Consider the following 54062-nt stretch of genomic DNA (forward strand, 5'->3'; position numbering starts at 1 on the left):
TGAGGCCGTTGATCCAGCGTTCCATGGCCCCACGCTAGGCAGCGGTGGCTGAAGCCCCGCTGAAGATCCCGCTTGGCCCGGCGCCCCCGGCCCGGCGCCCCCGGCCCGGCGCCCCCGGCCCCGCGGCCGCGGTAGAGGCGGACGGGAGCCGGACTCAGCGGGGGCTCAGCCGCAGCAGCCGCCGCCGCAGCACCCGCCGCCACCGCCCTGGGACGGCGCGGGCGCCCCGCCCTTGGCCGTGCCGCCCACCGCGACGGCGGACAGCAGCTTGACGGTGTCGTCGTGCCCGGCCGGGCAGGCCGCGGGCGCCGACGACTCGGCCATCGGACGGTTCAGTTCGAAGGTGTCTCCGCACGTGCGGCAGCGGTACTCGTAGCGAGGCATGGCCCCAGATTAACCGCGCCGTCAGTGCCCGCCGCCCCGGTCCTCCCGGATCAACTCCACCACCCGGGCCACCGTGGCCCGCACCGCTTCCATCTCCGTCAGGAAGTGCCAGTAGTCGGGGTGACGCCCCTCCAGCCCCCCGATCGCCCGCTCCAGCCGGGCCACCGCGTCGTCCAGCGGACCCGCGTGCCGCGGATCGGGAGTGTGACGACCGGCCATGGCGAGCCGCTGGGCGTCCCGGACGGCGAAGCGGGTGCGCTGGATCTCCGCCTCCGGGTCCTTGGACACGGCGTTCAGCCGGCCGAGCCGGTCACCGGCCGCCGACACGGCCTCGTCCGTACTGTTCAGCAGGGCCCGTACGGTCGACAGCAGGGCGGTCGCGTCCGCCCACCGCTGCTCCTCCCGGGCCTCGGCGGCCTCCTGGAGCTTCGCCTCCGCCTGCCGGACGCTCCGGGCGGCCTGCTCGGGCACCGGCTGGAGGTCCTGCCAGCAGGCCGCGCTGAACCGGCGCCGCAACTCGCTGAGGACCGGCTCCACCGAGGCGGCACGGTTACCCAGCGCCTGCGCACGCGTCCGGAGCGACACCAGCCGCTTGTCGGTCTCGGCGGCCCGCTCCGGCAGCCGTTCCGCCTCCGCCCGCACGGCCTCGGCGTCGCGCAGCACCCGGTCGGCCCGCTGGAGCGTCTCGGGGACACCGTGCTGCCCCGCGCCCTGGTTGAGCTTGGTCAGCTCCGGGGCGAGGGCGGCCAGCCGCGCCGCGAGATCATCCGCGCGCAGACCGGAACCACGTACCCCGTCGAGAGCGTTGCTCGCGGCCAGCAGCGCCGCCTTGGCCCGCTCGACGGCGGGCGCCAGCCGCGCGAGCTGGGTCTCCGCCGTGTCCAGCAGGGGCCGCAGCCCCTCCTCGAACCTGTCCAGCTCCCCCTTCACCCGTACCAGGTCGTCCTTGGCGCGGTTCAGCTCCCCACGGGCCCTGGAGGCCACCGAGGCCTCCAGATCGTGGCGGTCCAGGTCGTACGCGTCGACGGCGGTGATGTACGCGTGGCTCACCTCGTCGATCCGGCGCCCCAGTGCCGCGAAGTCGTCCACCGCCCGCCGGGCACCCGGCGACCCGTCCACCGCCGTGATCGTCTCGATCGAGATCCGCAAGTCCCGCTGGGCCGTGTCCAACTCGTAGAACGCCGCCGCGGCCTCGTCCTTCGCCGCCTGTGCGTCCGCCCTCTGGCTCTCCCCGCGCCCGCCGAACCAGCGCCGGGTCCCGCCCCCCGCGAAGGCCCCGGGCAGCACGGCGAGGACCAGCGGCACCGGCAACAGCACCAGCGCGAGTACATCCTTCGCGTACCGCCGCGCGTGTGTCGCCGTCACATCCGCTCCCGTGCCGTCCGTCCCGCCCTGACCGGTTCATTCTCCCACCAGGTAAGGACGAACACACGAGCCCTTCAGTTCGCGCTCCGGACCACGACTTGCCCGTTGTCGCTACGGGCCTTCACCGCGTGCGCGCTGCCGGCGTCGGTCGGGACTCCCACCTCCACCTTCCCATTGTCGCTCTGAGCGTCCACCTTGTACCGCGTGTCACCGCGCGGCAGTTCGACGGCGATCTCCCCGTTGTCGTTCACGACGTCCACCCGGTCCGGCACCGCACCGAACGCCAGGCGTATCCGCCCGTTCCCCGACCGCGCCACCACGCTCTTCGAGGCCCCGCCCTCCACCCGCACGTCCCCGTTCTCACTCCGCACGTCCAGCGGCCCACCCGCGTCCCGCACGGTCACCGTGCCGTTGTCCGTCGCGACCTTGACCGCTGACTCGAACCCCTCGGCGGTCACGTCCCCGTTGTCGCCCTCCACGGTCACCGCCACCCCACGTGGCACCCGCACCTCGTGCCGCGCCGCGCAGTCGCTCGCCACCGCGTCGCAGTCCACCCGCAACGTCAGCCGGTTCCCCTCCAGCTTCCACACCGGCGCCGGCCCGTCTCCCAGCACCACCCACCCGTCGACCTGCCGCGACACCTCCACGTCCTTCACATCCGCCGGCACCAGCACCAGCTCCGAGTCCCTCGCGTCCACGACCAGCGTCCCGCCCCGGAACCCGAACGCCTTCCGCTCCACCGGCGCGCCCTCCACATCGGTGCCCCCACACCCCACGAGCCCCAGCGCTCCCAGCACCACCCCGCCCACAACGACGGCCCGCATCCGACGTGCACCCACGACGACTCCCCCATAAGGTCTTCCGCTCTTCCCCCATCACGCTACGTGTCCACCCGACCCGAGCACGATCCGGCCACCACCCTCCCCCCAGGTAGGGCTACCCCCCGCTCCCACCCCCGGCAGCCCGGGTTTGCGGGATGCACCCGTCGGCCATGTACCCTGTTCACTCACTCCACGGGTGCGTAGCTCAGGGGTAGAGCGCTGCTCTTACAAAGCAGATGTCGGCGGTTCGAAACCGTCCGCGCCCACCAGTACAAAGACCCCCAGCCGATCGCGGCTGGGGGTCTTCGACGTGCGTACCTGACATCAACGGGCGCGATCACACGCGGCCGGGACGCCTCCTGAGGAGCCAGTCCGGTGGCCACCTTCAGGCTCTGGAGACTCGATGGCGCTCCTGGTCGACCCTCGGTGCGCCTTACAGCCCCATCACGACGCGCTGAAGCGCCGACGTATACGACATCGCAAGCGCGGTATGACTTTCTCTACTCCATCAAGGCACCCCGCCGCGCACAGCGCGGCCCGCGGCCCGGCGCCCGAGCCGAGGCTCCTGATTACGCCCGCTCCGCCTCGGCCGCCGGCCGCACGCCTGGCAGCTCGGGTTGATGGTGGGACAACCCCACTATGGCTGGGGCGGTCGGCTCCACGGCTTTAGCCGCCTCCTCGGTCCGGGTCCCGTCTCGTCGCTGCTGCCGCAAGAAGTAAGCGTGAGTGCGAGGGCGACGGCTAGCCGGTGGTGGCTTTCGATCGCATCGGATCAGCAGCTTTCATCGAACTTCACGGCGGTAAGGGTGACGGGCTGGCCGTCGAGCTTTGTGCCGGCGGCGGGTTCCTGGGTGCAGACCTGCCAGTTGGATTCGACGATGACCATGCGGTCCTGGGGCGATGCGTCGGTGACGGTGAGGCTGGTGGAACTCTCGAGCGACTCCCGGGCGACCTTGACGGACTTCCCGGTGAAGTCGGGCATGGTTGTGCTGACCTGAGGGTCGGTGCCTCCCTGGTCATTGGCCGGGCAGCTCTCTTCGAGCTTGACCGCCGCGAAGTCGATCTTGACGTCGGTGGGGTGCTCGCCTGCGGTCGGGGTTTGGCCGCAGACCTTCCAGTTCCTGTCGAGGGCCTGCATACGTCCACGGCCGAGAGCGTCGTGGGAGTGCAGGTTGTAGAAGCCGGCGGCCTGCGCTTGGTCCTGCGCTGATTGAAGGCCCTTGCCGGTCATGTCCGGCAGGGCGCCTACCTCGGCGTCAGCCTTGGGAGCCTTGGTCGGGGCGGCCGCAGTCGGCTCGGCGGACTGGGCGGGACTCGGCTTGTCCGAGCCGGTCTTGCTGCCCCCTTCGCAGGCAGTGAGGGTGAGGACGAGAGCGGCGCCCGCGATGAGGGTGGTGGTCTTGATGCGCATAGGGTCAGCCTGCCGGAATGTGTACAGCCTGTGTGGGGGCTTGATCAGGTTGTGATGACCCGGCCGTCGGTCTTGCCCGAGGGGGAGTCGACCAGAGGTGAAGCGGCTGCCTCAACGGGCCATGTGCGGGTGCCACCTTCTCTACTTGGCCAACACCGCGCATTCGACGGGCGCGTCGGCACTCTCGGGGGCGTAGACGAGGGTCTCCGGGCGGCTGTCGCCAGGCACGGGGTACACGACCTTGCCGCGTACACACTTGCCAGGGGTCAGCTTGGTCTCGATGGGGAACTCCGGCTTGGGGAAGTCGTCCCAGGTGCTGCCCGATGGTTCAACGCGGGCGCCGTCGGCGTACGCAAGGGTCCACGGGGGCCTGGTGGCGAGGAAGATGCCCTTTGTGCTGCATACCTTGAGCTCAAGGGCGGCCCACACGCGTCCGGAGTTACCGGTCTCTTCGGCTGCGGAGCCGACGGACTTGCTGCCCTGTTGGCAGCTGAGGGCGGCGTGACGGATGTGCCGTGGGTGCCAGGTTTACAAAGTAGATGTCGGCGGTTCGAGACCGTCCGCGCCCACCACCACGAAGACCCCCAGCCGATCATGGCTGGGGGTCTTCGACGTCCGTACCTGACATCAACGGTCGCGGTCACAGGCGGCCGGGACGCTTCCTGTGCAGCCGGTCTTCGGTGGCCACCTTGCAACGGTCACCGGCGTCTTACGGCGGTGATGAGGGCGGAGAGGGCTGCCGTGGTGGCGAGGCTGCCGAGCAGGAGCATGGTGACGCCGACGACGAAAAGGCCGCTGGCGTCGTCGGACCAGTCGTAGTAGGCGGCGGCGGTGAGGCCGAGGGGGATGCCGAGGACGGCGGCGGTGGGGTGGTGGCGGGTGGTGGCCCAGAGGAGTGGGGGCAGGAGGGTCAGGACCAGGCCGATGACCTGCCAGGCTTCGTAGGGGCCGGTGCTGCTGCCGTCGGGGTGGATGTCCCGGTGCTGGTCCCAGCCGAGCCAGGCGGCCCAGAGGGTCGCCGCGACGGCGGCCAGGAGGAGGGTCGGCTGCAGGGGGGTGGCGGTCGTCCGCGTGTCGTGGGGCATGGCGCCAGCGTTCCGGCCCGGCCGGTCGGCGGGGAGAGCGCAGGTACTCAGGTCGGGGCGAGTATCCGGGCCGTCGACGGGGGGACGTATGGTGCCGGGCATGGTGAAGGCGACGGTCCGTGAGTGGCGCGAGGAGGAGGGGTGGGGGGTGCTGGACTGTGCTGAGACGCCGGGGGGTTGTTTCGGCCATTACTCGGTGATCCGCATGGACGGGTTTCGCACCCTGATGCCCGGGCAGGTGGTCGACCTGGAGTGGGAGGCGCCGGGGTTCACGCAGGACGGGTGTGACTTCCGGGCCCTGAGCATCGTGCCTCGCTCCGGCTGACGTCGAGGTCAGGGGCCAAGCCCTCGATCCGGTAGGTCGGTTGGGTGTGATCGGATGGGGTCATGACGAGGACCCTGTATCTGTTCTGCTCAGCCGCGCCGCCCGTGTTCGATGTTGCTCGTGCGATCGAGGATGCGCAGAGCCGGGGCTGGGACGTGTGCCTCGGTCTGACGCCGACCGCCGCCCGATGGCTGGCGGACGGTCTCGACGGGCTGGCGGTGCTGACGGGGCATCCGGTGCGGTACGAATACGACCTGCCGGGGCAGCCGGACGTGTGGCCGGCGGCGGACGTCGTGCTGTTCGCGCCCGCGACGTTCACCGCGATGAACGAGTGGGCGCTGGGCCTGACGGCGAAGTTCGTGGTGAGCGTGGCTGTCCAGGGCGTCGGCAAGCGCGTTCCGACCGTGGTGATGCCGTGCGTGAACGAGGCGCACGTACAGCATCCGGCCTTCGCCAACTCGGTCGCGACGCTGCGCGCTTCCGGTGCGACGGTGTTGTACGGCGAGGGCGCCTACGTCCCGAACCCGCCCGGCCAGGACCTCCCCGGCGCGTACCCGTGGGCGGTGGCGCTGGACGCCGTGGAGCGAGCCGGGTGGGAGCCCGCGCGGGCGTGACGCCGGGCGGGCCGGGGCCGGGCCGGCCCGCGTTGTCGGTGGTCGCTCCTATCGTGGGAGCGGTGGGATCACCACGAGGCATCACGGGGGCATCATGAACGGCATCCATCCAGGGATCACGCACGGTCCGACACGGCGCCGGCTCGCCGAGGCCGGGCCGCCACGACGGCCCGAACTGGTCCGGCTGACGCGGCTCGCCGAGGGGCGGGTGGTGACGGCGGCACAACTCGTGCCCGAGGAGCACGACGCGGCGGAACTGGACCCGTACATCGCCGGTCTGCTCGCCGTCGGGCACCTGCCGGTCGAGACGCTCGACGCGCAGGACGTCGTCGTCGACGGGGAGACCGGGCGGGTGTTCACCCTGGAGATGTACGCGCCCTGGCACGCGGAGATCCTCCCGCTGGCGCCCTCGCTGGAAGTGCTCGACCGCCTCCTGGAAGCGGTGGACGCACTGGACGGCCGGCGGGGGCGGTTCGCCGACCTGGCGGGGCGGTGGGGCGTCGAGACCGCCCAGGTGGCCTCGGAGCGATTGCTGTCCGTGTTCACCGAGCTGGGCGGAGCGGAGTGGGAGGGCCCCCTCCCGGCGCTCTGGCGGATCGCCGCCCTGATACGGCCGATGGCGCTGGTCGCCCGGCCGGGCAGGGGACTGCTGCTGGACCTGCCGCCCGGGTTCATCGAGGACGAGTTCGGCGCCGGAGAGGTGGTGCGGCTGGACCCCGCCCGGCTGCCCGCCGCCCTGGAGCACGAGCCGACCCGCAGGTTCCTGGCCGAGGTCGGGCTGCCCAGGGACGGCCTGATGTTCGAGCCGGCCGACCCGGAGACTCTGCTGGAAACGGTGCGCGCCGAGCGCGCACGGCTCGGCGAGGACCCCGCGCTGCGCCACCTGTGCCGCGGCGACCGGCTGCCGCCCGACGCGGACCGGCTGCTGGTGCTGGGCGGGCTGATCCACGACCTGGAGGTCGTCGTCGACGGCCGCACCGGCACGGTCCATTACCTCGAGTACGGCGCCGGCACACCGACCCCGGTGAACGCCGACGTCTCGACCCTCGCCTTCACCCTCTGGATGCACCACAGGGAGCAGGCGATCGACAAGGAGCACCGCCTGACGGAGGACTTCTACCACCAGCTCGCCGACGCCATGGTGGCCGTCCTCGCCTCCGTCGACCCCGTCGCCTGCCTCCCCGCGAGCGGCCCGGACGACTACCGCTACTGGCCGGAGGTCTTCCACGACCAGGCCGGGGACGTGCTGTGACCGGCGGCCCGCCGGGGACGGTGGTGAGGATCGCCGTCTCGGACCGGGAACATGCCGGAACGGTCGTGGGGCATCCGGAGACGTACGAGGTGACCGGGCGCGCGGAGGTGGGGGAGGTGCTGCGCGCCCTCGGGACCGGCGGCGTGGGGGAGAGGGACGACTTCGTCTGCATGTGCCCCGGCCCGTACCGGTTCTCGCTGTACGACGCCGCCGGGCGGCTCGTCCGCACCGTCGACCGGCACGATCCCCTGCCGCTGCTGGACCCGGCGGACCCGGAGTCGATACCGGGGCGTCACCGTGCCGCGTGGGCCGCGGCCGCACCGGCGCCCTTGCGGCGGTACGCGGCCGGGTGGGCGCGCGGGGAGGCGCCGGAGCCGGAGGCACCGGGGCCGGAGGTTGCGGCCGCGCCGCTGAGCCTGGTGTTCGGCTGGCTCGGCGCGCCGTCCGCCGGTGGCGGCGCCGCCGCTCGGGTGGCCCGCCTCGCGCCCCTCGCCCTGCTGGGCGCGGCGGCGACGGACGACCTGGCGTGGGCGGTGCGGCAGACCGACGCGGCCGGGCTGGACGGAGCCGTGGAGTTCTTCGCGAGTGAGCACTTCACCGCCCGCCACCCCAGGAAACGCCGGGTCGGCACGACCTCCCGCGAGCTGGTGCTCCGCCATGCACGCGTGCGCCGCCCCGAGCACGTGGCCGTGCTGGAGCGGCGGCTGCTACGGGCCGCGGAGGACCGGATCAGGCGTTAGGACGCTTGCCGTGGTTCGCGCCCTTCTTCTTGCGGGCGCGGCGCTTGTTCCCTCGCTTGGACATGGTGTGCACCTCCTTCGCCAGTCTAGGTTCCGGCCGTGCGTCGCGCAGCGGACGCCGGACCGCGCGTGCGACGGAGCGCACCTTCGTGGGACCGCCGTGCGCCCTGCCCGGCCGGTCCCCGGGGGCGGGACGCTGCACCGGGGGATCCGGCGGGAGAGCGGGAGGCGACATGGCTCGTACACAGTCCACGTGCGGCGCGCGCACCAAGCACGGCGGGTGCTGCCGGCGGCTCGCGATGGTGGGGGCCTCACGGTGCAACCTGCACCGGGGGGACTGGGCGACCTACACGATCGAGCGGGACAGGGACCGGGAGAGGGAGCGGGCGCGCAAGCGGCCGAAGCGGTGACCCGGCGGCACGGACGGGCGCACACTGGGGGCATGTGCCGCAGCATCAAGACCCTCCGCCCGCCCGTGCTCCCCACCGAGGCCACCGAGGAGGACGTTCACGCCGCCGCGCTCCAGTACGTGCGCAAGGTGTCCGGCTTCCGGGCACCCGCCGCGCACAACCGGGAGGTGTTCGAGCGGGCCGTGGACGAGATCGCCGAGGCGACCCGGCGTCTCCTCGACGGGCTGGAGGTGCGGGGTTCGGGCGGCCACGCGGGCAGCGGCGCCGCCCGCGCGGGGCAGCGCTAGGGAGTGTCCGCAGGTATCGGTGTCCGCCCGGAGGACGCCACTTTCGGCGCCCGCCCTAGGACAGCGCCGACGGGGCCGGTGTCCGGGCCGCTGTCCGGGACGGGACGGCGCCGGTCGCCGGCGGCCGGTCCCGGTCGGCGGTGGGGACGGGGGTCGGGGCCGACCCCGGGGACGGTGGTGCCGGCAGGGGCAGCGCCGACGGTGGTTCGGTGCCGGCCGCCGGGGCGCGGCTCGCCTCGGTGCCGGGAGACGGAGCCGGCGGGCGGCGCATGACGTAGGCGGCCAGGGTGCCCGCGAGGAACAGGGCGACCACCGAGACCGCCACGCCGGTCCAGGTGGCGCCCACCCACCGGCCGCCGAAGTAGCCGAGGCCCACGCCGTACGAGGCCCACGCCAGCCCCGCGAGGGCGGACCAGGGCACGAACTGGCCGGGCTTGCGGCGGGCCGCGCCCGCGCCGAGCGAGACCACCGAGCGCCCGGCCGGGGCGAACCGGGCGATGACGACGAGCAGGCCGCCGCCCTGCGCCAGGGCGGCGCCGAGACGCTCGTGCGCGGTGGCCAGCCTCCGCGAGCGGGCGACCATCCGGTGCAGCCGCGACCGGCCGCGCCAGGCGAGGCCGTACGCGACGAGGTCGCCGAGCAGGGAGGCGGTGGCCGCGCAGAGCGTCAGCGCGAGGAGGGAGCCGCTGCCGGTCGCGGCGACGGTCGCGGCCGTGATGACGAGGATGCCGCTGGGCAGCACCGGCAGGAACACGTCCAGCAGGACGGAGACGGCGACGGCCGTGTAGATCCATGGGCCGGCGGCCACGCTTTCGAGCACCTTCACTCCCCGGTCCCGTGGAGCCGGTCCCGTGGGGCGGGCGGCGGCTGGACAGGCCGAAAGCGTACGCCCGAAGCGGCGCCGGCCGGTCACCCGGGCGGGTGACCGGCGACGACTGTGTGACGTCGGCGCCCCGCGCCCGGCCGGGGGAACGGTGCGGAACGGTCGCGCGGGGCGGGACGGGGCCCGGGTGGGTGTAGGTGCTTCGTACGGAGAGGGGTGGGGTGCCCGTCTCGCACGCCGTCGCACGAGCCGGGCCCGCCGGCCCCGATGAGACACCGGCCCCGATGAGACACCGGCCTGCGCGCCGCCCGGCCCGACGAGCCACCGGCCCGCGCGCCGCCGGGCCCAGGAGAGCTACGCGGTGACGGGCTCGCGCTTGCGGTCCGTCTGGGCGGACGTGAAGAGGCTGTCCAGCGACAGCGCGCCCGGGCCGGTGAAGACCAGCAGGAACAGCGACCAGCAGTAGACGGCCGACAGTTCGCCGCCGTTCTTGATGGGGAAGAGGCCCATCGGCTGGTGGACCTTGAAGTAGGCGTACGCCATCGCGCCGGAGGCGATGAAGGCGGCGGCACGGGTGCCCAGGCCGACCAGCACGAGCGCGCCGCCGACGAGTTCGATGACGGCCGCGTACCAGCCCGGCCAACTGCCCGTCGGGACGGTGCCGCCGCTGCCGCCCGCGCCACCGAGGACGCCGAAGAGCGAGGCGGCGCCGTGGCAGGTGAACAGCAGGCCGATGACTATGCGGAACAGGCCGAGGGCGTACGGCCGGGCCTGGTCGAGACGAGCGGTGATGGTGGGCATGGGGATCCTTCGGTCGGGGACGGAACCGACGAGCCCCCCTAGGTTAGGGAGTCCTAATCAATACTTGCAAGTTCAACATTCGGTCGTTCCGCTTCCGTGGTGGAGCACGCGCGGAGGGCCGCTCGAGCCACCGCGTCCGTGTCCGAGAGCGTCACCGAGCCGACGCCCGGCCTGGCACCGGCCGCCGTCACCCAGTGGACCCCCTCCGTGGGCACGCCCAGGGCGAAGACCGCCTGGTGAGCGCGTCCCTGACCGTTGATCAGGCGATACGGGGGCGGCGTGACGTCCAGTCCGCCGGTGTCGTAGCCGTCCACGACATGAGTGCGGCACTGGCCGGATTCGAGCATCCCCGCGAGTAGCGCGTCACCAGTGCGCCTCAAGTCCGGCTCCGGCAACCGGGCCTCGATCAGGGTGCTCGCGGTCACGGACGAGCCGGGGACGTCGGGGGATTCCGCCGTGAACGCCCCGTTCCCCGTACCGATCCGCATGCGGGGGCCGACCACCGTCAGCACGCCCGCCTCGATCAGGGCCGTCATCTCCTCGACACGGCGGCGCGGCGGGCCGATCGACAGGAAGGCGTTCAGCGGTGTGTACCAGCGGTCCAGGTGGTCCCGGCGCGAGGCGCCCGCCAGGCCCGCGTGGTCGACGATCAGCCGCAGCTCGTTGCGGATGTCGCGCAGCACGTCCAGCGCGGCCTTCACCGGGCCCGCCACGTTGCCGAGCCTCGCCTCGGCCGCGTCCCGGCGCAAATGCGCCAGCAGCCAGGCGCGGAAGTCCGCCGGCGACCGGAACGTCTCGCCCGCGTGCGGGCGCGAGACCCGCTCCCACGACCACCGGTCGCCGGGCGGCACGGCGTACGCGTCGAGGGTGGCGTCCGGAGCGGACAGGAACCGGGAGCGGAAGCCCCTCGGCCACCTCAGCAGCGTCTCGTAGTACGCCGTCTCGACCTCCTTGGCGACCAGCGGCCATATCTCGCCCAGGAAGTCCGGCGGGTCGCCCGCGTCCGCCCGCTCGCGGAACGCCCGGACCACGCCGGGCGTCAGCAGCACCGGCTCGTGCCGCGCCGACGCGCCCTTCTCGTTGTCCCCGCGCGCCCGGTACGGCACGCCGCGCCGCGAACCGGCGTACAGCCGGGGCTCACGCCCCGAGGGGCGGTAGGCGCGGCCGCCCGCGCCGTCGCGTACGAACACCCCGCCCCGGCCCTCCGTCAGCAGCGCCATGTGGTCGAAGAAGTTCAGGCCCAGGCCCCGCAGCAGCACCGGTTCGCCGGGGGCGACCGGCGTCAGGTCCAGGTCCGCCGGGTTGGCGGGCGCGAAGTGGCGCAGCCCGTGGCGCGCGGCGTACCCCGCCAGGTGCTCCGACGCGGGGTCACCGCCGGCCGCCGGGAGGTGGCCCTGGGCGAGGACGACCGCGTCCAGACCGGTGAGCACCGTCCCGTCGTCCAGGACCAGGGTCCGCGGGGTGCTCCCCTCCAGGCGCACGGCCCGCGCCCCGTGCACCCGCACGGTCACCTCCGGCGGCGCCCCGGCCACCGCGCGGGCGAACGCCCATTCGAGGTAGGCGCCGTAACAGGCGCGGGTCGGGTAGTCGTCGGGGCCGAGCGGGTACGCCCGGGCGGCGGCCCACTCGTACAGGCTCGGCCCCCGGCGTACCGGACCCTCGCACGGCACGCTCTCGTCGGTGAACAGCGTCACCTGGCACGCCACCGTGTTCATCAGCAGCTCGGCCGGCTGGTCCGTGCGCCACACGCGGCCCGCGCCCGGCGGGGCGGGATCGACGACGTGGACGGTCAGGGGTGTTCCCGCGGCCAGTTCCGGGACGGAGGCGCAGAGGCGTTCGAGCACCGAGGTGCCTCGGGGACCCGCGCCGACCAGGGCCAGGGCACGCGGAGCGTGGGACGACACGACGGGAACTCCCGGGGCAGGGGGCGGTGCGGGTGCTGCCGGGGGCGGCAGGCGGGTGCCCATCATGCCGGTGGCGCGCCCCTCGTCGACCCCTTGGCCGGAGGATCTCCATCCGCTATGGGCGGGATTGTGGCAGGCCTGAACCGGACGTTCACCGGACGTTCACGGCCCGGGCGGCAGCCCCCCACGACATGCCCCCCCCGAACACGCCGGCCGCCCATGCCCCGCTCCGGCCGCCCACGCCCCGCTCCGGCCGCGCACGCCCCGTCCCTCTCGGCGGCCGCTCCGGCCGCGCACGCCCCGTGCGTCTCAGCAACCGCCCGTGTCAGCGGCCCGCCGTCAGGGACCGCTCGTGCACGGTACGGAGCTCGGCGGGGCTCCCGTCACGGCTCCGCGCCGCCGCGTGCTCCAGCCGCAGTTCCGCCGACCGCCCGTCGAGGGTGAGCGTCATGAGCTGGTTGCCGAACCACGGCCCGCCCGTGCGGCGCCAGTCGACGACCGGGGGCCCGGTGCGGGCGTGCCGCCGCAGCGCGTGGCCGATCCGCCGCCCCGCGCGGCTCCAGCTCAGGCGGAACCCCAGCCGCAGGGGCCGCGGGATCCGGTTGTGCACCGGCGAGCAGGTCAACTGGACGATCCGGGCGGACGCCGGGGGGACGCCCTCCGGCCACTCGGGTTCGGCGACGTACGCGTGGTGCACGTCGCCCGACAGCACGCACACCGTCGCCGGGGCGGCCGGCCCGCTGCCCACCTCGGCGAGCAGCCGGGTGAGCCGCTCGAAGGAGTCGGGGAAGGCCGCCCAGTGCTCCAGGTCGGCGGCCCGGCGCACCCGTTCCGCCAGCCGGGCCCACCGCTCGCCGCGCTCCCCGCGGCAGAGCGCGGCGTTCCAGTTCTCCGCCTCGTGCATCATCGGGGCCAGGAGCCACGGCAGCGAGGCCCCGAGCAGCAGGTGGTCGCACTCGTCCCCGCCGGACGGCATCTGCTCGGCGAGCCACCGCTCCTCGTCCTCGTCGAGCATCGCCCGCTTGTGCTCGTCCAGCACGCGCCCGGCCCGGTTGTCGGTCATCACCAGCCGCGTACGGCCGAAGTCCCGCCGGTAGCTCCAGCGCACCCGGGCCGGGTCGGCGTCGGCCTCCTCGGCGAAGGCGCGCAGCAGCTCCGTCCCGTCCGGGGCGGCACGGACGGCCGCGTACAGCGGATCGGTCTCCAGCTCGTCGAGGGAGAGGTTGCCCAGGTGCTGGTGGACCCAGTACGACATCAGCCCGCTGAGGATCCGCTCGCGCCACCAGCCCTTGCGGCGCATGTCGGCCACCCAGGAGGCGCTGGTGTTCCAGTCGTCGATCACGTCGTGGTCGTCGAAGATCATGCAGCTCGGGACGGTGGACAGCAGCCACCGCACCCCGGGGTCGAGCCACGATTCGTAGTAGAGGTGCGTGTACTCCTCGTAGTCCGCGACCTGGGCGCCCGGCTCCTGGCGCAGGTCCCGGCGGCCGGCCAGCCAGCGGCGGGTGTCCTTCGACGTCTCGTCCGCGTACACCTGGTCACCCAGCAGGAGCAGCACGTCGGGGCGTACGGCGCGGGGGTCGGACGCCAGCCGGGTGGCGAGCGTGTCGAGCGCGTCCGGGCCGACCGGGTCGTCGCCGCCCGCGGGCGGCGCGGCCCAGCGGCAGGACCCGAAGGAGACGCGCAGCTCGCCGGCGCCGGGCAGGGGCGTGCTGATGGTGCTGGCGGGGTAGCGGTGGCCGGGGTCGGTGGGCGGCCAGACCGGGCTGTCGTCGAGCAGCACCTCGTAGGGGGTCGTGCTCCCCGGTGTCAGGCCGGTGACGGCGATCAGGGCGTAGTGGTGCCCGGCGATCTGGAAGGTCCGGCTGCGGCCGCCGGCGCCGTCGGCGCACCGCACCTCGGCCTCGCAGGGCCGGTCGGCCTCGACCCAGACCGTCGCGCGGTCGCCGCGGTCCCAGTCGACGTACCGCAGGAGTGGTCCCAACCGCAGTCCGGCTGCCATGCCCGGCCTCCTCCGTCGAAGTCGTCGACTCGCCGACTTACCGACTTGCCGACTCGTCGTGCCCGCCGGCCCGGCGGGCGGTACCGGCCCTGGCGGCGCCGGCTCCGGCGACCCGCCCGTACTTCGTACTCGTACCTCGTACGGTACGGGCGGCGGGGCCGCCGCCGCGCGACGTCACCGCCGCCCGCGCCGCACGGCGTCCGTCCGCGGCGCCGCACGCCCTCCGTCTGCCCACCTCACGGCGCCGTACGCCCGCCGGACCCGCCCGGCCCGCCGGCCGTACCGGGCGGCCGGGCCGTACCGGGCGGCCGGTGGGCCGGTCGGGCGTACGCGGGCCGCCGGGGCCCACCGCACACCGGGCGGCCGGCGGCCGCCCGCGGAGCCGGGAGCGGTCAGCAGCCGTTGAGGACCGACTGCAACGCGCTCTTCTCGGCCGAGTCCACGCTCAGCTTGTAGTGGTACTTCACGTGTACCCACATCCGCGCGTAAGTGCAGCGGTACGCGGTGCGGGACGGGAGCCACTCGGCGGGGTCGAGGTCGCCCTTGGCCTGGTTGACGTTGTCCGTCACCGCGATGAGCTGCGGGCGGGTCAGGTCGTTGGCGAAGGCCTGGCGCTGCGAGGTGGTCCAGGCGTTGGCGCCGGAGCGCCAGGCCTCGGAGAGGGCCACCACGTGGTCGATGTCGAGGTCCGCGGCCGCGTGCCAGGTGGCGCCGTCGTACTCGGAGTACCAGCTGCCGCTGACCGCCGCACAGCTCCCGTCCTGCACGACGTTCACGCCGTCGCGCTTGAGGACCACTTCGCGGGTGTTGCAACTGCCCGACTGGGTGATCCAGTGCGGGAACAGGTCGCGGCTGTAGCCGGTGGAGGAACCTTCCGCCTTCACCGTGAGCTGGCCCAGGTAGCTGCGGGCGGTCGCGGCGCTGACCGGGGTGGGCGGGGCGGCCTGGGCGGCGGGGGCGGTGGCCAGGGCGCCGGTGACGGTGAGGGCGGCGGAAGCGGCGAGCACGGCTATTCGACGCGCGTAGACACCGGACATGGGTGACTCCCTTGGGATGTGGGGGTGGTGCCGGCCGCCGTTCGGACGGCTCGGTCATCGTGGCGGCGCCAGGTTGCCCCGGAGGATGCGCCGGGTTACAGAGTGACGACATGCGCACGTCACATCAAGGGTTCTTCCCTCTTTCTGACGTCCCGCCACCTGCCTTGTCCCGCTTTAGGGTTGACGTGTGCTGCTGCCCGTCAATGCCACGTTCGCGGCTGTTCTGGCCGTCCTGCTCGCCCTCGCCGCCACCGTCGCGGCGCTCGCCCACCTCCGGGCGCCGCGCGAGGTGGTCACCGCGGGGGTGCGGGCCGCGGTGCAGCTCGCCGCCGTGTCCCTGGTCATCGGATGGGTCGTCCGCTCCGTACCGGCGCTGCTGGCCTTCCTGCTGCTCATGTACGCGGTCGCCGTCCGCACCGCCGGGCGCCGCGTCACGCCCAACGGGACCTGGTGGTGGGCGGCCGTACCCATCGCCGCCGGGGTCGTCCCGGTGGTCGCCGCGCTGGTGCTCACCGGGCTCGTCCCGCTCCGGGGCATCGCCCTGGTCCCCGTGACGGGCATCCTCATCGGCGGGGCGCTCACCGCGACGGTGCTCGGCGGGCGGCGCGCCCTGGACGAGCTGGGCACCCGGCACGGCGAGGTCGAGGCGGGGCTGGCGATCGGGCTGACCGAACGGGACGCGCGGCTGGAGGTGGCCAGGGAGGCGGCCGCGGACGCGCTGCTGCCGGGGCTCGACCAGACCAGGACGGTGGGGCTGGTCACGCTGCCGGGCGCGTTCGTCGGGATGCTGCTGGGCGGGGCGTCCCCGCTCCAGGCCGGGGCGGTGCAGCTATTCGTGCTGGTGGGGCTGATGGCGGTGCAGGGCGTGGCGGTGGCGGCGACCCTGGAGCTGGTGGCGCGGGGCAGGCTGCACCGGGGCGGCTCCGGGGGACGGGGTGACGGGGGAGCGGCGGGCGGCGGGCGGTGACCTGCGAGGGGAGGCGGCCCGCGAGGGGGCGGGTGCGCAGATCACGTACCCTGGACGGAGCAGAAGGGGAGTAGCTCTTCGCCGGAACGTCGACATACTGCCGGGCCCTGTGCCCGGCCGGCGCCCGGAGGCACGCCGGACCGGCGGGCCAGCGAGACCTTCGGCAACAGCAGTGCCATGCCCACATCCATGGCGCCGCCGTGCCGGAGCGACCCCTGGACGTCTCTTCTCGGCCCGGCGGAGCCCGACCGACAGAGGAACCCATCCCGTGCTCAGCCTCACGATCATGGCGATCACCTTCGGCGTCGTCTTCCTCGCCGAACTCCCCGACAAGACCGCCCTCGCCGGCCTCATGCTGGGCACCCGCTACCGCGCGTCCTACGTCTTCGTGGGCGTCGCCGCCGCCTTCGCGGTCCACGTGGTGCTCGCCGTCGCCGCCGGCAGCGTCCTGACCCTCCTGCCGCACCGGCTGGTGCAGGCCCTGGTCGGCGTGCTGTTCCTGGCCGGGGCGGCCGTGCTGCTGCTGCGGAAGGGCGGCGACGACGAGGAGAACATCAAGGCCCCGGCCGACCAGTCCTTCTGGAAGGTCTCCGGGGCGGGCTTCATGCTGATCCTGGTCGCGGAGTTCGGCGACCTGACGCAGATCATGACCGCGAACCTGGCCGCCCGCTACGACGACCCGCTCTCCGTGGGCATCGGCGCCGTACTCGCCCTGTGGGCGGTCGCGGGCATCGGCATCCTCGGCGGCCGGACGCTGATGAGGTACGTACCGCTGCGGCTGATCACCAGGGTCGCCGCCTGCCTGATGCTGGCACTGGCGGGCTTCAGCCTGTACGAGGCCCTGGCGCCCTGACCCCCGGGCGGCGCCCGCCGCGGTGACGCAGGGGCTACGCGGTGATGTGGAGGCGGATCGCGGTGACGCCGTCCGCCTCCACCGCCTCCACGCGTACATGCGTCAGGTCCGGTACGTGGACGTCGGGGCCGAACGCGCCGGCGCGCGGGCCCACGCCCACCACCCGCATCCCGGCGGCGCGGCCGGCCTGGATGCCCGCCTCGGAGTCCTCGAACACCACGCAGTCGGCCGGCCCGAAGCCCAGCTCCGCCGCGCCCTTCAGGAACCCCTCCGGGTCCGGCTTGCTCGCGCCCACGCACTCCGCGGTCACCCGCACCTCCGGCATGGGCAGCCCGGCCGCGCCCATGCGGGCTCGGGCGAGGGGCCCGTCGGCCGAGGTGACCAGGGCGTGCGGCAGCCCGGCGACGGCGGCCATGAACGCGGGCGCACCGCCGACCGGCACGACCCCGTCCAGGTCGGCGGTCTCCTCCGCGAGCATCGCGCGGTTGTCGGCGTGGTTCTCCGACATGGGGCGGTCCGGGAGGAGGACGGCCATCGTGGCGTACCCCTGGCGGCCGTGGACGACCTTCAGGGCCTCCTCCGGGTCCAGGCCGTGCCGGAGCGCCCAGCGGCGCCAGCAGCGCTCCACCACCGCGTCCGAGTTCACGAGCGTGCCGTCCATGTCGAGCAGGAGGGCGCGGGTGGTCAGGACGGAGGGGGAAGGGGCGGCCGGCATCGGCGATCTCCACGGGGGATGGGGAGAAAAGGGAACGAAGTGGCCCGCCCGCCGGTCAGGGTATACGGGCGGGACCACTTTGTTCTTCCACGATACAAAACCGAGCGCCCAGATGCCAGTCCGCCCCCCGGCCCCCGTCCCGGCCCCCGTCCCGGCCCCGTCCGCGGCCGACCCGGCCCCGGCCCGGCCTCGTCAGCGGCCGACCCGGCCCCGGCCCCGCCCCTGTCAGCGGCCGGCCCGCGTCGTGACCCCGGCCCGGCCCCCGGTCAGCGCCCCCGGCCCCCGGTCAGCGCCCCGTCGTCTCGGACTCCAGCCACTGGCGGGTCTCCGGGCCGTACACGCCCCACTCGTCGCCCTCCAGGTCGCGGGCCTCCTGGTACTGGCCGACGCCCCACTCCACCTGGTCGTTGTAGCGGCCGTTCATCGGCCCGTCGTACAGGCCCGCCTCCCGCAGCCGCCGCTGCAACTCCGCGACCTCCGGGCCCCGGTCGCCGCGCGCCAGCGTCACCGGCTCCCCGGGCGACGGCTCCTGGACCGGCCCACGGCTGCGCAGCGGCGACGCCGAGACGCTCGCCCGGTCCTTCGGGGTGCCGCTCGCGGTGGCCGGCGCGGACGCCGGCGCCGTGGTCGTCGCGGCCCCCGGCGGGGAAGCGGACACGAACGCGGAGGCGGACGCGGAGACGGTGGCCGACGAGGACGCCGAGGCGGAGGGGGACACCGAGGGCGACGCCGGTCCGGACGTCTCCGGCGGGCCCTCGGGCGCGCTCGGCCACGCGGGCGTGCTGGGCCCCAGGTCGGGCAGCACCCGGTCCGCCTCCCCGTCCCCGCCGAACAGCCCGCCCGCGAAGCCCGCCACGCCCACCACCGCGAGCACCGCGGCCACGGTGCCCACCACGGCGTACGGGCGGCGCGCGCGGCTCCTGGACCGCGCCTCCGCCCGGGCCCGGGCGCGCGCCCCGGCCCGGGCGCCGTGCGACGGCCCCGCCTCCGCCAGCGGCACCAGCTCCGGCTCCAGCGGCACGTACAACGGCATGGTGGACACGGGCGACGCCGGCCCCCCGCCGTGCTCCGCCCGGAGGTTCACGTACGGACGTATGCCCAGCGTGTCCTCCGTGGAGGCACAACCGCAGTCACCGTCGCACTCAGGACACACCTGTCCCGTCAATGTGGGCCCCTCCCCTTGAACTGCGAGCGATTATGCAGCCCGCCGGGCCCTCCGGAGGACCATCCTCCGCCTCTCCGGCACCGTTCGGCGGGCCGTATCGGGACGAAGCACCCAGGATGGGATGAGGGTACGAGGGGTACGCGTCCGACCCGTCGCCCGGCGGACCACGGCCACGCGCCGATCACGGCCCCGCGCGGCCACGGCCCGCGCGGGGCACGGCGACGCACGACCACCGCCCCGGCGACCACGGCCCGCGAGACGACGAGGGAGAAGCCATGGCGCAGGAAGTGACCACCCCGGCCACCGGCCCCGCCCCAGGACAGGGGCAGAACCGGCGCACCGTCCTGGTGGCCATCGGCGCCCTGCTGCTCGGCATGCTGCTGGCGGCACTCGACCAGACCATCGTCTCCACCGCCCTGCCGACCATCGTCAGCGAACTCGGCGGCATGGAGCACCTGTCCTGGGTCGTCACCGCCTACATGCTCGCCTCGACCGCCGGCACGCCCCTGTGGGGCAAGCTGGGCGACCAGTACGGGCGCAAGAAGCTCTTCCAGACCGCCATCGTCATCTTCCTCATCGGCTCGGCCCTGTGCGGCATCGCGCAGAACATGCCGCAGCTCATCGCCTTCCGCGCCGTCCAGGGCCTGGGCGGCGGCGGCCTGATGGTGCTGTCCATGGCGATCGTCGGGGACCTCGTCCCGCCGCGGGAGCGCGGCAGGTACCAGGGCCTGTTCGGCGCCGTCTTCGGGGCCACCAGCATCCTCGGACCGCTCCTCGGCGGGCTGTTCACCCAGCACCTCTCCTGGCGCTGGGTGTTCTACATCAACCTCCCCATCGGGGTCGTCGCCCTCTTCGTCATCGCCGCCGTCCTGCACATCCCGGTGCGCTCCAGCCGCCACGCCATCGACTACCTCGGCACCGTCCTCATCGCCTCGGTCGCCACCTGCCTCGTCCTCGTGGCGTCCCTCGGCGGCACCACCTGGGGCTGGGGATCGGCGCCGATCATCGGCCTCGCCGTCCTCGGCGCCGTCCTCCTCGTCTGGTTCGTGCGCGTCGAGCGGCGTGCCGCCGAGCCCGTCCTGCCGCTGAAGCTGTTCCGGATCCGCACCTTCACGCTCGTCTCCGTCATCAGCTTCGTCGTGGGCTTCGCGATGTTCGGCGCGATGACCTACCTGCCGACCTTCCTCCAGGTCGTACGGGGGGTCACTCCGACCATGTCCGGGGTGCACATGCTGCCGATGGTGCTTGGCATGCTGATCACCTCCACCGCCTCCGGCCAGATCGTCAGCCGCACCGGTCGCTGGAAGGTCTTCCCCATCGTGGGGACCGGCGTCACCGCGCTCGGTCTGGTCCTGCTGCACCGCATGGAGGAGACCAGCTCGGACGGCGAGATCAGCCTCTACTTCTTCGTCTTCGGCGCCGGACTCGGCCTCGTCATGCAGGTCCTGGTGCTGGTGGTGCAGAACGCCGTCGCGTACGAGGACCTCGGCGTCGCCACCTCCGGCGCCACGTTCTTCCGCTCCATCGGGGCGTCCTTCGGCGTCGCCGTCTTCGGCACCGTCTTCACCAACCGGCTCACCGGCAAACTCGCCGACGCCCTCGCCGGCCGCGAACTGCCGCCCGGCACCGGCCCCGACCGGCTCGCCGCCGACCCGCGTGCCATCGCCGCGCTCCCGGCCGACCTGCGCCCCGGCGTCCTGCACGCGTACGCGACCTCCATCACCGACGTCTTCCTGTACGCGGCGCCCGTCGTCGTCCTCGCCTTCGCCGTCGCCTGGCTGCTGCGGGAGGACCGGCTGCGCGGCGCCGTCACCGCGCCCGATCCCAGCCAGACCGTGGCCTCCAACCCCGTCGAGCGCTCCTCGTACGACGAGTGCGCCCGCGCCCTGTCGGTGCTCGGCTCCCGCGAGGGCCGCAAGGAGATCTACGAGCGGATCACCGCCCGCGCGGGCCTGGACCTGCTGCCCGCCGCGAGCTGGCTGCTGCTGCGGGTGCGCCGCCACGGCGCCGTGGAGCCCGCCCGGCTCGCCGACACCACCCCCGTACCGATCAGGGCCGTCACCGAGGCCGCCCGGCAGCTTGAGGAGCGGCACCTGGTGCGCCGCGAGGGTCTCCAGCTCCTGCTGACCGACGAGGGCATGGACGTCGCCGGCCGGCTCGCCCACGCCCGCGAGGAGTCCCTGGCGGAGCTGCTCGGCGACTGGTGGGGGCCGGCTCGGCCGACCGACCTGGTGCGGCTCGTGGAGGAGCTGACGGCCGAACTGTGCGGCTCCCGCCAGGAACGGCCGCGGACCGCCGCCCCCCGCCGGGACCATACGGCCTGACCGCGCCCGGGTCGTGTCCGCGAAGTCCCGCCCGGTAGGCGGTGTCGCGGACACTCCCTATCGGGTGGGCAGCTCCTTGCCGTACCAGACCTCCATGTACGGGCCCTCGCGGTACGCCGGGATCTCGCGGTAGCCGTGGCGGGTGTACAGCGCCCGCGCCTCGACGAGGTCCAGCCGGGTGTTGAGCACGACGCGCCGGGCGCCCAGCTTGGTCGCGGCCTCCTCCAGGGCGTCCATCAGCAGTGCGGCGCCGCCGGTGCCGCGGAAGGCGTGGCGCACGAAGACCCGGGTGAGCTCCGCCCGTCCGGCGTCCAGCAGGACCACCCCGCCGCACGCCGCCGGCTCCCCGTTCGCGCGGCCGACGACGAACCGGCCCGTCGGCGGGGCGAGCCGGTCCAGGCCCTCGTTGAGGATCCCGTCGTCGATCTCCTCCGCCGTGATGGGCCGGTTGTAGTAGCGGGCGGCCACGTCGTAGTAGTAGTCGACGCGCAGCGCGGTGGCATCGGGGCTGTCGTAACGCTCGGGACGGACGGTCCAGTTGGGGTTCGTCATGGTGCGTCCCTATCCGACCGGCCCGCCGTTTGGCCAACGTATTAGCGGCAACACGGCCGTCGAACAGACACGGAAGAACCCCGACCCCCGGATCGAGGGAAGACAGTCATGTCCACTGTCCTGATCGTCGGCGCTCTGGTCGTCGTCTTCGTCGCCGTCGTGGCCGCGGTCCTGTACGCCGGGCCCGGCAGGGCCGGCGGGCGACGCGGCCGTGGCCTGAAGCGCCGGTTCGGCCCCGAGTACGAGCGGACCGTCGCCCGGCACGACGGCGACACCAAGGCCGCCGAGCGCGAACTCGCCGAGCGCGTCGACCGCCACGGCGACCTGCGCACCCGGCCGCTGACGCGTGAGGCCCGCGAGCGGTACGTGGCCCTGTGGGCCGGTCTCCAGGAGCAGTTCGTCGACGCGCCGCGCCAGGCCGTCACCGAGGCGGACCGGCTCCTGGCCCGGCTGGCCGAGGAGCGCGGCTTCCCGGCGGCGTCCGCGTACGAGGAGCAGGTCGCCGCGCTGTCGGTGCACCACGCCGAACACGTCGACGGCTACCGCCGGGTGCACCGCACCGCCCGGCTGGAGGGCCACACCACCAACGTCGGTACCGAGGAGCTGCGCGGCGCCATGCTGGACGCGCGGCGGCTTTTCGAGGAACTCGTGACCGAGCACCCCGAGGACCACGCCCGGCACGCCCCGCGCCGTCAGGCCGGGCGCGCCCACCGGGTGCACGCCCCGTGGCAGCCGAAGGGGAGTGGTGCCTGATGTCCGCCCGCAACCCCCTGGACCCGCACGCGGCCACCGGCACGCACGCCGACCCGGCCCCCGGCGCCGCGCACAAGGACCCCGGCACCGCTCCGGGCACCCACCCGGACCCGGCCTCGGGCACGGACCCCCGGGCGTCCGACCGCGCGGGGGCCCCGGACGCCTCTGTGCCCCCGAAGCCCCGCACCTCACCGGATCCGGTCGCGCCGGTCGCCCCGGTCGTGCCGGTCACGCCCGTCGCCCCCGACACCGGCCCCGGCGACCCCACCGATTCCGGGACGCCCGGCGGGCCCGGCGTCCACACCGGCGCCGACGTCCGCACCCTGCACGAGGCCCACGCCGAGGCCGACTCCCGTCCCGACACCGACTCCCGTCCCGACACCGACGCCGGTGCCGACTCCCGTACCGGGGCCGACTCCCCCGACGGGACGGGCGCCCGCGGGGTGGCGGGGGTGTCGGAGCCGCTGGTGGCGCGGAGCGTGCGGGACGAGCTCGCCGCGCGCCTGCACCAGGCGTTCACCGACTTCGTCGACGGCCCGCACCGGTCCGTGAAGGAGGCCGCCGACGTGCTGGACGCGGCCGCGGACCACCTCACGACCGCGCTGGCCGAGCACCGCCGGGCGCTGCGCGCCGACTGGGACCACGACGAGGAGGAGCCGGACACGGAGCGGCTGCGCATCACGCTCCAGGCCTACCGCGCCATGGCGGAGCGCCTGCTCAAGGTGTGACCCGCCGGGGGCGACGAGGGGCGGTCAGGCCGCCACGCGGGCGATCAGCATCCCGTCGTACCCCTTCCCGCCGACCGTCTGGAGCGCCGTGGCGTCCAGCCGCGGATCGCGGGCCACCAGGTCGAACAGTTCACGTGTCGCGATCACCGCCGGGTCCGTCGAGGACTCGTCGGTGATCGCGCCGCCGCGTACCACGTTGTCCACGACGACCAGGCTGCCCGGCCGGGTCAGTCGCAGCGCCCACTCGACGTACCGGGGGTTGTTCGGCTTGTCGGCGTCGATGAAGACCAGGTCGAACGGGCCCACGCCCTCCTCGGCCAGTTTCGGCAGCGTGTCGAGGGCGGCGCCCGTCCGGACCTCGGCCACCCCGTCGAGCCCCGCCCTCGCGAGGTTCGCCCGGGCGACGTCGGCGTGCCGGGGGTCGTACTCCAGCGAGACCAGCCTGCCGTCCGCCGGCAGTGCGCGGGCCAGCCACAGGGTGCTGTAGCCGCCGAGCGTGCCGATCTCCAGGATCGTGCGGGCGCCCTGCGTACGGGCCAGCAGGTGCAGCAGTTTGCCCTGCGGCGGCGTGACGCCGATCGCGGGCAGCCCCGCCGCGTCGCTGTCGGCGAGGGCGGCGGCCAGTGCCTCGTCGGCGGGCGCCAGCATGTCGGTGAGGTAGTCGTCCACGGCGGTCCATCGCTCTTGGCTCATACAGCCGAACGTACGGCACGCCCCGCCCGCGGGGCCGTACGTATCCGGCCGTGTCACCCGCGTCCGGCGAGGGCCGCGATGTGCGCCGGCACCGGCAGCCCGGCGGGCAGCGGCAGGCCGGGCCCGGGGGCGCCGAAGACCGGCCGGAACACGGGAAAGCCCCGGTGAACGGTGTTCACCGGGGCTTCGCGTCATCGGGGCGGGGCGGCTCAGTACCAGCCGTTGGACTGCCAGAAGTTCCAGGCGCCGCACGGGCTGCCGTAGCGGTCGTTCATGTAGTCCAGGCCCCACTCGATCTGGGTGGCGGGGTTGGTCTTCCAGTCGGCGCCGGCGGAGGACATCTTCGAGGCCGGCAGGGCCTGCACCAGGCCGTACGCGCCGGAGGAGGCGTTGGTGGCGCTGGGGTTCCAGCCGGACTCGTGCTCCACGATCTTGCTGAAGCACTGGTACTGACCCGCCGGGACCATCTTCTTCGCGATGTCCTGCGCGGAGGCGGCCGAAGCCGGACCGGTGGTGCCCAGCACGGCGCCGGTGGCACCCAGCAGCACGGCGGCGCCGGCGGCGATGGACTTGGGACGGGCGGAGAAACGGCTGGCGAGCGAGCGGAACACGTAGCGACCTAACGTCGGGGACACGGGGAGTCGCGGAGGCATGCCGGAACCACGCCGGGGGGCGGGGGAAGGTGGCTGCCAGGGGCGTTGCGATGCGAGCTGCGCCCGGCGACATCACCAGAGAAGCAGGGCGGTTCGGCCGCGGCAAGCACCCCCGGTACTAGGCGGGGCCGGACTCGGGGAGGAAGGACTCCCCCCGGCCCGTCGGCGATCAGTGCACGTCACCACGGGAAGCCCGGGGCCGGAAGACCGCCCGTCCCGCCCCACTAACCCGGTTCGTATGTGACCTAGGTCCTGTGGGGTGCTTCACCCTCATCACGCCCTTTCGGGGCGGAAACCGCCCTTATGTCGCCTTCGAATGTGACCTGGGCCTCGAAGGACGCCCGCCGAGTCGCCCGGCGCAGCGCCTTCAGGACCGTGGATCCGATGGTCATCATCAGCACCACGGTCAGCACGGCACGCCCCAGGTCCCAGCCGAGCGACGTCGCCGCGCAGTACGCGAGGAACCGCACCAGGTTCTCCCGCACCGGATCGCCGGGCTGGAACGAGATCCCGCTGCCCATGCCCTGGAGGGTGACCCACCCCTGGAGGTTCATGACGGTCCCGTACGCGAACGCCGCCACCGCCCCGTACAGCGCCAGCAGCAGCAGCTCGGCCCGGCCACGCAGCCGCTCCGCCCCCGGCAGCAGCCCGGCGCCCAGGGTGAACCAGCCCATCGACAGCATCTGGAACGGCAGCCACGGGCCCACCCCGCCGGTCAGCAGCGCCGACGCGAACATGGTCACCGCGCCCAGCACGAACCCGAACCCGGGCCCGAGGACCCGCCCGCTCAGCACCATCAGGAAGAACATCGGCTCCAGGCCCGCCGTGCCGGCGCCCAGCGGCCGCAGCGCGGCGCCGACCGCCGCCAGCACCCCCAGCATCGCCACTGCCTTGGCGTCCATGCCGCAGTCGGCGATCGTCGCCACCACCACGGCCACCAGCAGCGGCAGCAGCACCGCCAGCAGCCAGGGCGCCTCCTGCGAGCGGCCCGCCAGGACGGACCCGCCGTCCGCGAGGAGCGGCCAGCCGAAGGCGACGACGCCGACGGCGCCGACCAGCACGAGGGCGGCGACCGAGCGGGGCCCCAGGCGCACCGGACGGGCGCTCACAGGGCGGCCTCCACCTGCGGCACGGTCAGCCAGGGCTGCGGGGCCAGCACCTTCGCGACCTGCGGGGCGAAGGCCGGGGAGGAGACGACCACCTCGTGCGTCGGGCCGTCCGCGACGACCTCCCCGTCGGCCAGGACGACGACCCGGTGCGCCAGCTCGGCGGCCAGCTCCACGTCGTGCGTGGCCATCACGATGGCGTGCCCGCCGGCCGCCAGCTCCCTCAGCACACCGACCAGCCTCGCCTTCGCGGCGTAGTCCAGCCCCCGGGTCGGCTCGTCGAGCAGCAGCAGCGGTGGCCGGGCGGTCAGCACCACCGCCAGGGCCAGCGCCAGCCGCTGCCCCTCCGACAGGTCTCTAGGGTGCGTGCCGTCCGCGACGCCCGGCAGCAGCCGCGTCACCAGCGCCCGGCAGGCCCCCGGCGCGGCGCCCGCGTCGGCGTCGGCGGCCGCGCACTCGGCGGCGACGGTGTCGGCGTACAGCAGGTCGCGCGGCTCCTGGGGGACCAGCCCGACGTGCCGGATCAGCTCGCGCGGCGCCGTGCGGTGCGGGACCCGGCCGCCCACGAGGACCGTGCCCGAGGCGGGCTCGACCATCCCCACCAGCGCCCCGAGCAGGGTCGACTTGCCGGCTCCGTTGCGGCCCATGAGCGCCACGGTCTCCCCGGCGCGTACCTCCAGGGCCACGTCCCGCAGCGCCTCGACCCGCCCGTGCCGCACGCCCAGGCCCCGCACCCCGGCGGCCACCGGGCCGGTGCCGCCGGAGCCGCTGCCGTCCGGGCCGGTCCCGCCCCCGGCGCCCCGGCCGGCCGCGCCGCCCGGCCCGCCCGGGTCCGGTGCGCCCGCGCCGCGCAGCAGCCGGCCCAGCGCCACCCGTACGCCCCGCGCGGGCACGGGCGCGGGACCGCCGCCAACGGGACCGCCGCCAACGAGACCGCCGCCAACGAGACCGCCGTCAACGGGCGCGGGCACGGGCGCCACGGGCGAGCGGCCCGCCAGCCGCTCCCGCAGCGCGCCCGCCCGGCGCCGGGCGTCCCGTACCGACAGCGGCAGCGGGTCCCAGCCCGCCAGCCGGCCGAGGGCGACCACCGGGGGGTGCACCGGCGACACCGCCATGACCTCGGCGGGCGGGCCAACGACCACCGGGGCGCCGGGCGCCGGCAGCAGGGCGACCCGGTCGGCGTACTGGACCACCCGCTCCAGCCGGTGCTCGGCCATCAGCACCGTGGTGCCCAGGTCGTGGACCAGCCGCTGGAGGACCGCCAGGACCTCCTCCGCGGCGGCCGGGTCCAGCGCCGACGTCGGCTCGTCCAGCACCAGCACTTGCGGGTGCGGCGTCAGCACCGAGCCGATCGCCACCCGCTGCCGCTGGCCGCCCGACAGCGTGGCGATCGGCCGGTCCCGCAAGGAGGCGAGGCCCAGCAGATCCAGCGTCTCCTCCACCCGGCGGCGCATCACCGCGGGAGCCAGGCCCAGCGACTCCATCCCGTACGCCAGCTCGTCCTCCACCGTGTCCGTGACGAAGTGCGCGAGCGGGTCCTGGCCCACGGTGCCGACCACGTCCGCCAGTTCACGCGGCGCGTGGGTGCGGGTGTCCCGGCCGCCGACCGTGACCCGGCCCCGCAGGGTGCCGCCCGTGAAGTGCGGGACCAGCCCCGACACCGCGCTCAGCAGCGTGGACTTGCCCACCCCGGACGGGCCCACCAGCAGCACCAGCTCGCCCTCCGGGACGGTCAGGTCGACCCCCTCCAGCGTGGGCGCGGCGGCACCGGCGTACGTCACCGTCACGTTCTCGAACCGGATCACACGGACTCCTTCGGCACCGGGGCCACGAACGCGGGCAGCAAGCCCACCAGAACGGACAGCGCCGGCCACAGCGGCAGGCCGGGCGCGGCGAGCGGAACGACGCCCGGGTGCAGCCCCGGCGCGTCGGAGGCGATCAGCAGGGCCGCCACCGTGGCGCCCGACCCGGCCACCAGCCAGGCGCGGGCGTCCCACCGGTCGGGCCGGTACCGGGTGCGCGCCGAACGGCGGCCGCCCAGCCGCAGCGCCACCAGGACCATCACCACCCCGGCCACCACGAGCGGCACCGCGTACGCACCGCCGGACGCCGCCAGCAGCCCGTATCCGCCGACGCACACGCAGAGCAGCCCGCCCAGCGTCAGGGCCGTGGTGGCGTGCCGCACCGCGCGCGGAACCGGCACCGTCCGCCCGTACCCCCGCGCGTCCATCGACGCGGCGACCGCCACCGACCGCTCCAGCGCACCCTCCAGCACCGGCAGCCCCACCTGGAGCACCGCCGTCACCCCGCCCGTCGGCCGGCCGCGCAGCCGCCGCGCCGTCCGCAGCCGCGCCACGTCGGCCACCATGTTCGGCGCGAACGTCATCGCGACGACCACCGCGACCCCGGCCTCGTACAGCGCGCCCGGCAGCGACTTCAGCAGCCGGGCCGGGCTGGCCAGCGCGTTGGCCGCGCCCACGCAGATCAGCAGCGTCGCCAGCTTCGCCCCGTCGTACAGGGCGAACACGAGCTGCTCGGCCGTCACCCGCCCGCCGATCCGCACCCCCTGCGCCCAGTCGGGCAGCGGGACTTCGGGCAGGGTCACCAGGACGCGGGTGCCGGGTACGGGCGAGCCGAGGACCACCGAGAACACCAGCCGGACCACCAGCACCGCCAGCCCGAGCCGGACGAACGCCCCGTACGAGCGGGCCCACGGCGCGTCGGTCCGGCGGGCGGCCACCACGTAGCCGGCCACGCCGACCAGCAGCCCCAGCACCAGCGGGTTGGTGGTGCGGGACGCGGCCACGGCCAGGCCCAGGGCCCACAGCCACCAGGCGCCCGGGTGCAGGGCGTTGGAGCGGTTCGCCTCGGGAGGGCGCGGGCCCAGGGGAGCGCGGCTCATCGGCGGCGGGCCCGCCACCCGGCGGCGAGGCCCAGGACGGCGACGGCGGCCACTCCGGCGACCGTCCCCACGGACGGCCCGGAGTCCTCCGGCTCCCCGGCGACGGGCTCCTTCCGCCCGCCGGTGCCGCCCGCCGCACCCGCGCCGCCGGGCTGCCCGGCCGGCTCCGACACCTGCTCGCCGCAGCCCGTCCGCGGATACCCGGCGATCGCGCACAGCAGCGCCTGGCTGTTGTACCGCAGCGGTTTCGCGACGGCGGCGAGCGCCTCCGCCGCGGTCGCGTCGGCCCGCACCCGCGCGCACGCCGCACGCGGCCCGGGCGGCCGGCCGGCGCCGTCGGGCGCGTCGGCCGCCGTGCCGAAGTCGATGACGACTCCGACCCGCTTGGTGCCGTCCGCCGCGGGTGCCGTACCGCAGATCGCGGCGAAGCCGGGTGCCCGCCGCGGCCGTTGGGCGTCCTGGGAGTCGGCGCTCACCGCGAACCGGTAGCCGTTGACGTCCCCGTCGGCGGGCCGGGCGGTGGCCGGGCCCTGGGTGGCGTACGTCCAGGCGCCCCGGCCGCCGTCGCTCTCCCAGAACGACCAGTAGCGGTAGCCGGCCGCCCGGGCGGGCCCGGCGACGCCGAGCAGCACCGCGCAGACCGCGAGGAGCAGGGTCAGCGAGCGGGCCCGCATCAGCGCTGCCGCTTGCGTCCGCTGAGCAGGAACCCGATGCCCATGCCGGCGACCAGGAAGACGGCGACGACCAGCCAGACGTCGGAGCCCTCCTCCTCGTCGGCCGCCCGGTCCTGCTCGTCGTCCTTGTCCCGGTCCTTCCGCTCCAGGGGCAGCGAGGCCGGTGCCGGTCCCGTCGCGTTGAGCCGCTGGACGAGGTCGACCCCGCCGAAGTCGTGGACGTCCGCGCCCACGGTATGGGCGGCCAGGACGAGCTGGGCCCAGGCGGCGGGGCCGTTCTCGGTGGCCCAGGGGGCGGCGTTCTTCCGCAGCCAGTCGACGGCCGGGGCCGCCCGCTCGGCGTGCCCCGCCGCGCCCAGCGCGATCACGGCGTCGGCGGTGTTGCCGACGTCCGGCCGGGGCGCGGTGGTGGCGGCTCCGGGCATGGGCGGGAGGTCGAGGTGGCCGCCGCGGGCGAGGGCGCCGGCCAGGTACGCGGCGCCGTTGCGGGCGGCGCGCTCGGCCGACGGCGCGCCCGCGGCCCGGCAGGTCGGCTCCTGCTCCGGCTCGGCGCCGCGCGTCTGGAGGTCCTTGCCGAGCCCGGCGAGGACGGCGGCGGCGGTGGCGTCGCCGTTCGCGACGAGCGCGCCGGTCTTCGGGTCCGGCTGGTAGGCGAAGGCGCCCGCGCCGGTCTTGGCGTCGCACGGGATCGCCAGGCCGAGCAGTGCGTCGTACGCGGTGCGGCCGCCGGCGGAGCGGACGTCGCCGGGCCGGTGGCCGGTCGCGGCGAGGGCGCTGACGACGATCGAGGTGGAGTTGGCGTCGCTGGGGGAACCGGGGTTGTAGCCCCAGCCGCCGTCCTTGTTCTGCATGCCCTTCAGCCAGGCGGCGCCCGCGTCGATGGCCTTGCTGACCGGATCGGTGCCGGGTTCGGCGGCCTCGGGCCGGTCGACGCCGGACAGGGCCTGGACGGCGACGGCGGTGGCGTTGGTGTCCAGTGTCGTCCCCGGTCCGCACGTGGTGGCCGGGGCGGGGCGGTAGGAGGCGAAGCCGCCGCTGTCGCACTGCTGTCCCAGCAGCCAGTCGACCGCCTTGCGGTTCGGCTCCACCCCGGCCACCTGCTGGGCCATGAAGGCCAGGGACTGGCGCCACACACCGTCGTAGGTGGGGTCCTTCGTGCCGTAGAGCCCGGCGGGGACGGTGGGGGAGGGGGAGGGGGCCGGTGACGGCGCCGCGTGGGCGGCCGGGGAGCCGCCGGACAGCAGGACGGCGGCCGCGGCGAGCGCGGCGGCGCCGTGGCGTACGCGAACGGTGGTCATGGCTACGGTGGCCTCTCCTGCGGGAACCGGGCACCGGTACGCGAAGGGCACCAGGCTCCGGCTCCGTATTCCTCGACGGTGCCGGTCACCGGGCTCAGGGTCCCGGTGACACGAGCCGAACACGTGCTCGCACGGGGCATTCCGGCTCACCGCCGAAGCGGTCTCACGGCTGCGTGGTCAGCGCCGGATTTGCACCGGCTTCCCCCCGTACGGGGCATGATGACGACGGCGCTCACTCTACCGGCGGGTCAGGACGGCCCCCACGCGACGTACGTCACGGCGTCGCGGCCCGGGACCGGCTCCGCGCGGCCCCCGTGCACCGGGCCCGGCGACGGCACCCGGTCGGGTGGGGAGCACCTCGCCGCCGCCCAGGGATGCCCGGTCGACGCGATCACCCTCGTCACGGCGGACGGCGGCGAACCGGTCTTCCCGCCCGCCGAAGGGTGAAGGAGTGACGGAGGAACGGCGCGCTGCGCCCGTCGCTGCCCGGAATGCCCCGTACCTCCGTGCGAAACTGCTGCCTTGATCACGGGGGCACGGGGCCCGCGTGCACGCAGGATTGGGTGTCTCATGCGCAAGGCGATGGGAGTCGTCCCCGCCCGGGTGACGTCGAGGGCTTGGCGGGGCGCGGCCGCGGCCGCCGGTGTGGCGCTGCTGGTCGCCGGCTGCGGCGGTGGCGGTACGGACGGCGGGACGGCCACGCCCGCGTCCCGCACCCCGGCGGGTGCGGGGGCCGGTGCGGAAGCGGGCGACGGCCTGGACGCCGCGGCGGTGACGAAGGAGATCTCGGCCGCGGCCACGGCGGCGGGCTTCACCGAGGAGCCCTCGGACGAGGACGTCCCGCCGGCCCTCAAGCCGTGCATGGTCTCCTGGCAGGTCGACGACAAGAAGGCCACCGACTCCAGGAAGTCCTACGACGCCACCGTCGCGGCCCTCGGCAAGGGCGGCTGGAAGGAGTCGCAGCAGTTCGACCAGAAGGGGTCGGTCGTCACCTCGCTGCGGAAGGGCGGCTGGACGCTCAAGGCGAGCCACCACGGACAGGGCGGCTTCCTGATGGTGTCGTTCATCGCGACCGACTCCAGCCCCACCTGCGAGAAGCTCTTCCAGGAGGACCTGGAGAAGAACAAGAACGCGCGCTGAAGGCGGCCCGCTCAGGACGGTCCAGCGGCCCCGTCCCCGCCCGGGGCCGCGTCCGGCGCCGTCAGGTCGATCAGACGGCACACCATCTCGATGTCGATCCTCACCTGGGCGATCGACGCCCGGCCCGACAGCCAGGCGATCAGCGCCGAGTGCCAGGTGTGCTCGATCACCCGCACCGCCGCGAGCTGCTGCGGCGTCGGGTGCTCCAGACCCGTGGCGTCCAGGATGATCGCCGTCGTCCGCCGCGAGACGGCGTCCACCTCCGCGCTCACGCCGCGGTCCGCGAACGTCAGCGCCCGCACCATCGCCTCCGCCAGGTGCGGCTCCCGCTGGAGGGCGCGGAAGGCGCGCATCAGCGTCTCCGCCACCCGCTCCGACGCCGCCCGTCCGGTCGGGGGCCGCTTGCGCAGCGTCGTGTGCAGGTGGTCGAGCTGGTCCTGCATGGTGGCCACCAGCAGGTGGATCTTGGACGGGAAGTAGCGGTACAGCGTGCCCAGCGCGACTCCGGCGGCCTCCGCGACCTCGCGCATCTGCACCGCGTCGAATCCGCCCCGGCCGGCGAGCTCCGCGCCGGCGTGGAGGATCCGGCGGCGGCGCGCCTCCTGGCGCTCGGTGAGCGGTGGCGAGGCCGGTCTGACGTCCCCTGTCATGTGTCCCGTTCCGTTGTTCCGTTCCGCGGCCTGCCGGCGTGCGCACGGGCCGGCTCCGCCCGGCGCCCCGTCGTGGCGTGAATCACCTGTTCCGGCTCTCACAGCGGCGCTACCTGCCGGTAGATTCGAAGCTCCTCGAACGATCAAGTCTGAAACTTGTTCTAGATTAGCGCGACCGGTTACGCTCCGGCGAAACGCAAGGCAGAAGGGGGCCGCGAGTGACCGCTGAGGCCATAGAGGCAGGCCCCCGCGGCGGTGTCACCGGAGGCGACGACGCCCCGCTGCGCATCGCGCTCCTCACCTACAAGGGCAACCCGTTCTGCGGCGGCCAGGGCGTCTACGTACGCCATCTGTCCCGCGAACTGGCCCGCCTCGGCCACCACGTCGAGGTGATCGGCTCCCAGCCCTACCCCGTCCTGGACGAGGGCGTGCCGCTCACCGAGCTGCCCAGCCTCGACCTCTACCGGCAGCCCGACCCCTTCCGCACCCCCGGACGCGGCGAGTACCGGGACTGGATCGACGCCCTTGAGGTCGCCACCATGTGGACCGGCGGCTTCCCCGAACCCCTCACCTTCTCGCTGCGCGCCCGCCGCCACCTGGCCGCCCGCCGCGGCGACTTCGATGTCGTCCACGACAACCAGACCCTCGGCTACGGCCTCCTCGGTGACATCGGCGCCCCGCTCGTCACCACCGTCCACCACCCCATCACGGTGGACCGGCGCCTGGACCTGGACGCCGCCGAGGGCTGGAAGCGCCGCGCCTCCGTCCGCCGCTGGTACGCCTTCACGCGCATGCAGAAGCGGGTCGCCCGCCGCCTGCCGTCGGTGCTCACCGTCTCCGGCACCTCCCGCGACGAGATCGTCGAACACCTCGGCGTACGCCAGGACCGCATCCGCGTCGTCCACATCGGCGCCGACACCGACCTGTGGTCGCCCGACCCGGCCGTCCCCCGGGTCCCCGGCCGGATCGTCACCACCTCCAGCGCCGACGTCCCGCTCAAGGGCCTCGTCCACCTCGTCGAGGCGCTCGCCAAGCTGCGCACCGAGAACCCCGACGCCCACCTCGTCGTCGTCGGCAAGCGCGCCGAGGACGGACCGGTCGCCCAGGCCATCGAGCGGTACGGCCTCGACGGCGCCGTCCGGTTCGTCAAGGGCGTCACCGACGCCGAGCTCGTCGACCTCTACCGGGGCGCCCAGGTGGCCTGCGTCCCCTCGCTGTACGAGGGGTTCTCCCTGCCCGCCGCCGAGGCGATGGCCACCGGGACCCCCCTGGTCGCCACCACCGGCGGCGCCATCCCGGAGGTCGCGGGCCCCGACGGCGAGACCTGCCTGGCCGTCCCGCCCGGCGACGCGGGCGCCCTCGCGGCCGCCCTCGGCCGGCTGCTCGGCGACCCCGACCTCCGTACGCGCCTCGGCGCGGCCGGCCGCGCCCGGGTGCTGGACAGGTTCACCTGGGCCCGAGCGGCCCAGGGCACGGCCGAGCTGTACCGCGAGGCCATCGCGGCGCGCGGAGCCCGCCGGTGACCCCCCAGCCCTCCCGCACACCCACCCCCCTCCTCCGTGAAAGCAGGCCGTCCCCGTGCTGACCGTCGACTTCACCCGCTTCCCGCTCGCCCCCGGCGACCGCGTCCTCGACCTGGGCTGCGGGGCCGGGCGGCACGCGTTCGAGTGCTACCGGCGCGGGGCCCAGGTCGTCGCCCTCGACCAGAACGGCGAGGAGATCCGCGAGGTCGCCAAGTGGTTCGCCGCCATGAAGGAGGCCGGTGAGGCACCCGCCGGGGCCACCGCCACCGCCATGGAGGGCGACGCCCTCAACCTGCCCTTCCCCGACGAGTCGTTCGACGTCGTGATCATCTCCGAGGTCATGGAGCACATCCCGGACGACAAGGGCGTCCTCGCCGAGATGGTCCGCGTCCTCAAGCCCGGCGGCCGCATCGCCGTCACCGTCCCCCGCTACGGCCCCGAGAAGGTCTGCTGGGCGCTCTCCGACGCCTACCACGAGGTCGAGGGCGGCCACATCCGCATCTACAAGGCCGACGAGCTCCTCGCCAGGATCCGCGAGGCCGGCCTCAAGCCGTACGGCACCCACCACGCGCACGCGCTCCACTCGCCCTACTGGTGGCTCAAGTGCGCGTTCGGCGTCGACAACGACAAGGCGCTGCCGGTCCGCGCGTACCACAAGCTGCTGGTCTGGGACATCATGAAGAAGCCGCTGGCCACCCGCCTCGCCGAGCGGGCCCTCAACCCCGTCCTGGGCAAGAGCTTCGTGGCGTACGCGACCAAGCCGCACCACCCCGCGGCGGACGCCAAGTGACCTCCCCCGAACGCACCGAACACCTCGTCCTGCCCGGCGTCCTCACCGCCGAGCAGGCCGCCGAGACCGTCGCCGGCATCCTCGCCGTCCAGCGCGAGGACGGCGCCATCCCCTGGTTCCGCGGCCACCACCTCGACCCGTGGGACCACACCGAGGCCGCCATGGCCCTGGACACGGCCGGCGAACACGACGCGGCCGCGCGCGCCTACGAGTGGCTCGCCCGCCACCAGAACGACGACGGCTCCTGGTACGCCGCCTACCACGACGGCGACCCCACCCGGGTCACCGACCACGGCCGCGAGACCAACTTCTGCGCCTACATCGCGGTCGGCGTCTGGCACCACTACCTCGCCACCGGCGACGACACCTTCCTCGACCGGATGTGGCCGGCCGTCTACGCGGCCGTCGAGTTCGTCCTGCGGCTCCAGCAGCCCGGCGGCCAGATAGGCTGGAAGCGCGAGCCCGACGGCACCCCCGTCACCGACGCCCTGCTCACCGGCTCCTCCTCCATCCACCAGGCGCTGCGCTGCGCCCTGGCCATCGCCGAGGAACGCGAGGAGCCCCAGCCCGACTGGGAACTGGCCACGGGCGCGCTCGCCCACGCCATCCGCCACCACCCCGAGCGCTTCCTCGACAAGAACCGCTACTCCATGGACTGGTACTACCCGGTCCTCGGCGGCGCCGTCACCGGCGCGGCGGCCAAGGAGCGCATCGAGAGCGCCTGGGACGACTTCGTGGTCCCCGGCCTGGGCGTGCGCTGCGTCCTGCCCAACCCGTGGGTCACCGGCGGCGAGAGCTGCGAACTGGCCCTCACCCTCTGGGCGATGGGCGAGTCCGACCGTGCCCTGGAGATCCTCCAGTCCATCGGCCACCTCCGTGCCCCGGGCGGCATGTACTGGACCGGCTACGTCTTCGAGGGCGAGCGCGCCGTCTGGCCCGAGGAGCTCACCACCTGGACCGCGGGCTCCCTGCTGCTCGCCGTCGCGGCCCTCGGCGGGGACGAGGCCACCACCGCGGTGTTCGGCGGCGGTCGCCTCCCCGAGGGTCTGGCGCCGGACTGCTGCGGCTAGCGGCAGGACCCGGACGGCTCGTCCGGGTCAGTACCGGCGCAGCCGGCCGGCCAGGGCGTGGCCGAGGAGCAGGTACACGAGCGCGGCCAGCCCGTAGCCGGCCACGACCCGCAGCCAGGCCGCGTCGAACGTGAACAGGTCGTGCGACCAGCCGGCCAGCCAGCGGGCCGCGTTCTGCACGAACTGCACCAGGTCGTTGGCCCGGTTGGCGTCGAAGAGGTACATCAGGATCCACAGGCCGATGATGGCGGCCATGACGTCGGCGACGACCACTATCGCGGTGGCCGCCGATGCGCTTCCGTTCCGGTGACGGGGAGACATGCGGTACGGATTGCCGCTCCCCGACGCCCGAAACCGGCTCCTTCGCCCAGCCGTTGAGGCCGGCCGGGAGCCGTATGCCCGCCACGCTTTTTGACGGCAGGTCACCTCCGGGCCGGGCGGCCGTACGGCGACGGCCCCCCGCCCGGAAGGGCGAGGGGCCGTACGCGGACGCGCGGCTCAGCCGCGCTGGATGCCCGTGGTGTCCTGGAGCACACCGCGGCGGCCGTCCTGCGTCTGGGCCACCAGGCCCTGGCCGCGCTGTTCCACCGCCAGGTACCAGGTACCGGGCGCCAGTTCCGCGATCGGCGTCGGGGAGCCGTCCTCCGCGTACAGCGGGCGGGCCACCGGCACGGCGAACCAGAACGGCGAGAAGTCCGAGGCGCCCGCCGGCTGCGGCGCCGGAGCGCCGCCCTGCGGCTGACCGCCCTGGGACGGCGGCTGCTGGTCGACCTTGGCCGGCTGCGGCTGCACCGGCGGCTGGCCGGCCTGCGACGCGCCCGGGTAGCCGTAGCCACCCTGGGGCTGGCCGCCGTACGGCTGCTGCTGGGCGCCGGGGTAGCCGTAACCGGCCTGCGGCTGCCCGCCGTAGGGCTGCGGCTGCTGCGGACGCGGGGCGCCCACGAGCGGGGCCTTCAGCGCCGGGACCAGCGGGGCCGCCACCGCGGCGGCGGCGAGCGCGATCGTGGCCAGCAGGCCCAGGATCATGCCGGCGCCCGCGTCGGCGTCCATGTCGATGATGGTCCAGAACGCCGTCCACAGCGCGAAGATGCAGAAGGCCACGCCGAACTGGCCCAGGTCGATCCCCGCGATCCGGCGGCCGGGCATCGCCCGCCCGACCACGATCAGCGCCGCCCCGATGACACCGGAGAGGAACATGCTCATCAGGAGGCCCAGGCCGTCCCAGGCGTTGCGCCTCTCGAAGCCGGAGCAGTCGACCCCCGCGGGGCAGTCGAAACTGGTGAGGCCGAGGAACGAGGCGATGAACAGCACCACCGCTGCTCCGATCACCACGCCATCGCCTCGAGTGAGGGAGCGGATGTTCACGTGTAAGAGTCCTTCTCGGTTCGTCTCGTCGGGGTGGCGCGGTGCACGGGGGTGGCCGGGCCCCATCGTACGGATGCGGTACGGGTCCGGGGCTACCCCGGGCCCCCGGCAGGCTACCGCCCGCCGGACCTAGTCCCGCAGGTAGGTGGCGATGCCGGCGGCGATTCCCCGGGCCGCTTTCTGCCGCCATGCCGCGTCTGTCAGCAATGCGGCGTCCTTCGGGTCACGCATATTGCCGCATTCGACGAACACTTTGGGCACGGTCGACAGATTCAGTCCGCCCAGATCCTTCCGGACGTCCAAACCCGTTCCGTCCCCGATGTAGTTGGCCGGGGCGCTGCCGGTGGCCGCCGCGAACTGCCGTGCCACGGCCCGCCCGAGGTCACGGGACGGGGCGACGATCCGGGCCGTGTCCGCCCCGCCGCCCTTGACCAGGGCGGGCAGGATCACATGGAACCCGCGGTTGCCGGCGGCCGAGCCGTCCGCGTGGACGGACACCACGGCGTCCGCCTCCGCGGCGTTCCCGATCCGGGCCCGCTCGTCGACGCACGGGCCGAACGGGCGGTCCGCGTCATGGGTCAGCGTCACGGTCGCCCCCTGCTCCTGGAGCAGGGTGCGAAGACGGTGTGAAACATCCAGGGTGAATGCGGCCTCCGTGTGGCCGGAGTCGGTGGACGTCCCCGTGGTGTCGCATTCCTTGCGGTTCGTTCCGATGTCCACCTGCCGGCCGATCTCCCGGGCGTGGCGGAAGTTCCCGGGGTTGTGGCCGGGGTCGATCACCACCGTCCGGCCGGCGAGCGGCGCCGCCGGGGAGGGGCCCGGGGCGGCGGGCGACGGAGCGGACGGCCCCGGCGCCGGCCGCGCCCCGTGCGGGACGCTCTTCGCCGGACCGCTCGTCACGCCCCAGACCAGCCACCCCGCCAGCGCGGCCGGCACCAGCGCGGCGACCGTCAGGGTGAGCCCGCGCCGGCGGGGCGGGCGCGGGGCCGGTGGGCTGTCGTTCTCGTGCACACCCCGATGCTAGGTCGTGTCTTGCCGATCGGGCCGGACCGGCGGCCGGCGGCCGGCGCCGTGCATCGCACGCCCGGACGCCCCCACCCGCGTCAGATGCCCGGGCCCGTACGGCGCAGTACGCGCAGCGAGTCCGTCACCGACACCTCGGTGAACGCCCCGGACTCCAGCGCCCGCAGGTACACGCGGTACGGGGCCTGGCCGCCGTCCGCCGGGTCGGGGAACACGTCGTGGACCACCAGCAGCCCGCCCTCGGCCACGCGCGGCGCCCAGCCCTCGTAGTCGGCGGTGGCGTGCTCGTCGGTGTGGCCGCCGTCGATGAACACCAGGCCGAGCTCGCCCGCCCAGACCCGCGCCACCTGCGGCGAGCGCCCCACGACCGCGATGACGTACTCCTCCAGCCCCGCCGCGTGCAGCGTGCGGCGGAACGTCGGCAGCGTGTCCATCAGCCCCACCTCGGGGTCCACCACCGCCGGGTCGTGGTACTCCCAGCCCGGCTGCTGCTCCTCGCTGCCCCGGTGGTGGTCGACCGTGACCGCCACGGTGCCCGCGGCCCGGGCCGCGTCGGCCAGCAGGATCGTGGAGCGCCCGCAGTACGTGCCGACCTCCAGCAACGGCAGCCCCAGCCGGCCGGCCTCGGCGGCAGCCGCGTGGAGCGCCAGTCCCTCGCGCACGGGCATGAACCCCTTGGCGGCCTCGAAGGCGGCGAGCGTCTCCGGCTTGGGCGGCGCGGCGGGCACGGCCATGGGTTCCTCCTGAGCGGTCCGGCTACTGGGCGGTCACATCGTAGGTGGACCAGGACCTCCGACGTACGTCCATCTCCTGATGTACGGACCGCACGGCACCTGCGACCATGACACCCATGCCTCAGCCCCGTACCGACACGGCCCGCGACCGCACGGCCACCGACACCCCCCTCCCCACCGCCCGCACGTGGGCGGTGATCCTCGCCGCCTGCGCCGGCCAGTTCCTGGTCGTCCTCGACGTCTCGGTGGTGAACGTCGCGCTGCCGTCGATGCGCGCCGACCTGGGCCTGTCCGCCGTCGGGCTCCAGTGGGTGCTGAACGCGTACTCGATCGCCTTCGCCGGGTTCATGCTGCTCGGCGGGCGGGCGGCGGACCTGTTCGGGCGCAAGCGGATGTTCCTGGCCGGGCTCGGGCTGTTCACCGCCGCGTCCCTGGCCGGCGGGCTCGCCGTGGAGGGCTGGCAACTGCTCCTGGCCCGCGCCGTCCAGGGCCTCGGCGCGGCGGTCCTCGCCCCGGCGACGCTCACCATCGTGACCTCCGCCGTACCGGCGGGGCCCGCCCGCACCCGCGCGATCGGCACCTGGTCGGCGGTGGGCGCGGGCGGCGGAGCGGCCGGCGGACTGGTCGGTGGCGTCCTGACCGACCTGCTCTCGTGGCGCTGGGTGCTGCTGATCAACGTGCCGGTCGGCGTGCTGGTGCTCGTCGGCGCCGCGCTGTCCGTCCGCGAGAGCCGGACCGCCGGCGGACGGCGGCTCGACCTGCCCGGAGCGGTGCTGGTCACCGGCGGGCTGGCGGCCGTCGCGTACGGCATCGTGCAGACCGAGCAGGCGGGCTGGGGCGCCTCCGCGACCCTGCTGCCGCTGTCCGCCGGACTGGCGCTGCTGGCCGCGTTCGTGGCGGTCGAGGCCCGGACGGGCGCCCCGCTCATGCCCCTGGGGGTGTTCCGCTCCCGGGCGGTGACGGCGGCCAACGCGGCGATGCTGCTGAACGGCTCGGCCTCGTTCGCCATGTGGTTCTTCATGACGGTGTACGCCCAGAACGTGCTCGGCTACTCCCCGACGGCGGCCGGCCTGGCCCTCGTGCCCAGCTCGGCCGCCATCATCGTCGGCTCGAAGCTGGCGCCACGGCTGATGGCCGTCACCGGGGCGCGGAACCTCGCGGTGATCGGCACGCTGGTCGCCGCGACCGGGTTCGGCTGGCAGTCCCTGATGGAGGCGCACGGCACGTACGCCACGACGATCCTCGGGCCCGGCGTCCTGATGATGGCCGGCATGGGCCTGGCCATCACCCCGCTCGCCTCCCTCGCCACCTCGGGTGCCGCGCCGGGCGACGCGGGGCTGGTGTCGGGCCTGGTCAACACGTCCCGCACGATGGGCGGCGCCCTCGGACTGGCCGTCCTGTCGACGGTCGCCGCCTCCCGTACGGCGGGCGGCACGGGCCCCGAGGCGCTCACGGCCGGGTACGCGCTGGCCTTCCGTACCGGGGCCGGTGTCCTGCTCGCGGGCGCCGTGCTGATGCTGCTGTGGCTGCCGCGCCGCACCGAGCCGTAAGGTCACGGTCGAGGCAGCCCCCTGCCCCATCCGGCCTCCGTGCCGCATACTGGCGGGAAATGACGAACCGATCCGCGCCCCGGCGCCACCTCGCCACCAGTCCCTTCAAAGCCCCCGTGGCCGCACCGATCAAGCACTTCGCGGTGGGGGACCGGGTTTCCCACGACAGGCACGGCCTCGGCACGGTCATCGCCGTCGAGGACCAGATCGCCACGCTCGTCGACTTCGGGTCGCAGAAGGCCCGTATCGTCAGCCCCTACAAGGGCATGGACAAGCTCTGACCGCCTCCTGACGCTCTGCCCCGCCCCACGGCACGGGGTGGGGCAAAAGCACCCGCAGAACGACTGCCCACACCGGGCGTACAGGCCCCGGCCCGTTCCGGAACCGGTCCCTGCGCGGCCTCGGCGCCGTCGCGCGACGAGCAGGAGACCCATGCCCATCGACGCCGGCCGGGCGACCGCGGCCGAGCCCCGGACCGCCGAGATCGCCTGGGACCACAAGGACGTCCAGCTCTACCACCTCGGCATCGGCGCCGGCATCCCCGCCACCGACCCCGACGAGCTGCGCTACACCCTGGAGTCCCGGCTCCACGTCCTGCCCAGCTTCGCCACCGTCGCCGGCGCCGGCATGGGCATGATGGGCGGTCTCGCCGCCCCCGGCGTCGACATCGACCTCACCGCCGTGCTGCACGGCGGCCAGCGCGTCGAGGTGCACCGCCCGATCCCCGTGAAGGGCCGCGCCCGCACCACCTCCCGTGTCGCCGCCGTGTACGACAAGGGCAAGGCGGCCGTCCTGGTCCTCCGCTCCGAGGCGGCCGACGACGACGGGCCGCTGTGGACGAGCGACGCCGAGGTCTACGTACGCGGCGAAGGCGGCTTCGGCGGCGAGCGCGGCCCGTCCGTCCGCACCGAACCGCCCGCCCGCGCACCCGACCGGACCGTCGAGCGGCACGTGCGCGAGGACCAGGCGCTGCTGTACCGGCTCTCCGGCGACTGGAACCCGCTGCACGCAGACCCGGAGTTCGCCGAGCTCGCCGGCTTCGACCGGCCGATCCTGCACGGCCTGTGCACCTACGGCATGGCGCTCAAGGCCGTGGCCGACACCCTGCTCGACGGGGAGGTCGCCCGGGTCCGCGCGTACCGGACGCGCTTCGCCGGCGTGGTGTACCCGGGCGAGACCCTCCGTATCCGGATGTGGCGACAGGACGCCGGCGTCCGGCTGACGGCGACCGCCGCCGACCGGGGCGACGCCCCGGTCCTCGCCGACACCCTCGTCGAAACCGGGTGAAGGGTGCCGCACCGGGCGCGCAGCCGTACCGCACGGGACCGGCCAGGTTTTCCCGGCCCGCACGGCGGAGGGGCCGTCCCGGGGGATCCCCCCGGAACGGCCCCTCCGCTCTGTCGTCCCGTCAGACCGCGCTGTGCTGCGGGTCCTTGCGGTGGCGGCCGTGCGGCCGCGTCGACAGGTCCTCCGTCGACGCGGCACCCCCTCGGTGCTTTCCGGAGCCACCGGCGTCCCCCTGCGGTCGCCCGTGGGTCGTGTCGGTGCTGGCTTCAGACATGTGGGAAGTCACCCCGTAGTGATCGCTGATGTTGGTGCGGCCCGAGAGTCTATCCGCGGGCTGTGCGGCCGGTGAGCGGTGCCTGCTGCAACGGCACCGGCTTGCACACACCAGGAGTCACCACGCCCGCGGACGGTTCCCCACCAGGGCATTCCGGTTGTGCCGATCGTGTGGCCGGATGCGGTACGTCCCCTTCCCGCGCCGCCGGTCCGGGGCCCGTCGCGCTCCCCGCCGCCCCGTCCGGCGCCTCCTCCGCCCCGGCCCCGGCGCCCTCCGCGCCGGACCCCTCCGCGCCGGACCCCTCCACCCGCGTCGCCACCACGCGCGCCAGGCCGCACGGCACCGCCCCGGTCACGTACGGCAGCCGCAGCATCCCCTCACGGGTCCACGCCCCGGCCCCCGCCAGCCACCCGCGGGGCGCGGCCAGTTGGTGCAGCCGCCGTTCCGCCGGCCGCCACACCCCCACCCAGCTCCCCGACGCCCCGTCGATCCGCAGCGCCACCGCGCAGGCCTCCGGCGTCAGCGTCTGCCCCGGCTGTATCGCGAACGGCGTCACCGCCGCGTCCGGCAGCCGCAGGCACTCCGGGAAACGCACCGGCAGCATGCTGCCCAGGACCGCCCAGCCCAGCCGGTGGTGGCCCGGCGACGGGGCGTCGGACCGGATCAGCAGCAGTCCGCTGTCGGGGTCCGCCAGCAGCACACGGTCGTCGCTGCCGTCGGCGATCTGGAGCAGCGGGGTCACTTCCCCGCCCCGCTCCAGGTCGACCGCGACCGACTTCACCGGCCCGCCCCCGGCCGGCCGGCGGTCCAGCGCCAGCATCCGGCCCGCACGGTCCAGCCACGCCCCGCCGGTGCAGCGGCCCGCCACCTCCGCGACGTGCTCGGGGCCGCCGCCCGCCCCGCCCGCCACCCGCCAGACGCCGGTCGACCGCTCGCCGGCCGTCAGCGCGTAGGCGCACGACCCGTCCGGCGGGGGCGGCAGCAGCCGCAGCGCCGCCGACTCCACCGCGCCCAGCGGCAGTTCCCCGGTGCGCGGCCCCGTCGGGTACAGCAGCGAGAAGACGTACCGCCCGCCCGTCCTGCGTCCGATCAGCACCCGGCCGTCCACCAGGGGGAGCAACTGCGCGTGGGGGTCCTCGGGCTGTGCGGCGGGGAGCGGCACCGCGTACGGCTCCGGTCCGTCCAGCGTCCACCGCTCGGGGAACAGGGCCTCGCCGTCGCCCGCCAGCCGCGCCGCGTAGGCGCCGTTCGCCGCGATCGTGAAGCCCGGACGCGACACCGCGTCGTCGTCCTCCGCGGCGGTCTCGATGGCACAGGCTGTCATCGACTCGTCACCTCCGGCGACCGAAAGTAGTTTTCGTACCTACAGCCGAACAATGGGGACTACCGCGCTTCACCTATAAGGGTGGCGATGTCCCGGTTCGCCTGAGGGGCCGGAGACGGGTGTGCTGCCGAGGGGCTCCACCAGGGTCGCGGCGGCCGCCCCCGGGGCGGGCCCGGAGGGCGTCGGCAAGGGGCCGGACGGCGCAGGTGCGGGGCGGGAAGGCGGGCCAGGTAGCCTTTCCCCCGTGCCCCGTCTGTCTGAAGTCATCGCCGAGCTCGACGCCCTCTGGCCGCCCGAGCGGGCCGAACAGTGGGACGCCGTCGGCACCGTCTGCGGCGACCCCGACGCCGGCGTCACCCGGGTGCTGTTCGCCGTCGATCCGGTCCAGGAGATCGTGGACGAGGCGCTCACCCTCGGCGCGGACCTGATCGTCACCCACCACCCGCTGTACCTGCGGGGCACGACGACGGTCGCGGCGGGGCACTTCAAGGGCCGCGTCGTCCACACGCTCATCAAGAACGACATCGCGCTGCACGTCGCGCACACCAACGCCGACACCGCCGACCCCGGCGTCTCCGATGCCCTCGCCGGCGCGCTCGACCTGCGCGTCACCGGGCCCCTGGTGCCCGCGAACGGCCTCGGCCGGATCTGCGAGCTGGACCGGCCAGAGACGCTGCGCGAGTTCGCCGCCCGGGCCGCGAAGCGGCTCCCCGCCACCGCGCAGGGCATCCGCGTCGCCGGAGACCTCGACGCCCCGGTGCGTACCGTCGCCGTCAGCGGCGGCTCCGGCGACAGCCTCTTCGACGCCGTGCGCGAGGCGGGCGTGGACGCGTTCCTCACCGCCGACCTGCGCCACCACCCGGCCTCCGAGGCCACCCAGCACTCACCGCTGGGGCTGGTCGACGCCGCCCACTGGGCCACCGAGTGGCCCTGGTGCGAGCTGGCCGCCGCCCAGCTCGACGAGATTTCCGACCGTCACGGCTGGGGCCTGCGGGTCCACGTGTCGAAGACGGTCACCGACCCGTGGTCCCACCACTCTTCTTCTGGAGCCCCCAACTGAACGCCGCGCCCGCCGACCAGATCCGACTCCTCGACGTCCAGGCCCTCGACGTACGCCTGTCGCAGCTCGCCCACAAGCGCAAGTCCCTGTCCGAGCACGCCGAGATCGAGTCGCTGACCAAGGACCTCAGCCAGCTCCGCGACCTGCTCGTCGCCGCGCAGACCGAGGAGAGCGACTGCGCCCGCGAGCAGACCAAGGCGGAGCAGGACGTCGACCAGGTGCGCCAGCGCGCCGTCCGCGACCAGCAGCGCCTGGACTCGGGGGCCGTCTCGTCCCCCAAGGACCTGGAGAACCTCCAGAAGGAGATCGTCTCGCTGGCCAAGCGCCAGGGTGACCTGGAGGACATCGTCCTGGAGGTCATGGAGCGCCGCGAGTCCGCGCAGGAGCGGGTCGCCGAGCTGACGGAGCGCGTCTCCTCCGTCCAGTCCAAGGTCGACGACGCCGTCGCCCGGCGGGACGCCGCGACCGAGGGGCTCGACGGCGAGGCCGCGTCGGTCACCAAGGAGCGGGACCTCATCGCCGGATCCGTGCCGGCCGACCTGATGAAGCTGTACGAGAAGATCCGTGAGCAGCAGGGCGGGGTCGGCGCCGCGCGCCTGTACCAGCGCCGCTGCGAGGGCTGCCACATCGAGCTGAACATCACCGAGGTGAACGACGTGCGGGCGGCCGCGCCCGAGACCGTCCTCCGGTGCGAGAACTGCCGCCGGATCCTGGTGCGCACGGCGGAGTCGGGCCTGTAATGACCGCCGCGCGGGAACTGATCGTCGAGGCCGACGGCGGCTCCCGGGGGAACCCGGGGCCGGCGGGGTACGGGGCGGTGGTCCTGGACCCGGTGTCGGGGGAGCCGCTGGCGGAGGCGGCCGAGTACATCGGCGTCGCCACCAACAACGTCGCCGAGTACAAGGGCCTGGTCGCGGGGCTGAAGGCGGCGCGCGAGCTGGCGCCCGACGCGACGGTCAGGGTCCGCATGGATTCCAAGCTGGTGGTCGAGCAGATGTCGGGGCGCTGGAGGATCAAGCACCCCGACATGAAGCCGCTGGCGGCGGAGGCGGCGCGGATCTTCCCGCCGTCGCGGGTGACGTACGAGTGGATCCCGCGCGAGCGGAACAAGCACGCGGACCGGCTCGCCAACGAGGCGATGGACGCGGGCAAGCGCGGCCGGCAGTGGCAGCCGTCCACGTCGACGGCCGCCCTGGACGCCGGCGCCCGCCCGGACGCCCTCGACGCGGCCGCGGCCCGCGTGGTCGGTGACGCGGCCGCCGGCGCCGCCCGAGCCCGCGCCGCCCTCGCCGCCACGACCACCGGCGGATCGGCCCCCACCACGCCGGCGGGCGGTACGCCACCCGCCGGCGCCGCCCCGGCCGGCCCGGCCACCGCCGGCCCTGCCTCCGCCGGCGCGGCGCCCGGTGACTCCGCGCCCGCCGGCGCGACGCCTGCCGGCCCTGCGACCGGCGGGTCCGGGGCCGACGAGGGCGCCGGGGCGGCGGGGCGGGATGCCGCGCCGTCGACCGGGTGGGGCTCCGCCGCGGACCTGGGCGCGCCGGCCACGTTCGTCCTGCTGCGGCACGGGGAGACCGCGCTCACGCCGGAGAAGCGTTTCTCCGGCAGCGGCGGCACCGACCCCGACCTGTCCCCGGCCGGCCGGCGGCAGGCCGACGCGGTCGCGGCCGCCCTCGCGGCCCGGGGCACCGTCCAGGAGATCGTCTCGTCCCCGCTGGCCCGCTGCCGGCAGACGGCCGCCGTGGTCGCGGCCCGCCTCGGACTGGACGTCCGGATCGACGACGGCCTCCGGGAGACGGACTTCGGCGCCTGGGAGGGCCTGACGTTCGCCGAGGTACGGGAGCGCTACCCGGACGAGCTGGACGCCTGGCTGGCCTCCCCGAAGGCCGCCCCCTCGGGCGGTGAGTCCTTCGCGGCCGTCGCGCGCCGGGTCGCGGCGGCCCGGGACCGGCTGACCGCCCGCCACGCGGGCCGTACGGTCCTGCTCGTCACACACGTCACGCCCATCAAGACGCTGGTCCGGCTGGCGCTCGGCGCCCCGCCGGAGTCCCTGTTCCGGATGGAGCTGTCCGCGGCGTCGATCTCGGCGGTGGCGTACTACCGCGACGGCAACGCCTCCGTCCGGCTCCTCAACGACACGTCCCACCTCCGTTGACGTCCCCGGCGGCGACGGGCTGGCGGCTCACCGGCGACGTCGCGGAGTTCCACCGGGAGGCGGGCGCCTATCTGGAGGCCGACCCGGCCCGCAGCACGGCGCTGCTGACCGTCGGCGAGACCGTGCGGCGGCACGGCCCCGGCGCGTTCGGGGCCGGAAGCGCCCGGTTCGGCTGGTGGCGCCGTGCCCCCGACGGCCCCGTGGAGGGGGCGTTCGTCCGGACCGCGCCCCACCCCCCGCTGCTGGGGCCCATGCCGGAGGAGGCCGCCCGGCGGCTCGCCGAGGCGCTGCGCGGAACCGGTGTCACGGGCGTGAAGGGCGGCGACGGGCCCACGCAGGCGTTCGCCGCCGCGTGGACGCCGCCGGGCGGGACGTGGACGATCACCCACCGCACCCGGCTTCACCGCCTCGGGGACCTCACACCGCCGCGCCCCGCGCCCCCGGGCACCGCGCGGCGGGCCACCGCCGAGGACGTACCGCTCACCGCGGCGTGGATGCGGGCCTTCGCCGCCGACATCGGCGAGGACCCGGCCACCGACCACACGCGGAACGTCGCCCGGCGCGTCGAGCACGGCGGGCTGTACGTGTGGGAGGTGGCGGGGCGTCTCGTGTCCATGGCGTCGCACTCTCCGCCCGTCGCCGGGCAGTCCCGGGTGTCGCCCGTCTACACGCCTCCCGAGCTGCGCGGCCGGGGGTACGCCGGGGCCGTCACCGCCGCCGTCAGCCGCGCCGCCCTGGACGCCGGCGCCCGGCAGGTTCTGCTGTTCGCCGACGTCGCCAACCCCACCAGCACCGCGCTCTACCAGCGCCTGGGCTACCGCCCGCTGAGCGACCACGTCGACATCGCGTTCGCGTGACGTGGGCGCCTGGGACGACGACCGCGACGGCGGGCGGCCGGGCGGTCAGCGCCGGAGCGCGGCGGCCTGCCGGGCCAGGGTCTCCACCCGGGCCCAGTCGCGGGCCGCGAGGGCGTCGGCGGGCAGCATCCACGTACCGCCCACGCAGCCCACGTTCGGCAGCCGCAGGTACGCGGGGGCCGAGTCGGGGAGGATGCCGCCCGTCGGGCAGAACCGGGCGGCCGGCAGCGGACCGGCCAGGGCAGCGAGGTACGCCGTGCCACCCGCCGCCTCGGCCGGGAAGAACTTCATGTCCCGCACCCCCCGCTCCAGCAGCGCCACGACCTCGGACGCCGTCGAGACGCCCGGCAGGAACGGCACCCCCGACGCGTCCATCGCGTCCAGCAGCCCGCCCGTCCAGCCGGGGCTCACCAGGAACCGCGCCCCGGCGCCCACCGCGTCCGCCACGCCCCGCGCCGAGACGACCGTGCCCGCGCCGACCACCGCGCCCGGCACCTCGGCGGCGATCGCCCGGATCGCGTCGAGCGCGGCGGCGGTCCGCAGCGTCACCTCGATCGCCGGGAGCCCGCCCGCCACCAGCGCGCGGGCCAGCGGTACGGCGTCGGCCGCGTCCTCGATGACGACGACGGGCAGGACGGGGGCGTGGTCCAGCACGGACGGCGCGGGAGTCATGCGCCCATCGTCCCGAGGGCCCGCATCACCCGCAACGAGCGTTGCGGAGCGTGCAACGCGTCCGGTTCAGTGAATCTCCGCCACCAGCACGTCGAGCTTCCCCGCCGCCGGGATCTCCACCTCGTACCCCAGCTCGCGCAGGGCGTCCGACAGCTCGGCCGGCGTCCCCGGCACCGCGCCCGCCTCCAGCAGGCTCCGGACGATCCGCCCCTTGGTCGCCTTGTTGAAGTGGCTGACCACCTTCCGGGTCGGGGCGTGCAGCACCCGCACGGTCGCCGTCCGCGCCGCCACCTCCCCCTTGGGGCGCCACGCCGTCGCGTACGCCGCCGACCGCAGGTCCAGCACCAGCCCGTCCCCGGCCGCCTCCGGCAGCACCTCCGCCATCGGCGCCCGCCAGTACGCCCCGAGCGCACCGAGCCCCGGCAGCTTCACGCCCATCGAGCACCGGTACGACGGGATCCGGTCGTCGACCCGCACCGCGCCCCACAGGCCCGAGAAGACCAGCAGCGACTCCCGCGCCCGCTCCCGCGCCGCCGCGCCCAGCGTGGCCAGGCCCAGCGCGTCGTACAGCACGCCCGTATAGACCTCACCGGCCGGCCGCGCCCCCGACGTCCGCAGCCCGGCGTTCTTCGCCACCTCGCCGCGCAGTCCCTCGCTCAGCCCCAGGACCTCCCGCGCCTTCTCCTCGTCGGCGGCGCACAGCTCCACCAGCTCGTCCAGCACGGCCGCCCGCGCGGGGGCGAGCCCCGGCAGCGACAGGGAGCCCGGCTCCAGCGGCGCACCGTCCCCCGACGCGGCCTTTCCTTCCGAGGGCGGCAACAGCACGAGCACGGTGGTTCTCCTTCGGTACGTACGTGAACGGGGATGCGGCCCCGCGCCAGCGTACAAAGCGCCACGGCGCACGACATGCCACCCGGTGCCCCGGGCCCTACGCTCGACCCATGCCCCGCCGCCAGATCCGTGTGACCGGCGCGGCCCAGGCGTCCCTCCGGACCGCCCTGCGCGCGCTGCGTACCGAGCTCGCCGTCCCCGACGCCTTCCCGCCCGCCGTGCTCGCCGAGGCCGAGGCGGCGGCCCGCTCCCCGCGCCTGCCCGAGCGGGACGCGACCGACCTCCCCCTCTTCACCATCGACCCGCCCGGCTCCACCGACCTCGACCAGGCCATGCACCTGGCGCGCCGCGCCGGCGGCGGCTACCGCGTCCACTACGCCATCGCCGATGTCGCCGCCTTCGTCACCCCGGGCGGCGCGCTCGACGAGGAGGCGCACCGGCGCGTCCAGACCCTCTACTTCCCCGACGGTCGCGTCCCCCTCCATCCCGCCGTCCTGTCCGAGGGGGCCGCCAGCCTTCTGCCGGACCGGACCGTTCCCGCCCTGCTGTGGCGCATCGACCTCGACGCCGACGGCCGCCCCACCGCCACCGACGTACGGCGCGCCCTCGTCCGCAGCCGCGCCCGGCTCGACTACGCGGGCGTCCAGCAGCGGCTCGATGAGGGCACCGCCGGGGAACCGCTCTCCCTCCTCCGCGAGATCGGCACCCTCCGCGAACGGCTGGAGGCCGAACGCGGCGGGATCTCCCTCCAGGTCCCCGAACAGGAGATCGTGGCGCGCGACCACGCCTACCACCTGGAGTACCGCGCCCCCCGCCCCGCCGACGCGTGGAACGCCCAGATCTCCCTGCTCACCGGCATGGCCGCCGCCGACCTGATGACCGCCGCCGGCACCGGCGTCCTCCGGACCCTGCCGACCGCCCCCGACGGTGCCGTCGCCCGGCTGCGCCGGTCCGCCAAGGCCCTCGGCATCACCTGGCCGCACCACGTCTCCTACGCGGCCCTCGTCCGCTCGCTCGACCCGCACGACACCCGCCACGCCGCGTTCCTCCAGGACTGCACCACCCTGCTGCGGGGTGCCGGCTACACCGTCTTCACCGGCGGCGACACCCCGGTGCCGGCCGTCCACGCCGCGGTCGCGGACGAGTACACGCACTGCACCGCCCCGCTGCGCCGCCTCGTCGACCGGTACGCCGGCGAACTGTGCCTGGCCGCCGCCGCGGGCCGGGAACCGCCCGGCTGGGTCCGGGAGGCCCTGCCCGGCCTGCCGCGCCGGATGGCGGAAGGCTCGCGCCGGGCCGGCACCGTCGAGCGCGAGTGCGTCGACCTCGTGGAGGCCGCGCTGCTGAAGGACCGGGTGGGCGAGGTCTTCGAGGCGTACGTCGTCGACGTGCGCGACCGTGACCCGGCGGCCGGCACCGTCCACCTGGAGGAACCCGCCGTGGTCGCCCGCGTCGAGGGCGGCCCCGACCCCCTGCCGCTGGGGGAGCGGCTGAGGGTACGGCTCACCCAGGCCGACCCGGGCCGGGCGAAGGCCCTGTTCGTCCCCGCGTGAGCGCCCGCCCTAGGTCGTGTCCGTAAAGTCTCGGCTGGCCGCGGTGTCCCGCACGCGCGCTCGCGGCGTTGTCGTCGGTCGTCATGGTCCCCCGTAGCCCTTCGGGCACGGGAGGTGCCCCCACCGCCATGACTCCCTCCTCCGCCTTGCGATCGCACGCACCGGACGCCGCGGTCCCCGCCCTCCGGGCGGACGCCGATACTTTCCGGACACTCCCTAGCGCCCCCACCAGGGCCCGCGGATCATCGGCGTGGCACCGCACCAGGCGTACCGGGTACTGCCTGCCCAGCAGCCGCACGGCGGTGACGGGTTCGGCCAGCTCGACGGTGACGGACGTCTGCGAGGCCACGGCCAGGTTCAGCACGCCCTCTTCCTCCTCGTGCGAGAAGCGGAGCTCGTGCCGTACGGCGGCGATCCGCTCCAGCGGCACCGCCAGGTCCACGTGCGCCCCCTGCCGCAGCCGCAGCACCGCCCCGTCCAGCAGATGGGGCCGGGTCACCGACGCCGCGTGCAGCCCCAGCACGAACAGCACCGTGTACACGTCCAGGACCAGGAACACCGCGTGCACCACGGGCCACGACGCCAGCAGGTACGCCATGCCGACCGTCTCCACCACGCACACGAAGGCGAACCCGTACAGGTACGCCGCCTGGTCGCGCGCGTGCCCGAACGCCCGGACACCGGCCCGCCCGGTCCCGTCCGGCCGCCGCGCCGCCCACCGCACCAGGCTCACCATCAGCCGCAGCTCGTGTCCCACCAGCCGCGCGACCGGCTCCGGCACCCGTGCGCGCTGGGCCTCCCGCCAGCCGTACCCCCGCCGCCGCAACCGTATGTACAGCAGCAGCTCCGTGCCCAGCAGGGCGGCCACCGCGACCTCCGCCCCCGCGACCACGGCGCCCGGTATCCGTACCCCCGCCACCAGGCACACGGCCAGCACCACCTCGGCGGGCAGCAGGGCGTAGGCCACCGCCCGGACCGGCCGCCTCATCGGCCGCCTCACCGCGCACGTCCCGCGGCGATCCGCAGCGCCCGCCGGACGACCTCCGCCTGCGCGGCCGAGAAGTCCGCGAGGAACACCCGGGAGAACGCGGCCTCCTCTACGCCGCCCAGGTCCGGCACCACCTCGTCCGGCAGCAGCTCCGCCAGCGCCCGCGCGGTGTCCTCCACCCGTACGTCGTCGGCGGCCGCGTCCGCCAGCGCGTCGAGCCGCGCGTACACCTCGTACGCCCGCTCCATCGCATCCGGCGTCCCGGTCACGGCCCGTACGGCGTCCAGGAGCCGGGCGCCCTCCTCCTCCGGCACGACCGTCTCCAACAGCACGAGCACCTCCCGGTCCCGCGCCGCCATCGCCGGCTCCGGCCCCGGCAGCCCGGCCGACACCCCGGCCATCCGCCCGAACAGCTCCGCCAGCCCCGGCGACACCGGCCCCTCCGCCGGCAACCGCCCCGTCCGGGCCTGCTCCAGCAGCGCCCCGAGCCGCTCCCGGCGCGCCGAGATCTCCTCCTGCTGCCGCGCCAGGTCCGCGTCCAGCTCCTCCAGCACGTCGACCAGCTCCCGTCCCGCCCCCGAGCTCTCGGCTCCGCTCGGGCAGGGGGGACCCCCACCGTCCGCCAGCACGTCCCGGACCTCGTCCAGCCCCAGTCCCAGCTCGGTCAACCGCCGGATCCGCGCGAGCAGGACGGCGTCGCGCAGGGTGTAGTCCCGGTACCCGTTGGCCCGCCGCCGGGGCTCGGGCAGCAGCCCGAGGTGGTGGTAATGGCGTACCGCCCGCGTGGTGATGCCGACGAGGCCGGCGATCTCTCCGATCCGCATGGAGCCAGTAGAAACGTTGACGCTGCGGCAGGGTCAACCGCAATCACGCGCCCGTCCTCGATCATGTGCCACGATCGAGGGAACGACTCCCATCTCACGGACGGGCGGCCCGGCGATGTCCCAGTCTGACGAGCGACCGAGGAAGGGGCGTGACATGGCTGCCGTGGCACATGAACCGCTCACGCAGGCGGATGTCCTGCTGGAGGGCTTCCTGGCGTTGGAGACGCCGGAGGGCTTCCGGGCCGAGCTGGTCGAGGGGGAGATCGTCGTGACGCCACCGCCGGACGGCGACCACGAGGACTACAACAGCCTGATCGTCAAGCAGGTGATCAGGCGGGCTCGTACCGATATGGACGTCTCCGGGAACAAGGGCCTGAAGCTTCCCAGTGGGGGCAGTTGCCCCAGGAGCCACGTCATCCCCGACATCACGTTCGCCCCCGCCGAGCTTCGTCTCTTCCGTGGCGCCGAATCCTGGATGCCGTGCGAGGGCGTGGCGCTCGTCGTCGAGGTGACCTCCAGTCGGCCCCAGCGCGACCGGGAGACCAAGCGCCGCTGCTACGCGCGCGGAGCCATCCCGCTGTATCTGCTGGTCGACCGGGAGTCCTCCTCGGTGACGCTCTTCAGCGACCCGGGGAACGAGGACTACCGTCAGGTCCTCACCGTCCCGTTCGGCAAGCCGCTGCCGCTTCCCGACCCGTTCGGCTTCGACCTGGAGACCGCCGACTTCGTCTGACGTCCTTCCCGGTACCATGGTCGGCACGGCAGACGAGCCGGGCGGACGGCCGCGTGGAGACCCTTCGGGGCCTTCCCGAGGAACGTCCGGGCTCCACAGGGCAGGGTGGTGGCTAACGGCCACCCGGGGTGACCCGCGGGACAGTGCCACAGAAAACAGACCGCCGGGGACCTCGGTCCTCGGTAAGGGTGAAACGGTGGTGTAAGAGACCACCAGTGCCCAGGGTGACCTGGGCAGCTAGGTAAACCCCACCCGGAGCAAGGTCAAAAGGGGACACCTCGGTGTCCCTGCGCGGACGTACGAGGGCTGCCCGCCCGAGTCCGCGGGTAGACCGCACGAGGCCGGTGGCAACGCCGGTCCTAGATGGATGGCCGTCGCCCCGACGACCGCGAGGTCCCGGGGCACAGAACCCGGCGTACAGCCCGACTCGTCTGCCCCACAGGCGTCTGATCTGCGGTACCGCAGGTCAGACGCCTGTTCTCGTGGAATCGTGGGCGCCCACTCACCCCGTTCCGTACCGGCTTAAACCGGACCTCGCTGCTACGAAGGTAGCCACGCTGGGCGGCTTGGTGTGGGTGTTGGCTGAGTCGGGGGCCCTCCGCGCGATGCGTCTACGCCTAGGTGTCCTCTGTTGCGGTCCCGGGGCCGGTGGAATTCTGCTCGTCAAGCCAGGCTTGAATGCCGCCAGGGTTCTGCGCGGGTGCGTCGAACGGGATGATCGGAAACGGGGGCAAGGTGGACAGCGGAGCCGCCCCGTCAGCGGGGAGCGCGGCCACCGAGGGCTCAAGCTCCTCGATCTTGTAGCCAATCAGGGCGTTCCGGGCTGCCAGAGCGTAGCGAGTATCGCGGGCCAGCCACGTCAAATACACCCGCTGTGCCCATCGGTCATCGGATATGTCGTTACTCACGGGCGCCAGTGTGCCGCGGGTGGTCTACCGGCTGGGGGCCGGTTTCAGAGGTATGGCTTGGACGCCAGAGAATCATGAGGAAGTCGGAGGCTTCCGATGTCTGCCGG

The 54062-nt window shown here is 74.7% G+C and carries 60 protein-coding genes, 1 tRNA gene, 1 other RNA gene and 1 riboswitch (2 of these 63 running past the window's edge); of the genes, 27 read left to right on the plus strand and 35 right to left on the minus strand.

Annotated elements, in window-relative coordinates:
• The 4 genes from ACF068_RS24995 to ACF068_RS25010 form a co-directional block, all read right to left on the minus strand.
• A protein-coding gene (locus tag ACF068_RS24995) for a DedA family protein (RefSeq protein WP_392276528.1) crosses the window boundary here: on the minus strand, nucleotides 1-25 show its 5' portion. 587 nt of this gene lie to the left of the window's left edge; 25 of the gene's 612 nt are visible here — the first part of the coding sequence; the start codon lies at nucleotides 23-25; its stop codon lies beyond the left edge, outside the window.
• A 140-nt stretch (nucleotides 26-165) separates the two neighbouring features.
• Nucleotides 166-384 (minus strand): zinc ribbon domain-containing protein, encoded by a 219-nt coding sequence (locus ACF068_RS25000; RefSeq protein WP_064071106.1) that lies wholly within the window; start codon nucleotides 382-384, stop codon nucleotides 166-168.
• Between the two features lie 21 nt (nucleotides 385-405).
• Nucleotides 406-1749 (minus strand): hypothetical protein, encoded by a 1344-nt coding sequence (locus tag ACF068_RS25005; protein WP_392276529.1) that lies wholly within the window; start codon nucleotides 1747-1749, stop codon nucleotides 406-408.
• A gap of 74 nt (nucleotides 1750-1823) precedes the next feature.
• Entirely contained in the window at nucleotides 1824-2573 is a 750-nt protein-coding gene (locus ACF068_RS25010) for a DUF4097 family beta strand repeat-containing protein (protein WP_392276682.1), read from the minus strand.
• A 191-nt stretch (nucleotides 2574-2764) separates the two neighbouring features.
• On the opposite strand from ACF068_RS25010, the gene ACF068_RS25015 reads away from it, so the two are divergent.
• Nucleotides 2765-2839 (plus strand) — tRNA-Val (locus ACF068_RS25015).
• Nucleotides 2840-3342: 503 nt separating this feature from the next.
• Here ACF068_RS25015 and ACF068_RS25020 read toward each other — a convergent pair.
• Complete coding sequence (locus tag ACF068_RS25020; RefSeq protein WP_392276530.1) at nucleotides 3343-3981, minus strand: PASTA domain-containing protein; 639 nt, start codon at nucleotides 3979-3981, stop codon at nucleotides 3343-3345.
• A gap of 698 nt (nucleotides 3982-4679) precedes the next feature.
• Nucleotides 4680-5066 (minus strand): hypothetical protein, encoded by a 387-nt coding sequence (locus tag ACF068_RS25025; RefSeq protein WP_392276531.1) that lies wholly within the window; start codon nucleotides 5064-5066, stop codon nucleotides 4680-4682.
• A gap of 100 nt (nucleotides 5067-5166) precedes the next feature.
• On the opposite strand from ACF068_RS25025, the gene ACF068_RS25030 reads away from it, so the two are divergent.
• The 4 genes from ACF068_RS25030 to ACF068_RS25045 all read left to right on the plus strand — a co-directional run bounded on the left by ACF068_RS25030 (nucleotide 5167) and on the right by ACF068_RS25045 (nucleotide 7997).
• Nucleotides 5167-5391, plus strand: a complete 225-nt coding sequence (locus ACF068_RS25030; RefSeq protein WP_392276532.1) for a cold shock domain-containing protein — start codon at nucleotides 5167-5169, stop codon at nucleotides 5389-5391.
• Nucleotides 5392-5453: 62 nt separating this feature from the next.
• Complete coding sequence (locus tag ACF068_RS25035; RefSeq protein ID WP_392276533.1) at nucleotides 5454-6005, plus strand: flavoprotein; 552 nt, start codon at nucleotides 5454-5456, stop codon at nucleotides 6003-6005.
• A gap of 94 nt (nucleotides 6006-6099) precedes the next feature.
• Nucleotides 6100-7257, plus strand: a complete 1158-nt coding sequence (locus tag ACF068_RS25040) for an SUKH-4 family immunity protein (RefSeq protein WP_392276534.1) — start codon at nucleotides 6100-6102, stop codon at nucleotides 7255-7257.
• The gene (locus tag ACF068_RS25045) at nucleotides 7254-7997 is read left to right on the plus strand and encodes a hypothetical protein (RefSeq protein WP_392276535.1); all 744 of its coding nucleotides are present in this window, start codon (nucleotides 7254-7256) and stop codon (nucleotides 7995-7997) included. The genes ACF068_RS25040 and ACF068_RS25045 overlap by 4 nt, the downstream gene beginning before the upstream one ends.
• On the opposite strand, the gene ACF068_RS25050 is transcribed toward ACF068_RS25045, so the two are convergent.
• Entirely contained in the window at nucleotides 7987-8061 is a 75-nt protein-coding gene (locus tag ACF068_RS25050) for a 50S ribosomal protein bL37 (protein WP_373297613.1), read from the minus strand. The genes ACF068_RS25045 and ACF068_RS25050 overlap by 11 nt on opposite strands.
• Nucleotides 8062-8230: 169 nt before the next feature.
• On the opposite strand from ACF068_RS25050, the gene ACF068_RS25055 reads away from it, so the two are divergent.
• Nucleotides 8231-8407, plus strand: coding sequence for a hypothetical protein (locus ACF068_RS25055; RefSeq protein WP_392276536.1), 177 nt, complete (start codon nucleotides 8231-8233; stop codon nucleotides 8405-8407).
• Nucleotides 8408-8439: 32 nt separating this feature from the next.
• Nucleotides 8440-8694, plus strand: a complete 255-nt coding sequence (locus tag ACF068_RS25060) for a DUF2277 domain-containing protein (protein WP_392276537.1) — start codon at nucleotides 8440-8442, stop codon at nucleotides 8692-8694.
• Between the two features lie 55 nt (nucleotides 8695-8749).
• On the opposite strand, the gene ACF068_RS25065 is transcribed toward ACF068_RS25060, so the two are convergent.
• The 5 genes from ACF068_RS25065 to ACF068_RS25085 form a co-directional block, all read right to left on the minus strand.
• Nucleotides 8750-9502: a DedA family protein gene (locus ACF068_RS25065; RefSeq protein WP_392276538.1), complete on the minus strand. Its 753-nt coding sequence runs from the start codon at nucleotides 9500-9502 to the stop codon at nucleotides 8750-8752.
• A gap of 369 nt (nucleotides 9503-9871) precedes the next feature.
• A complete protein-coding gene (locus ACF068_RS25070; RefSeq protein WP_392276683.1) occupies nucleotides 9872-10309 on the minus strand; it encodes a DoxX family protein in 438 nt (145 codons plus the stop codon).
• A 62-nt stretch (nucleotides 10310-10371) separates the two neighbouring features.
• Nucleotides 10372-12285: an FAD/NAD(P)-binding protein gene (locus tag ACF068_RS25075; protein ID WP_392276684.1), complete on the minus strand. Its 1914-nt coding sequence runs from the start codon at nucleotides 12283-12285 to the stop codon at nucleotides 10372-10374.
• A 262-nt stretch (nucleotides 12286-12547) separates the two neighbouring features.
• Nucleotides 12548-14224, minus strand: a complete 1677-nt coding sequence (locus ACF068_RS25080) for an alkaline phosphatase D family protein (RefSeq protein ID WP_392276539.1) — start codon at nucleotides 14222-14224, stop codon at nucleotides 12548-12550.
• 392 nt (nucleotides 14225-14616) lie between these two features.
• The gene (locus ACF068_RS25085) at nucleotides 14617-15261 is read right to left on the minus strand and encodes an HNH endonuclease family protein (RefSeq protein ID WP_392276540.1); all 645 of its coding nucleotides are present in this window, start codon (nucleotides 15259-15261) and stop codon (nucleotides 14617-14619) included.
• Between the two features lie 187 nt (nucleotides 15262-15448).
• Here ACF068_RS25085 and ACF068_RS25090 point away from each other — a divergent pair, with 187 nt between their 5' ends.
• Complete coding sequence (locus tag ACF068_RS25090; RefSeq protein WP_392276541.1) at nucleotides 15449-16228, plus strand: ABC transporter permease; 780 nt, start codon at nucleotides 15449-15451, stop codon at nucleotides 16226-16228.
• Nucleotides 16229-16496: 268 nt separating this feature from the next.
• Nucleotides 16497-17081 carry a TMEM165/GDT1 family protein gene (locus ACF068_RS25095; protein WP_392276542.1) on the plus strand — a complete coding sequence of 195 codons (585 nt, stop codon included), beginning with the start codon at nucleotides 16497-16499 and terminating at the stop codon, nucleotides 17079-17081.
• Nucleotides 17082-17115: 34 nt separating this feature from the next.
• Here the strand turns inward: ACF068_RS25095 and ACF068_RS25100 are convergent, their stop codons facing one another.
• Both ACF068_RS25100 and ACF068_RS25105 read right to left on the minus strand, forming a co-directional pair.
• Nucleotides 17116-17796 carry an HAD family hydrolase gene (locus ACF068_RS25100; protein ID WP_392276543.1) on the minus strand — a complete coding sequence of 227 codons (681 nt, stop codon included), beginning with the start codon at nucleotides 17794-17796 and terminating at the stop codon, nucleotides 17116-17118.
• Nucleotides 17797-18082: 286 nt separating this feature from the next.
• Nucleotides 18083-18829 carry a peptidoglycan-binding protein gene (locus ACF068_RS25105; protein ID WP_392276544.1) on the minus strand — a complete coding sequence of 249 codons (747 nt, stop codon included), beginning with the start codon at nucleotides 18827-18829 and terminating at the stop codon, nucleotides 18083-18085.
• Between the two features lie 407 nt (nucleotides 18830-19236).
• Between ACF068_RS25105 and ACF068_RS25110 the strand changes: the two genes are divergently transcribed.
• Nucleotides 19237-21285 carry an MFS transporter gene (locus ACF068_RS25110; protein ID WP_392276545.1) on the plus strand — a complete coding sequence of 683 codons (2049 nt, stop codon included), beginning with the start codon at nucleotides 19237-19239 and terminating at the stop codon, nucleotides 21283-21285.
• A gap of 57 nt (nucleotides 21286-21342) precedes the next feature.
• Here ACF068_RS25110 and ACF068_RS25115 read toward each other — a convergent pair whose 3' ends face one another.
• Nucleotides 21343-21837, minus strand: a complete 495-nt coding sequence (locus tag ACF068_RS25115; protein WP_392276546.1) for a GNAT family N-acetyltransferase — start codon at nucleotides 21835-21837, stop codon at nucleotides 21343-21345.
• Nucleotides 21838-21945: 108 nt separating this feature from the next.
• Between ACF068_RS25115 and ACF068_RS25120 the strand changes: the two genes are divergently transcribed.
• Both ACF068_RS25120 and ACF068_RS25125 read left to right on the plus strand, forming a co-directional pair.
• Nucleotides 21946-22590 carry a hypothetical protein gene (locus tag ACF068_RS25120; protein ID WP_392276547.1) on the plus strand — a complete coding sequence of 215 codons (645 nt, stop codon included), beginning with the start codon at nucleotides 21946-21948 and terminating at the stop codon, nucleotides 22588-22590.
• A complete protein-coding gene (locus tag ACF068_RS25125) occupies nucleotides 22563-23318 on the plus strand; it encodes a hypothetical protein (RefSeq protein WP_392276548.1) in 756 nt (251 codons plus the stop codon). Before ACF068_RS25120 ends, ACF068_RS25125 begins: the two co-directional genes overlap by 28 nt.
• Before the next feature lie 24 nt (nucleotides 23319-23342).
• Here ACF068_RS25125 and ACF068_RS25130 read toward each other — a convergent pair whose 3' ends face one another.
• The 8 genes from ACF068_RS25130 to ACF068_RS25165 form a co-directional block, all read right to left on the minus strand.
• On the minus strand, nucleotides 23343-24011 hold the full coding sequence (locus ACF068_RS25130) for an O-methyltransferase (RefSeq protein ID WP_392276549.1): 669 nt from the start codon (nucleotides 24009-24011) through the stop codon (nucleotides 23343-23345).
• Nucleotides 24012-24064: 53 nt separating this feature from the next.
• The gene (locus ACF068_RS25135; protein ID WP_392276550.1) at nucleotides 24065-24190 is read right to left on the minus strand and encodes a hypothetical protein; all 126 of its coding nucleotides are present in this window, start codon (nucleotides 24188-24190) and stop codon (nucleotides 24065-24067) included.
• Nucleotides 24191-24220: 30 nt separating this feature from the next.
• The gene (locus ACF068_RS25140) at nucleotides 24221-24622 is read right to left on the minus strand and encodes a transglycosylase SLT domain-containing protein (protein WP_392276551.1); all 402 of its coding nucleotides are present in this window, start codon (nucleotides 24620-24622) and stop codon (nucleotides 24221-24223) included.
• Between the two features lie 287 nt (nucleotides 24623-24909).
• Nucleotides 24910-25806, minus strand: a complete 897-nt coding sequence (locus ACF068_RS25145) for an ECF transporter S component (protein ID WP_392276685.1) — start codon at nucleotides 25804-25806, stop codon at nucleotides 24910-24912.
• Entirely contained in the window at nucleotides 25770-27575 is a 1806-nt protein-coding gene (locus tag ACF068_RS25150; protein ID WP_392276552.1) for an ABC transporter ATP-binding protein, read from the minus strand. Before ACF068_RS25150 ends, ACF068_RS25145 begins: the two co-directional genes overlap by 37 nt.
• Nucleotides 27572-28672, minus strand: coding sequence for an energy-coupling factor transporter transmembrane protein EcfT (locus ACF068_RS25155; RefSeq protein ID WP_392276553.1), 1101 nt, complete (start codon nucleotides 28670-28672; stop codon nucleotides 27572-27574). Before ACF068_RS25155 ends, ACF068_RS25150 begins: the two co-directional genes overlap by 4 nt.
• The gene (locus tag ACF068_RS25160; protein ID WP_392276554.1) at nucleotides 28669-29346 is read right to left on the minus strand and encodes an SCO2322 family protein; all 678 of its coding nucleotides are present in this window, start codon (nucleotides 29344-29346) and stop codon (nucleotides 28669-28671) included. The genes ACF068_RS25155 and ACF068_RS25160 overlap by 4 nt, the downstream gene beginning before the upstream one ends.
• Nucleotides 29346-30644 (minus strand): prenyltransferase/squalene oxidase repeat-containing protein, encoded by a 1299-nt coding sequence (locus tag ACF068_RS25165; protein WP_392276555.1) that lies wholly within the window; start codon nucleotides 30642-30644, stop codon nucleotides 29346-29348. Before ACF068_RS25165 ends, ACF068_RS25160 begins: the two co-directional genes overlap by 1 nt.
• 134 nt (nucleotides 30645-30778) lie before the next feature.
• A riboswitch (cobalamin riboswitch) is annotated at nucleotides 30779-30849 on the minus strand.
• An 11-nt stretch (nucleotides 30850-30860) separates the two neighbouring features.
• Between ACF068_RS25165 and ACF068_RS25170 the strand changes: the two genes are divergently transcribed.
• Nucleotides 30861-31091 carry a ferredoxin gene (locus ACF068_RS25170; protein ID WP_392276556.1) on the plus strand — a complete coding sequence of 77 codons (231 nt, stop codon included), beginning with the start codon at nucleotides 30861-30863 and terminating at the stop codon, nucleotides 31089-31091.
• A gap of 123 nt (nucleotides 31092-31214) precedes the next feature.
• On the plus strand, nucleotides 31215-31784 hold the full coding sequence (locus ACF068_RS25175; protein ID WP_392276557.1) for a hypothetical protein: 570 nt from the start codon (nucleotides 31215-31217) through the stop codon (nucleotides 31782-31784).
• Between the two features lie 11 nt (nucleotides 31785-31795).
• On the opposite strand, the gene ACF068_RS25180 is transcribed toward ACF068_RS25175, so the two are convergent.
• Nucleotides 31796-32434, minus strand: coding sequence for a TetR family transcriptional regulator (locus tag ACF068_RS25180; RefSeq protein ID WP_392276558.1), 639 nt, complete (start codon nucleotides 32432-32434; stop codon nucleotides 31796-31798).
• Nucleotides 32435-32652: 218 nt separating this feature from the next.
• Between ACF068_RS25180 and ACF068_RS25185 the strand changes: the two genes are divergently transcribed.
• Genes ACF068_RS25185 through ACF068_RS25195 form a run of 3 tightly spaced genes read left to right on the plus strand, consistent with a single transcriptional unit; the run spans nucleotide 32653 to nucleotide 35817 of the window.
• Nucleotides 32653-33957 (plus strand): glycosyltransferase family 4 protein, encoded by a 1305-nt coding sequence (locus tag ACF068_RS25185; protein ID WP_392276559.1) that lies wholly within the window; start codon nucleotides 32653-32655, stop codon nucleotides 33955-33957.
• Between the two features lie 55 nt (nucleotides 33958-34012).
• The gene (locus tag ACF068_RS25190) at nucleotides 34013-34747 is read left to right on the plus strand and encodes a class I SAM-dependent methyltransferase (protein WP_392276560.1); all 735 of its coding nucleotides are present in this window, start codon (nucleotides 34013-34015) and stop codon (nucleotides 34745-34747) included.
• Nucleotides 34744-35817, plus strand: coding sequence for a prenyltransferase (locus ACF068_RS25195; RefSeq protein WP_392276561.1), 1074 nt, complete (start codon nucleotides 34744-34746; stop codon nucleotides 35815-35817). The genes ACF068_RS25190 and ACF068_RS25195 overlap by 4 nt, the downstream gene beginning before the upstream one ends.
• Before the next feature lie 27 nt (nucleotides 35818-35844).
• On the opposite strand, the gene ACF068_RS25200 is transcribed toward ACF068_RS25195, so the two are convergent.
• The 4 genes from ACF068_RS25200 to ACF068_RS25215 all read right to left on the minus strand — a co-directional run bounded on the left by ACF068_RS25200 (nucleotide 35845) and on the right by ACF068_RS25215 (nucleotide 38939).
• Nucleotides 35845-36138, minus strand: coding sequence for a hypothetical protein (locus tag ACF068_RS25200; protein WP_392276562.1), 294 nt, complete (start codon nucleotides 36136-36138; stop codon nucleotides 35845-35847).
• A 177-nt stretch (nucleotides 36139-36315) separates the two neighbouring features.
• Complete coding sequence (locus ACF068_RS25205) at nucleotides 36316-37149, minus strand: hypothetical protein (RefSeq protein ID WP_392276563.1); 834 nt, start codon at nucleotides 37147-37149, stop codon at nucleotides 36316-36318.
• 162 nt (nucleotides 37150-37311) lie between these two features.
• Nucleotides 37312-38193, minus strand: coding sequence for an N-acetylmuramoyl-L-alanine amidase (locus tag ACF068_RS25210; RefSeq protein WP_392276564.1), 882 nt, complete (start codon nucleotides 38191-38193; stop codon nucleotides 37312-37314).
• Nucleotides 38194-38285: 92 nt separating this feature from the next.
• Complete coding sequence (locus ACF068_RS25215; protein WP_392276565.1) at nucleotides 38286-38939, minus strand: class I SAM-dependent methyltransferase; 654 nt, start codon at nucleotides 38937-38939, stop codon at nucleotides 38286-38288.
• Nucleotides 38940-39046: 107 nt separating this feature from the next.
• On the opposite strand from ACF068_RS25215, the gene ACF068_RS25220 reads away from it, so the two are divergent.
• The 3 genes from ACF068_RS25220 to ACF068_RS25230 all read left to right on the plus strand — a co-directional run bounded on the left by ACF068_RS25220 (nucleotide 39047) and on the right by ACF068_RS25230 (nucleotide 41776).
• On the plus strand, nucleotides 39047-40489 hold the full coding sequence (locus ACF068_RS25220; RefSeq protein ID WP_392276566.1) for an MFS transporter: 1443 nt from the start codon (nucleotides 39047-39049) through the stop codon (nucleotides 40487-40489).
• Between the two features lie 59 nt (nucleotides 40490-40548).
• Nucleotides 40549-40770, plus strand: a complete 222-nt coding sequence (locus tag ACF068_RS25225; RefSeq protein ID WP_189548367.1) for a hypothetical protein — start codon at nucleotides 40549-40551, stop codon at nucleotides 40768-40770.
• 151 nt (nucleotides 40771-40921) lie between these two features.
• Nucleotides 40922-41776 carry a MaoC/PaaZ C-terminal domain-containing protein gene (locus ACF068_RS25230; RefSeq protein ID WP_392276567.1) on the plus strand — a complete coding sequence of 285 codons (855 nt, stop codon included), beginning with the start codon at nucleotides 40922-40924 and terminating at the stop codon, nucleotides 41774-41776.
• A gap of 323 nt (nucleotides 41777-42099) precedes the next feature.
• Here ACF068_RS25230 and ACF068_RS25235 read toward each other — a convergent pair whose 3' ends face one another.
• Nucleotides 42100-43374 carry a hypothetical protein gene (locus ACF068_RS25235; RefSeq protein ID WP_392276568.1) on the minus strand — a complete coding sequence of 425 codons (1275 nt, stop codon included), beginning with the start codon at nucleotides 43372-43374 and terminating at the stop codon, nucleotides 42100-42102.
• Between the two features lie 244 nt (nucleotides 43375-43618).
• Here ACF068_RS25235 and ACF068_RS25240 point away from each other — a divergent pair, with 244 nt between their 5' ends.
• Genes ACF068_RS25240 through ACF068_RS25255 form a run of 4 tightly spaced genes read left to right on the plus strand, consistent with a single transcriptional unit; the run spans nucleotide 43619 to nucleotide 47446 of the window.
• Complete coding sequence (locus ACF068_RS25240; RefSeq protein WP_392276569.1) at nucleotides 43619-44434, plus strand: Nif3-like dinuclear metal center hexameric protein; 816 nt, start codon at nucleotides 43619-43621, stop codon at nucleotides 44432-44434.
• The gene (locus ACF068_RS25245; RefSeq protein ID WP_392276686.1) at nucleotides 44431-45174 is read left to right on the plus strand and encodes a zinc ribbon domain-containing protein; all 744 of its coding nucleotides are present in this window, start codon (nucleotides 44431-44433) and stop codon (nucleotides 45172-45174) included. Before ACF068_RS25240 ends, ACF068_RS25245 begins: the two co-directional genes overlap by 4 nt.
• Nucleotides 45174-46589 carry a bifunctional RNase H/acid phosphatase gene (locus ACF068_RS25250; RefSeq protein WP_392276570.1) on the plus strand — a complete coding sequence of 472 codons (1416 nt, stop codon included), beginning with the start codon at nucleotides 45174-45176 and terminating at the stop codon, nucleotides 46587-46589. Before ACF068_RS25245 ends, ACF068_RS25250 begins: the two co-directional genes overlap by 1 nt.
• The gene (locus ACF068_RS25255) at nucleotides 46586-47446 is read left to right on the plus strand and encodes a GNAT family N-acetyltransferase (RefSeq protein ID WP_392276571.1); all 861 of its coding nucleotides are present in this window, start codon (nucleotides 46586-46588) and stop codon (nucleotides 47444-47446) included. The genes ACF068_RS25250 and ACF068_RS25255 overlap by 4 nt, the downstream gene beginning before the upstream one ends.
• Nucleotides 47447-47491: 45 nt before the next feature.
• On the opposite strand, the gene eda is transcribed toward ACF068_RS25255, so the two are convergent.
• Nucleotides 47492-48118, minus strand: a complete 627-nt coding sequence (gene eda, locus ACF068_RS25260) for a bifunctional 4-hydroxy-2-oxoglutarate aldolase/2-dehydro-3-deoxy-phosphogluconate aldolase (protein WP_392276572.1) — start codon at nucleotides 48116-48118, stop codon at nucleotides 47492-47494.
• 66 nt (nucleotides 48119-48184) lie between these two features.
• The gene (gene yaaA, locus ACF068_RS25265; RefSeq protein WP_392276573.1) at nucleotides 48185-48949 is read right to left on the minus strand and encodes a peroxide stress protein YaaA; all 765 of its coding nucleotides are present in this window, start codon (nucleotides 48947-48949) and stop codon (nucleotides 48185-48187) included.
• A 110-nt stretch (nucleotides 48950-49059) separates the two neighbouring features.
• Here yaaA and ACF068_RS25270 point away from each other — a divergent pair, with 110 nt between their 5' ends.
• Nucleotides 49060-50502: an RNB domain-containing ribonuclease gene (locus ACF068_RS25270; RefSeq protein ID WP_392276574.1), complete on the plus strand. Its 1443-nt coding sequence runs from the start codon at nucleotides 49060-49062 to the stop codon at nucleotides 50500-50502.
• Here the strand turns inward: ACF068_RS25270 and ACF068_RS25275 are convergent.
• Together ACF068_RS25275 and ACF068_RS25280 are read right to left on the minus strand one after the other, a co-directional pair.
• The gene (locus ACF068_RS25275; RefSeq protein WP_392276575.1) at nucleotides 50453-51490 is read right to left on the minus strand and encodes a hypothetical protein; all 1038 of its coding nucleotides are present in this window, start codon (nucleotides 51488-51490) and stop codon (nucleotides 50453-50455) included. The genes ACF068_RS25270 and ACF068_RS25275 overlap by 50 nt on opposite strands.
• Nucleotides 51491-51498: 8 nt before the next feature.
• Nucleotides 51499-52314, minus strand: coding sequence for a MerR family transcriptional regulator (locus ACF068_RS25280; protein WP_392276576.1), 816 nt, complete (start codon nucleotides 52312-52314; stop codon nucleotides 51499-51501).
• Between the two features lie 154 nt (nucleotides 52315-52468).
• Here ACF068_RS25280 and ACF068_RS25285 point away from each other — a divergent pair, with 154 nt between their 5' ends.
• A complete protein-coding gene (locus ACF068_RS25285) occupies nucleotides 52469-53047 on the plus strand; it encodes a Uma2 family endonuclease (RefSeq protein WP_392276577.1) in 579 nt (192 codons plus the stop codon).
• Between the two features lie 33 nt (nucleotides 53048-53080).
• Nucleotides 53081-53481: RNase P RNA component class A (gene rnpB / locus ACF068_RS25290), an RNA gene on the plus strand.
• A 183-nt stretch (nucleotides 53482-53664) separates the two neighbouring features.
• On the opposite strand, the gene ACF068_RS25295 is transcribed toward rnpB, so the two are convergent.
• Nucleotides 53665-53955, minus strand: a complete 291-nt coding sequence (locus ACF068_RS25295) for a hypothetical protein (RefSeq protein WP_392276578.1) — start codon at nucleotides 53953-53955, stop codon at nucleotides 53665-53667.
• 72 nt (nucleotides 53956-54027) lie between these two features.
• Nucleotides 54028-54062 carry the end of a DUF6087 family protein gene (locus ACF068_RS25300; RefSeq protein WP_392276579.1) on the minus strand. 259 nt of this gene lie beyond the right edge of the window, so the window shows 35 of its 294 coding nt (coding positions 260-294); its start codon lies beyond the right edge, outside the window — the gene reads right to left on this strand; it ends in the stop codon at nucleotides 54028-54030.

This window comes from Streptomyces sp. NPDC016309, assembly GCF_043077235.1.
Classification (GTDB): domain Bacteria; phylum Actinomycetota; class Actinomycetes; order Streptomycetales; family Streptomycetaceae; genus Streptomyces.

Bases quoted from the DNA above. Each gene is read 5' to 3' on its own strand.
- ACF068_RS25115 (WP_392276546.1), bottom strand. From the start codon at position 21,837: ATGACGAACCCCAACTGGACCGTCCGTCCCGAGCGTTACGACAGCCCC.
- ACF068_RS25225 (WP_189548367.1), top strand. From the start codon at position 40,549: ATGACGAACCGATCCGCGCCCCGGCGCCACCTCGCCACCAGTCCCTTC.
- ACF068_RS25120 (WP_392276547.1), top strand. From the start codon at position 21,946: ATGTCCACTGTCCTGATCGTCGGCGCTCTGGTCGTCGTCTTCGTCGCC.
- ACF068_RS25170 (WP_392276556.1), top strand. From the start codon at position 30,861: ATGATGACGACGGCGCTCACTCTACCGGCGGGTCAGGACGGCCCCCAC.
- ACF068_RS25215 (WP_392276565.1), bottom strand. From the start codon at position 38,939: ATGGCCGTGCCCGCCGCGCCGCCCAAGCCGGAGACGCTCGCCGCCTTC.
- ACF068_RS25130 (WP_392276549.1), bottom strand. From the start codon at position 24,011: ATGAGCCAAGAGCGATGGACCGCCGTGGACGACTACCTCACCGACATG.
- ACF068_RS25055 (WP_392276536.1), top strand. From the start codon at position 8,231: ATGGCTCGTACACAGTCCACGTGCGGCGCGCGCACCAAGCACGGCGGG.
- ACF068_RS25040 (WP_392276534.1), top strand. From the start codon at position 6,100: ATGAACGGCATCCATCCAGGGATCACGCACGGTCCGACACGGCGCCGG.
- ACF068_RS25235 (WP_392276568.1), bottom strand. From the start codon at position 43,374: ATGACAGCCTGTGCCATCGAGACCGCCGCGGAGGACGACGACGCGGTG.
- ACF068_RS25275 (WP_392276575.1), bottom strand. From the start codon at position 51,490: ATGAGGCGGCCGGTCCGGGCGGTGGCCTACGCCCTGCTGCCCGCCGAG.
- ACF068_RS25000 (WP_064071106.1), bottom strand. From the start codon at position 384: ATGCCTCGCTACGAGTACCGCTGCCGCACGTGCGGAGACACCTTCGAA.
- ACF068_RS25075 (WP_392276684.1), bottom strand. From the start codon at position 12,285: ATGGGCACCCGCCTGCCGCCCCCGGCAGCACCCGCACCGCCCCCTGCC.
- ACF068_RS25100 (WP_392276543.1), bottom strand. From the start codon at position 17,796: ATGCCGGCCGCCCCTTCCCCCTCCGTCCTGACCACCCGCGCCCTCCTG.
- ACF068_RS25270 (WP_392276574.1), top strand. From the start codon at position 49,060: ATGCCCCGCCGCCAGATCCGTGTGACCGGCGCGGCCCAGGCGTCCCTC.
- ACF068_RS25180 (WP_392276558.1), bottom strand. From the start codon at position 32,434: ATGACAGGGGACGTCAGACCGGCCTCGCCACCGCTCACCGAGCGCCAG.
- ACF068_RS25200 (WP_392276562.1), bottom strand. From the start codon at position 36,138: ATGTCTCCCCGTCACCGGAACGGAAGCGCATCGGCGGCCACCGCGATA.
- ACF068_RS25285 (WP_392276577.1), top strand. From the start codon at position 52,469: ATGGCTGCCGTGGCACATGAACCGCTCACGCAGGCGGATGTCCTGCTG.
- ACF068_RS25160 (WP_392276554.1), bottom strand. From the start codon at position 29,346: ATGCGGGCCCGCTCGCTGACCCTGCTCCTCGCGGTCTGCGCGGTGCTG.
- ACF068_RS25155 (WP_392276553.1), bottom strand. From the start codon at position 28,672: ATGAGCCGCGCTCCCCTGGGCCCGCGCCCTCCCGAGGCGAACCGCTCC.
- ACF068_RS25085 (WP_392276540.1), bottom strand. From the start codon at position 15,261: ATGTCCGGTGTCTACGCGCGTCGAATAGCCGTGCTCGCCGCTTCCGCC.
- ACF068_RS25105 (WP_392276544.1), bottom strand. From the start codon at position 18,829: ATGCCGTTGTACGTGCCGCTGGAGCCGGAGCTGGTGCCGCTGGCGGAG.
- ACF068_RS25280 (WP_392276576.1), bottom strand. From the start codon at position 52,314: ATGCGGATCGGAGAGATCGCCGGCCTCGTCGGCATCACCACGCGGGCG.
- eda (WP_392276572.1), bottom strand. From the start codon at position 48,118: ATGACTCCCGCGCCGTCCGTGCTGGACCACGCCCCCGTCCTGCCCGTC.
- ACF068_RS25110 (WP_392276545.1), top strand. From the start codon at position 19,237: ATGGCGCAGGAAGTGACCACCCCGGCCACCGGCCCCGCCCCAGGACAG.
- ACF068_RS25060 (WP_392276537.1), top strand. From the start codon at position 8,440: ATGTGCCGCAGCATCAAGACCCTCCGCCCGCCCGTGCTCCCCACCGAG.
- ACF068_RS25080 (WP_392276539.1), bottom strand. From the start codon at position 14,224: ATGGCAGCCGGACTGCGGTTGGGACCACTCCTGCGGTACGTCGACTGG.
- ACF068_RS25010 (WP_392276682.1), bottom strand. From the start codon at position 2,573: ATGCGGGCCGTCGTTGTGGGCGGGGTGGTGCTGGGAGCGCTGGGGCTC.
- ACF068_RS25025 (WP_392276531.1), bottom strand. From the start codon at position 5,066: ATGCCCCACGACACGCGGACGACCGCCACCCCCCTGCAGCCGACCCTC.
- ACF068_RS25020 (WP_392276530.1), bottom strand. From the start codon at position 3,981: ATGCGCATCAAGACCACCACCCTCATCGCGGGCGCCGCTCTCGTCCTC.
- ACF068_RS25035 (WP_392276533.1), top strand. From the start codon at position 5,454: ATGACGAGGACCCTGTATCTGTTCTGCTCAGCCGCGCCGCCCGTGTTC.
- ACF068_RS25175 (WP_392276557.1), top strand. From the start codon at position 31,215: ATGCGCAAGGCGATGGGAGTCGTCCCCGCCCGGGTGACGTCGAGGGCT.
- ACF068_RS25165 (WP_392276555.1), bottom strand. From the start codon at position 30,644: ATGACCACCGTTCGCGTACGCCACGGCGCCGCCGCGCTCGCCGCGGCC.
- ACF068_RS25250 (WP_392276570.1), top strand. From the start codon at position 45,174: ATGACCGCCGCGCGGGAACTGATCGTCGAGGCCGACGGCGGCTCCCGG.
- ACF068_RS25230 (WP_392276567.1), top strand. From the start codon at position 40,922: ATGCCCATCGACGCCGGCCGGGCGACCGCGGCCGAGCCCCGGACCGCC.
- ACF068_RS25030 (WP_392276532.1), top strand. From the start codon at position 5,167: ATGGTGAAGGCGACGGTCCGTGAGTGGCGCGAGGAGGAGGGGTGGGGG.
- ACF068_RS25220 (WP_392276566.1), top strand. From the start codon at position 39,047: ATGACACCCATGCCTCAGCCCCGTACCGACACGGCCCGCGACCGCACG.